Origin of the sequence: Nostoc sp., from assembly GCF_036917615.1 — a bacterium.
Classification (GTDB): domain Bacteria; phylum Cyanobacteriota; class Cyanobacteriia; order Cyanobacteriales; family Nostocaceae; genus Nostoc.
The window spans coordinates 230,686-280,321 of sequence record NZ_JBALCZ010000068.1 but is presented as its reverse complement, the minus strand read 5'-3'; the positions used below and the strand labels follow the sequence as shown (position 1 = coordinate 280,321).

The window sequence follows — 49,636 nt, the reverse complement described above, 5'->3', positions numbered from 1 at the left end:
TCATCGACAATAACATAACTGCTCTCGGTTTAGCCTATAACCTGAGTAAAGCGAGACTTAATTCTCTTTAGATTTTCTTTACGAATCAGCTCTTACTCCCTGCTTAGATATTTAGATAACTATGTGTGACAGTTATCAAGGCGATCGCTGTGATCTTGCCATCTAGATCAGATGTTTTATAATGTTATGATATAAAGATATGTTTTTGCATAAGTTAATTACATAAGTTTTTAACCCTAAGTTAATCGTTTATTAGCTTTGCAAAAACTAAAATTGTAGTAATGGCAACTATGCCTCATCCACAGGTTTCAATGAGATGTCGCATTTTTGAGATCTAGGTGCACGAACAGAATTATCTAAACAAGGTGTGAGGAGTAAAGAAAAGATGTCTAATCTCTTGTGGAAATCCTTAGTGGTTAGCCCAGCAGTTTTGGGAGCAACATTGTTAGTTTCGACAACAGCAATTGCGGCTCCAAAGATAACCACTCAAGTATCACCAGCAAAACAACTAGGTGTAACTGAAGTTGCCCAACAGCCAGAAATATTGGCTCAAACAACCATAGATCAAGTTAATCGCTACAGCAACGAAGGCAACCAAAATAACTCTCAGTCTCAAGTAACATCGGTTTCTCAATTTTCCGACGTACAACCCACTGACTGGGCATTCCAAGCATTGCAGTCCTTGGTTGAGCGCTATGGTTGTATTGCAGGTTATCCGAATGCCACTTATCGCGGTAATCGTGCTTTGACCCGTTATGAATTTGCTGCTGGTTTGAATGCCTGTTTGGATCGGGTTAACGAATTGATTGCCACAGCAACAGCTGACTTGGTGACCAAACAAGATTTAGCTACCTTGCAACGGTTGCAAGAAGAATTTTCCGCCGAATTGGCAACTCTACGGGGTCGCGTAGATTCCTTAGAAGCGCGGACTGCTGAATTGGAAGCTAATCAGTTCTCCACTACCACTAAACTAGTCGGTGAAGCCGTTTTTGCCGTTAGTGATGTGTTTGGAGGTAAAACTGGTGACAACAATAATACCGTCTTCCAAGATAGGGTACGTTTAGACTTGCAAACCAGCTTCACGGGTAGAGACGTTTTACATACTCGTCTGGCTGCTGGTAATGCAAGAGATTTTGCACAAGTGGATAACGCTGGTTTGCCTATCAACACTGCGGAAGGCACACAGACGTTTCAAGTCAGTAGCACTGGTACCAACAGTGTTAACATAGACCGCTTGACCTATGAAGTTCCCATCGGCCCAGCCCAAGTTTACATCGCAGCTAGTGGCGGACGGCATAGCCATTATGCAGCCGTCAATAATCCTTACTTTTTTGATCAAACTGACGGTGGTGATGGTGCTTTGTCTACCTTTGCTTCTGAAAGTCCCATCTATCGGATTGGTGGCGGTGCAGGTATAGCGCTCAATCTACCCCTTGGTAAAGGTGGCGGTATTTTGGGAAATAGTTCAATCACAGCGGGTTACTTGTCATCGGAAGCTAATAATCCTGCTCTTGGTTCAGGTGTGGCCAACGGCGACTATGCTGCTTTAGGACAGTTGAACTTTAGTGTTGGCAATCGCTTGGCTTTAGCTGCTACCTATGTTCACGGATATAGTGCCGCAGGTGGTTTGTTGTTCAACTCAGGTTCCACATCAGATGTTTATGGAGACAATGTTACGGTAGGTACTGGACAAGCTAACGTTCTAAGTCCCGCAAATGGATCTTCAAGTAATTCCTATGGTGTGTCGGCTGCCTTTAGACCCAGCGACAAACTGTCAATTAGTGGCTTCGTCTCTTACCACAATATCGTAGGCTTCGGTGCAAATGATGATTATGAAGCTTGGAGTTATGGTGTTGGGTTAGCCTTACCTGATTTTGGTAAAAAAGGTAACGTTTTAGGTCTTTTTGCTGGTGCAGAACCCTATGCCTTTAACCGACCAGGTTTTGTTGGTAATGATATACCTTATCACTTTGAAGGCTTCTACAAGTATCGTGTGTCGGATAATGTCTCAGTTACCCCTGGTGTAATCTGGTTAACCTCTCCTGGTCAAAACAGCGATAACGATGATGCGTTTATCGGTACGCTCAGAACAACTTTCACCTTCTAGAGTGTTGACTATCCAGCGACAATGTTGAACTTTATTGCTCCCCGCCATCAGGCGGGGCTTTTTGTTGTCGATAGCAGCAACGAATAAACCCCGTAGTTAACCGGAGTATACTAGAAAAGTTAGGAGTTGTGAGTTATAGCGGGTTTTATATGAATAGACCAGAGTAGGCTGGTCATTATAATGCCCACTCTACAAGTAACTTACGCCGTGAGCAACTTTTTCTGAGCGAGCTTTTCTAATAGAGGTTGGCGGTATAAAGTTACATATTGCGTAATATCCTAACTCTGCCAATTTTAGATTTTGAATTTTGGATTTTAGATTGAAGGAAAAATATCAAATCCAAATTGAATAACTCCCAGATCCTAACTCCTAACTCCTAACTCTTAACCCCTAACTTATTGCTGCTTGTGGAACTATCGTGTAAATCGGAATACGCAATTCTGGCCTTATTAGAGATGGCTGCTCACTACGAAAGCGGCGAACCTTTGCAAATTCGACAAATTGCAGCACAACAAAACATACCCGATCGCTATCTGGAACAGCTACTAGCAACCCTGAGGCGTGGGGGTATAGTCAAGAGTCAGCGCGGATCAAAAGGTGGCTATCTGTTAACCCGAGAACCCCGGAAAATCATCCTTTTTGAGATTTTGGAATGTTTAGAAGGGTTAGAGGTGCGGACTTGTGAAGACAACGTTAATCTCAAAACGGTAGACAGTTCGGTTATAGAAGAAATTTGGCAAGAAGCAAGTCGCGCGGCAAATTCAGTGTTGCAAAAATATACGCTCCAGGATCTTTGTGAAAAACGAGATTCGCGGCGGCAATTGGATATCATGTACTACATTTAGTCAAGAGTCATTTATCATTTGTTATTTGTTATTTGACCTTTATGAGTGACGCTCCTAACTTCGCTACCGCTATGAAGACAGCCAGTCGCTAATCACTGCGTTGGTGTTAGCGTTCGCGCATCGTAAGCAAGTCCGCGAACGTCTGGGGTTTCCCCAAATAGAGGAGCCAGCCGCATGGGCGGGTTTCCCGACTTGAGCGGACTGGCGTCAAGTGGCGTGAGACGATGCCGCGCATGGGGAGCCATTATTGTTTTGGGTGAACTGCCGAAAGGCAATGCCCAAATTGAAGAAAGTAGCGTGGAAACCCTCCCACAATTCTGGACTCACCAATGACTATTGACTAATGACAAATGACTCTTGACTAATAACTAAGGAATAAATTATGCGAATTGCTCGTAACATTACAGAACTGGTTGGTCGTACACCCCTAGTGCAGTTGAACCGCATTCCCCAAACAGAAGGATGTGTTGCTGAAATTGTGGTGAAACTGGAAAGTATGAACCCATCGGCATCAGTTAAAGACCGAATTGGGGTAAGTATGATTAACGCCGCCGAAGAGGAGGGGCTGATTACTCCTCTTAAGACAATATTGGTAGAACCCACCTCTGGAAATACAGGAATTGCCCTAGCAATGGCAGCAGCAGCTAAGGGTTATCGGTTAATTTTGACAATGCCAGAGACAATGAGTGGGGAACGACGGGCAATGTTGCGGGCCTATGGATCAGAACTGGAACTAACACCAGGTATGGAAGGCATGAGTGGGGCAATTGGGCGGGCGCAGCAAATAGTTAATACTACGCCAAATACCTATATGTTGCAGCAGTTCCGCAATCCAGCCAATGCAAAAGTGCATCGGGAAACTACAGCCCTTGAAATCTGGGAAGATACTGATGGACAAGTAGATATGATTGTTGCAGGAGTGGGCACAGGTGGTACGATCACTGGTGTAGCAGAAGTGATTAAAGCACATAAGCCAAGTTCTAAGGCGATCGCTGTTGAACCTGCCAATAGCCCAGTTTTATCTGGGGGACGGCCAGGGCCCCACAAAATCCAGGGAATTGGCGCTGGGTTTATTCCCCAAGTGCTAAAGATAAAATTGATTGATGAAGTGATTACCGTCAGCGATGAAGAAGCGATCGCTTACAGTCGGCGTTTAGCAAAAGAAGAAGGGCTACTATCTGGCATTTCCAGTGGAGCAGCTTTATGTGCAGCAATTCGCGTTGCCCAACGTCAAGAAAACAAAGGGCGTTTAATCGTGATGATTCAGCCCAGTTTTGGTGAGAGGTATTTGAGTACGCCGTTGTTCCAAGATCTGGAGGCAAGGTTGGCCGCTAGCGTCAGTTAACGATAAATTGAATTAATGGTCAATTCTAAGCACGTTTCTAACCATTACGAAACTCTCAAAGTTAGTCCAAGTGCCAGCCAGGCGGAGATTAAGCAAGCTTATCGCCGCTTGGTTAAATTGTTTCATCCTGACAGTAATCAGGAAACAGCCGATCACGAGCAGATAATCCGCATCAATGCAGCCTATGAGGTTTTAGGCGACAACCAAAATCGCCGTAATTATGACCAACAACTGCAAGATGACTCTCAAAAATTAAATAGCGATCGCCTACAGCGTACAGCATCAGCGCAAAAACATTACCAAACAAGACGAAAAACTGGACGCGATGTTGACGAGCAGGTTGAAGAATGGCTGCGCCAAGTTTACCAACCAGTCAATCGCTTGCTTTGTACCATTCTTTATTCCCTAGAAGAACAAATGGAGCAATTAGCCGCTGATCCCTTTGATGATGAATTGTTAGATGAATTTCAGGAATATTTAAAAACCTGTCGAGATGACCTCAAGCAGGCACAAATTACTTTTCGCTCCTTGCCGAATCCGCCTAGTCTAGCAAGAACAGCGGCTCACCTCTACTACAGCCTCGATCAAGTAGCAGATGGACTCGATGAGTTGGGTTACTTTCCTTTGAACTACGATGAGCGTTATTTACACACAGGTCAAGAACTATTCCGCATAGCTACGGGATTACACTGTGAAGCGCAAGTTTCAGTTAATCAATAGTTTAGTTTAGGAGGCTGTATTTCTTGCCTTTGGTAACGTGAGAAAATATGCGATCGCTGCATCCCCTAAACCTTGTGTAGCGATCGCACCAGCCCCAGCCGCCAGCAAGCTACCTAAGCCAGGTACCAATTTTAAGGCAATATCAGCAATACCGATCATCCCAAAATTTACTCCAACACCTATTCCCGCATTTACAACAAAGTCTTTGACGGTTTGATCAGAAAACTCCCGTCCACTCAGCCAGCCAATATACATAACCATAAAAGTTTGAATACTAGCCACTACTGGTATTGCTGCACCTGGAATAGGATTGGCAGAAACAAAACCACACAAAGCAGTACAAGTTGTAACAAGTATCCTAGCAACATGGAGTTGAAATTTTGTAATATGCGCCATCCGTGATAAAGAGCCGCGTATCTCCTTCGGTGTATACTGAATCATTGTTTCCACTAGTTCAGTGATATTCCACCTATAATCTTCATCTGGGAGAATCAAGCCATTTTTCCCATCTTCGTATTCAGCGTATGCAACAGTAGGAATAACATCTTTTACAGATTTGCTTAATCCTTCTCTTGCTCTCAAGAAAGCAAAAAAACTTTTAACTTGTTCCTGAATATTGCTATTTTTCCTTTCATTGTCAGTTGGTAAAAGAACTCCTGGAGGTGATAATTGATCACATTTTGTCAAAACTCCAATAATTGGTAAGTCCCGCCGATATAGCTTCTTGATTTCTCCAACGATTAATTCACAAATATTAAGGTCTTCCTGACTAGCAACATGAACATCCTCCGCTTTGCAGACAAAGAGAATGACATCTGGGCAATCTTTTTTTACTGCTTGCATGATGCTTTCATAAGGCGTTTTGGCTGAATCATATTGCCTTGGAGCTATTGACTCCTGTAAGCCTCTTGTGTCTAGAATCTAGAGTAAATCACTGCCATTGTGATAGTATTTCTTCCATTCAGCCATGCCCGTTTCTGGTGTTGTATCACTGACTTTTGCAACTTTTAAACCACAAATGGCATTAATCAGAGATGATTTACCGGATCTAGAACGACCAATTACCATAACTCGTGGTGGACGTAGCCCTTGGATAATAGAACGTAAATTGTCCAATTTTTCCTGAAGTTCGTTCTTTAATGGGAAAAATCCGGGAAGTGAGTTCACAATCTTTAGTAGTTCTGTTGCCAGAAATTCATTACGACTCAGCGCCTCATTATTCTCTTGAAAAGCAGTCATCTTTCAAACTCCAAGTTTGACGAGCATTTTTCTTCGTATATTATTCCCCTAAGCACTGACAAAGAAATTAGTTTATGCTGGAAACAGAAAAAGAGTAAGAAATTTTAAATTTTGCTCCCAGTGTACTCATGCAATGTATTGTTAATCGCCGCGCCCAGTTTTCGGCAAGTCATCGTTATTGGTTGCCAGAACTGAGTGAAGCCGAAAATATTCAGAAATTTGGTGCTTGTTCTAGATTTCCTGGACACGGACATAACTATGTCTTATTTATCTCCCTCGGTGGGGAATTAGATGAATATGGCATGGTGCTAAACTTGTCTAATGTGAAACACGTAATCACAGGGGAAGTTACCAGTCAATTGGACTTCTCTTATCTCAACGATGTGTGGGCAGAATTTCAACAAACTCTGCCTACCACTGAGAATATTGCACGGATTATTTGGCAGCGACTAGCACCCTACTTGCCTTTAGTCCGTGTGCAGTTATTTGAACATCCTGAACTTTGGGCAGATTATATGGGAAACGCAATGGAAGCCTACCTCACCATCAGTACTCACTTTAGCGCCGCCCATCGGCTGGCTCATCCTAACCTCAGTAACGAAGAAAACACTGAAATTTACGGTAAGTGCGCCCGTCCTCACGGTCACGGACACAACTACCATTTAGAAGTTACCGTCAAAGGGGAAATTGATCCACGCTCCGGCATGATTGTTGATTTAGGGGCATTGAACCAAGTTATAGAAGATTATGTCGTTGAGCCATTCGATCACACCTTTTTAAATAAAGACATTCCCTACTTTGCCGAAGTCGTGCCCACTGCTGAGAATATCGCACTTTACATTAGTAATTTACTGCGATCGCCTATTGAGGAATTGGGAGCTAAACTTTACAAAGTGAAACTGATTGAAAGTCCCAATAACTCCTGCGAAATCTACTGTACTGAGTCAGAATCAAATTCAGCCAGTGCAGCCGTGAATCAGCCAGTATTAGCACGGGTTTAGCTAATTGGAAATCCAGGCATAGGACATAGGGAATTTATATCATCCCCATGACGCCAGTTGCTTCAAGTCGGCAGAGCCGCCCAACGCACTGGCTCCCCAATGCCCAACTAGAAAAGTTTACTAACTAAACAGTTGAAACCAGGTAGCAAAGGACTTGTCAATTCATCTTGATTAAATAAAGTAACTGCTAACTTTAATGCAGCCTGCTCACGACGATAAACCTCAACTTTTTTCTGTATAGAATCGCAAATCAATATTCCTGAACCCCTTGCACCGAGTACAGCTTTAGCTTTGTTTCCTTGTCGCGTTTCTAATTTTTTTCGCCAGGTGACAGAACTTCTACTACTCTGGTGCGCCCGTGAGGTGTTTAGCTTCATCTAGCAAGTGTTTTAAGCGTTCATGACTTGCCCACACCACATCAGGGATCACATTGTCAGAATCTGAGAAAATAATTCCAGGTGCGATGTCTGACGACAAGCTGCTTTGCATCTACGCAGCTTTACCCAGACCAGTTTCATCTGACCAATTCTTAAGAACTGTAACAATATTGGCGCAGCTTGTTTGATGATCCCAGTTAGGCGCTTTGGTCACAAATATTTCTCCATCAATAATCTCATAGCGATTTCTGCGTTCACGAAGTGTCTCGGAACGAGAATCGCCAGCAAATAGCTCTAGGTCAGCAGTCGTCCAACGCACTGGAGTTGTTTGCATAGAAACCCCCTAGCATTTTCCTAAATCATATTTTAAAAATACCGACGCCGACCGGAATGTCGCAAATAGCGATAAATGCCCCAGGCTAAAACTCCGAAAAAGAGATTTAGTAAAAAGCGAGTAAATATAAACCACAAAATATCAGTATCAAAAAGCTTCGACGGACTCAACGGACTTAGAATCCTAGCTAAGAGAAACAGCCCAAAAATAGCATTTCCACCCAGCACGAGGGCAAATAGCACTAAACTCCTCTGCCAGTAACGGCGCTGGGGTGTACGGTCTGAGATCAGGGTAATGGCGGGTTTGCCTTGCACTTTTCGCATTAATTGTTCTAGTCGCCAAAACATCCACAATAGAAACGGAAATAAACTATAGCTAAGGAAACGCAAGGGTAGTGAGTAACGCCAAGCACTAGATAGGACATTAACTAGGGCATGACAGATTACAGAATTTAGCCAAGCCCGAAAAATGAACTTCCTGTCTCGATTTAACCGAGTGTGGGAGGAAATATAGATTCCTAAGGCATATCCCCAAGGTGCAGAGAACATGGTGTGGACTGGCGTGCCGATAGTCCGGTCAAGAATTGATGCGGTATCGTGGAAAAGGTAAATCCAATTCTCTTCGGCAGTGAATCCGAGGGCAACCGCTACAGTGAACAGAAAAACGGTAGAGTGAAGTAATCGATACCTGCGTTGCAGATAGCAGGTTGGGACAACAACCGCTACCAACTTGCAGCCTTCTTCAATTGGGCCTACTTCCACAAGCTGCCGCAAGGCTATACCAGTAAGCGTAGACGCGCAGCGGCTTGTCGGCAGACATAGCTGAATGTGATGCCAGTCCCCAATCTTGTTGGCTACAATTTCAAAAATCCATTCGAGGCTAAGGGCTAAGATACCAGATATTGCCCCGATGATAAAGAACATCAGCAACCTTAACAGAAGTGGGGCAAATGGCACCCGACAGTAGTAGTACCCTAGCAGCAGCAAGGGTGGTATTGCTGCCCACAGCAGTAGAGAAATAATCAACCACTCACCTGAGCGATCGCTGTGCGGTGACGGTGGGTATTGTTAATCATAGTAGGACTTTGGAAACCCGCTTCAACAATAGCTTGCTCAATGTCCAAAGCAAAATATTCATCTAAATACGGTTCAGTACTTTTGAGCAACGTCAAAATGTAAGCTGGCATTTTCTTATAAACCTCAGATTTGGGATTCATGTCCATGATTGCCAAGTAGCCACCTGGACGCAGCACGCGCCGCATTTCAGCTAAAATTTGTCGGGTTGCTGACTGGGGTAATTCGTGGCACATCAGGAAAATGGAAACTAAATCAAATGAGGCATCTGGTAGCCCAGTAGATTCCGCTTGGGCATGAAGCCAATTAATTTTAGCTTGACGTTGTTGGGCGCGGTAATTGGCAACGGCTAAGAAGTAGGGAGATAAGTCCAAGCCGATAATTTTAGCTTGAGAATAAACTGCTTGTAGGGCAAAAGTACTCAAGCCAACACTACACCCTACATCTAAGATGTATTGCGGCTCGTTGGGGATTTGACTTTTCAGGATATTGTGGTAGCTTTGGCGCAGCATGGGATCACCTTGCGCTTGGGCGTCCTGCCAAATCCTAGCGTGGACAGCGTAGGCAGCAGATTCTACCTCAAAAGCGGCTTGCCAACTGAGATTTCCGGTTTCGTAAGCATGGAATGAGGTGACGTAGTAATTGGGGTAGGAAAGCTGAGGATTTTGTACTTGAGCTAGATCAGCCTTCCAATCAAGCGCTTGTAGTGTTTCGACTTCTTGCGTCCAAGGCACACCAATTCTTTCGGCACGTTTAATCATCATTTGTCTAGCTTGATGCTTGGCTAGGTTAGCTAAAGGCTTGATTGTCAATATGCCATTCACCAAGTGGGAAGCGAAACCAGGATTAGTGTTTACAGTAGCGGTCATAAATTAATTCGCGTTCAACAGCTTTTTTTACTTATGACATACTTGCTGGAGTCCAGTCTAGATGCAAATGGAATTGCATAACCGCAGTCTGCCTCCCCTCACTGACCTCTGGAGACTAATGTCATAGAAAGTTGACATTAATATCTCAGGTGATTTCTTTCTCTAGAGAATCACAATGATCTCCAATTTGTACTTCATCAAAGCCATCCATTCAAGATTGGTAAGATTTCGATACTTAGGAAAATCTATCTAAACAGAGAGGGTAAAAAGCTGAATCCCATCTAAAAAAAACTACAATCAACTTATCGAGTTTCAAGTATGGCAAGAGCCAGAAGAAATGCAAGCGGCTTTTTAAGGGATTTTCAAAAATTTGCCCTCAAAGGCAGTGTAATAGACTTGGCGATCACACTGATTATTGGTTACTGCCTTTAGCCTGGTTATCACCTCTTTGGTTGAGGATATGATCATGCCCTTGATTAACCCCTTAATTAGTGTGACTGGCAAAGACTGGAGAACAATCACCATCAGACCAGGAATTGCGATCGGTCAGTTCTTCAGCGCCATCCTTGACTTTTTAATCATTGCTTTCATCTTATTTGTAACAATTCGCATCTTACAAAAATTGAAGAGACAAGAGCATGTCACCAAATGTATCAATCGGAAATTGCCCCACTATATTCCCAGGACTTGATTGATACTGAAATTTATTTAGTTGCGGATCTAAATTGGCGATCGCTTTTACCCGCACTCCTGCATTATCAACACCAACACCCGCCACCACAGATTTTATCTGCTTGAGTTGCATCAGGGTTTGTGGAGGTAACTGCTTTACCTGCGGACTTGCGGCTGCTAATTGCTGTACCATCCCTGCATAGTCTGGTACATAAATTTGGGCGAGGCTGTTTTTGACATCTACTCCTTTAAGAATGCTGCTGGCACCTTCTTTACTGGCAAAAGAAGACTGTCCCTTAAACGTGTCAATTGCTTTTTCTACAGCTTGCTTTTCGGGGGCTAATACCAAGTGACTATTATTTAAAACTACGCTATACGTCGGCTTACCATTTTGTATAGTTTCGATAATTTTTTGACCTTGGTAGTCAGATTCCTGGAATTTCAACCCTTTTTGTGACTTCAATTTATTAGCAAAATTCAAGGCACTGAGTTTGTCTTTGATTCCCACTACTATCAGGATATTCGCTTCCTGCTGTAAATTTTTTGGTACATTAGGTGTCCCAGACGGCACATTGAACTGCGTCGGTTTAACCGGATTTGGTGGCAGTACAGCAATCATTACACTACCAGCCCAAGGCTTTATGTCTTTTTCATAAGAAACGTTACTGTCACTGAACATTTGCTTATTGAAATCTTCCAGACCTTTTGCCACTAATTTTTGTGCTTCTGGAGTGCCAAACTGCTGTAACTTTGCCCAGGCTTGAGAGTCAGTAGTAATATAAGTTGCCATCAATGCTGTTGAAGGTACTACTTTAGCACTGCCTAGAGCATCTAAGCTACCTCCTGATGGCCCTTTAAAATACGTATAAGCCGCTATACTTCCTGCTACAACTACAGCAGCACCAACAGCAGGAATCAAAAACTTTGATTTACTTTCAGGCATTTTGTTATCCTCTTTTGCTCAGATTGTCACCGAGATTTATACAAGTGTCATTGTAGAGTTCTCGGATTTCTTAATAATTTACGCTCATTGATCGGTATTTACTGATAAAATTAGTAATCCTATAAGTTAGTGGTCTAAAATTACTCTAAAAAATACTTCAATGGGATGAGGGGCAAATCCGCAAATGAGATACTGTTCATCTCAAACAAAATAGCCTGCTCAACAGCGGCAAGCTATTCTAAGTTATAAGAATAATTAGGAGTATTTGTACTTAATGAGAATCTACCGAGGTGCAAGAGACTCTTGACTCGATGACAAAAAAGTGCAAAACATCAGAAAAAGTAGATGCGGAAGGGATATGGAAAAAAGTCCAAGGATCGGCAACCGACCTTTGGAAATTCGGGTGAGATTAATTTCAATTCCCCAATCCCAAAGGGGAGTTCTCACCCCCATATTGCCTTATTGATTTGGGAAATACAGACACCGCTATTTTGCTTAACTACATCCACCAGCCAAGCCAGACTTTTCAGGATTACAAGGTCAGTAAGGATCAATGTCGAAGTCTTATTTTGATACAGATAATAACGGACACAAACCTTTTGAGTTACCGGGAGCAAGACCACACTACAACCCTGATCGCCCCGGACAGGTAGAGCATATTTTTCTCGATCTCAGCTTGGATATCCCCAAGCAAAGCTATCAGGGCAGTTGTAGCATTCGCCTCTTGCCAATCCGTAATGGCATTGACCGTTTGACTTTAGATGCTGTCAACTTGAATATCGAGTCTGTGCAGGTGGACGAGGTGTCACAGAATTTTGACTACGATGGGGAACAGCTTTCCATCCAACTTTCTGAGGCGACCCAGATTGGTAAACGCTTGCTAATTGCGATCGCCTACTCGGTGGCAAAACCGCAACGCGGTATTTACTTTATTCAACCAGATAAACACTACCCAAACAAGCCCACCCAAGTTTGGACTCAGGGGGAAGACGAAGACTCTCGCTTTTGGTTCCCCTGCTTTGATTATCCAGGACAACTGTCTACTTCAGAAATTCGCGTCCGCGTCCCCAACCCTCTGGTGGCGATTTCCAACGGCGAACTGATTGACACCACAGAAGATGGTGATTACAAAATCTACCATTGGTCACAGCAACAAGTCCATCCTACCTACTTAATGACTTTGGCAGTCGGTGACTTTGCCGAAATTCGGGATGAGTGGAACGGGAAAGCAGTCACCTACTACGTAGAAAAGGGACGGGAGGAAGATGCTAAACGCAGCATGGGCAAAACTCCGCGCATGATCGAATTTTTGAGCCAAAAGTATGGTTATCCCTATGCTTTCCCAAAATACGCCCAGGTTTGCGTCGATGACTTCATCTTTGGTGGGATGGAAAACACCTCCACAACCCTGTTAACAGATAGATGCTTGCTGGATGAACGCGCCGCCTTAGATAACCGCAACACAGAAAGTTTAGTTGTCCACGAACTGGCGCACCAGTGGTTTGGTGATTTGGTGGTGATTAAGCATTGGTCTCATGCTTGGATTAAGGAAGGGATGGCTTCCTATTCTGAGGTGATGTGGACAGAACAGGAATATAGTCTTCAAGAAGCAGCTTACTATCGTTTATTGGAAGCTCGTCGTTACATTAGTGAAGATAGTAGCCGCTACCGTCGTCCAATGGTAACACATGTTTACCGGGAAGCTATTGAACTTTACGATCGCCACATCTACGAAAAAGGGTCTTGTGTTTATCACATGATTCGGGCCCAATTGGGAGATGAATTGTTTTGGCAGGCAATTCAAACATTTATCGAAGATAATGCCCACAAAACCGTAGAGACAGTTGACTTACTCAGGGCGATTGAAAAAGCAACCGGACGTAATCTTTTGTTCCTCTTTGACCAATACGTTTATCGTGGTGGTCATCCCGATTTTAGAGTAGCTTACTCTTGGGATGGGGATGCTAATTTGGCAAAAATTACCGTAACTCAAACCCAAGCTGCTGAAGGTAAAAATGGCAGTAAAGATTTGTTTGATCTAAAAATACCTATTGGTTTTGGCTATGTACAGCAGGATTCATCTGCCAAACTCAACCCTTCATTATCCGCACTGACTACTTTCACTGTACGGGTGAATGAACGTGAACAAAGCTTCTACTTTCCACTAGAAAATAAGCCCGAATTTATCAGTTTTGATGTGGGGAATAATTACCTGAAAACAGTAACTTTGGAGTATCCATTACCAGAGTTAAAAGCACAGTTAGAATTTGATTCCAACCCGATTTCGCGCATCTATGCAGCGGAAGCTTTGGCAAAAAAAGGTGGGTTAGAAGCAACGAAAGCACTGTCTGCGGCGCTAAAAAATGACCCATTGTGGGGTGTACGTGTGGAATTGGCTAAACAATTAGCCCAAATTAATTTAGACCAAGCCTTTGATGGCTTAGTTCTTGGGTTAAAAGATAAAAATGCCTACGTGCGACGATCTGTAGTGGAAGCACTTGCTCAAATCAAAACTGCTGAAAGCTATAAAGTCGTGAGAGGGCTGTTGCAAAAAGGCGATCCCAGCTACTACGTTGAAGCAACAGCTTCTCGTGTAATCGGGGCGATCGCATCTGCAAACTTGGAAGAAAAACCCAAAGAAGACAAGGCATTAAAGCTGCTAAAATCCGTTTTAGAAGAAAAGGCGGGTTGGAATGAAGTTGTGCGGAGTGGTGCAATCGTCGGTTTAGCTGAATTCAAAACCTCGGAAGCAGCTTTAAATCTGCTGCTTGAATACACCAAACTCGGTATACCACAACCCCTACGTTTAGCCACAATTCGCGCTTTAGGAAAGATTTCTGTAGGTCAAAGTCCGGTTAATTTGGAACGGATTTTAGAAAAATTAACAGAACTAGCCAAAGAAACCTTCTTTTTAACGCAAGTAGCGGTAGCCGCAGCATTAGGACAAATGGAAACACCCAAAGCAGTCAGGATTTTGCGATCGCTAGCTGAACAAACAGCCGATGGGCGTGTACGTCGCTATGCTGAAGAAGAAATTTCCAAGGTGCAAAAGAATATTGGTTCAGAAAAAACCCTGCGTCAATTGCGTGAAGATTTCGACCAACTCAAACAACAAAACCAGGAATTGAGAAGCCGTTTAGAAAACTTGGAGGCCAAATCTAAATAGCACTACATGATGATAATTAAAAGTAGCTAATTGGTAATTGGTAATTGTGGCAAAACCACTACCACTTACCAAATTTATCGCAGTAGCTGAAAGCCCGGTTCATTGAGGGTATGTCTAAGAGGATGTTTTAAAAGTGTTTGGCTGTGATTTTAGGCACTTATTGATCCCCCCTAACCTCCCTTCAAAAGGGGGGAACCGGAATCAAAGTCCCCCAATTGATCGGGGGTTTTAGGAGGATCTAGAACGTTTTGATACCGACAATAGGACTTTTAAAACATCCTCTAACTAATCAAATGCAACCTCCGCTGAAATCTGCTGGCACTAAGTTCTAAGTTAACTGTGGTGCTGTTTTATCAACTTCATTATGAACGAGTGTTTTAGAAAACTATCATCGCAGAAGTATTCAGGCAAAGCTAAACGGGTGGCTAAGACAGTCTGAATTTAAAATGATTAAATCCAAGACAGTAATAGTACTACTGCTCCATGTAACTGTTAGTAAATAAAGTTACTTAACTATCATAGTTTATTCAAATTTGCATATATAGGTAAGTATTTATATTTTTATAAACAATGCTTAATAAAAGATAAAACCATCTAAAATTTGGATAAGTATTTGTAGTTTTATAAAGTATAATTAAGAAAAAGATAAACAAATCTTAGGCGGTAACATCGGCTAAAATCGCCTCGAACAGTACCCCTAAAGGGTAAAGTTCTAGTTGTTTTAGGTAAAAGACTACCGCTATCCTGAACTTGCAACTAACTTGTGGGTCAGGAGAAAAACAATCATTGTAAATTTTTCAGTTGAAGAGGCAAAAAAAGGCGTGGGTCAGTATCAACCTGCTCAACTAAAACTCTATAATCCAGATGCGATCGCTCGCTACTATAGTTACCGTCCCTGGCTAGCGTGGGGGCGGCTACTGAGAATTATCTTCTCTTTTGCAGGATTCATATTCAGTCTTAAGTGGGACGAATGGCAAGATAAAGTTGAGCAGAACAAGGGTAAACGAGCTATCCAGTTGCGAGAACTGCTCACCCGCCTCGGTCCAACTTTTATTAAAGTTGGTCAAGCCCTCTCCACCAGGCCTGACCTGATACGCAAAGATTTCTTAGAAGAACTGATCAAGTTACAAGACCAGTTACCACCTTTCGATAATGCGATCGCTTACCAGATTATCGAAACTGAGCTAGACTGTCCAATTCATGAAAGCTTTAGCGAACTGTCACCTAACCCAGTAGCTGCTGCTAGCTTGGGTCAAGTATACCGTGGTCGTCTGGTCAGCGGCGAAGAAGTCGCAGTGAAGGTGCAACGCCCCAACTTACACCCGGTAATCACACGCGACCTATATCTGATGCGTTGGGCAGCAGGTTGGCTAGCTCCTTGGTTACCTTTAAATCTCGGTCACGACCTAACTTTAATTGTGGACGAGTTTGGCACGAAGCTATTTGAAGAAATTGACTATATTAATGAAGGCCGCAACGCCGAACATTTTGCTAGTAACTTCCGCAACGACCCGCAAGTTAAAGTTCCAAGTATTTACTGGCGTTATACCAATACCCATGTTTTAACCCTGGAATGGATTGACGGCTTCAAGCTGACAGATACTAAACGCATCCGCGAAGCAGGTTTAGACCCAGAGGCGATCATCCAAATTGGCGTTACCTCAGGATTGCAACAGCTTTTAGAACATGGTTTCTTCCATGCTGACCCTCATCCCGGCAATTTGTTTGCTGTGCCTGATGGACGTATGGCTTACATTGACTTCGGCATGATGGATCAGTTGGAGGAAAGCTCCAAAGAAGCACTGGTAGATGCGCTAGTGCATTTGGTGAATAAAGACTACACCGACTTAGCCGAAGATTTTGTAAAATTGGGATTTCTGACTCCAGACACGAATATTTGCCCGATTGTGCCAGCATTAGAAGCGGTGCTGGGAAACGCTATTGGCAAAAATGTCAAGGATTTTAACTTCAAAACTATTACCGATGAATTCTCGGAACTGATGTACGAATATCCTTTCCGAGTCCCGGCGAAGTTTGCTTTGATTATTCGTTCCTTGGTGACTCAGGAAGGTATTGCCCTTAGCCTCAACCCGAATTTTAAAATTGTTGAAGTGGGTTATCCCTATATAGCACGGCGCTTGCTGACAGGGGAATCGCCGGAATTACGGCGACGATTATTGAATGTGTTGTTCAAAGATGGTAAATTCCAGTGGCAGCGGTTAGAGAATTTAATTGCGATCGCTCGTAGTGATGACAACTTTGATGTATTGCCCACAGCCCAGATGGGTTTCCAATATTTAATGTCCCAAGAAGGTAAGTTTCTGCGGCGACAGCTGGTGCTTGCTCTCACCGAAGATGACCGCCTCCACACCGAAGATGTCCAACGCTTGTGGAACCTAGTTAAAGATGACTTAAAACCGGATCGTTTATTAAATGTAGCGATCGGCATTTTAACAGAGTTATCCAGAGAAGGCGCAGCTGCTATCCTCCCAAAAGCTACATTCCTTGGGTCTTTTGCTGAGAACCAGTCAACAAATAAAAAGTAAAAAATCTTTAATATAAATTAGGAGTTTTCATGTACTATTTTCCTGTGCAACCGCCTTATTTTCTGTTACTTGTTGGCTTTCTAACAGCATTAACATCTGGTTTGGCATTATCAGGCACTTTAAAAGTAATTGTGCAGAAATGGCCAAGCGAGCGTACAGAAAATACTAAACCGCGTTCCTCACTGAAACAATTACTTGTACCATTTATCGGCATAACTGGCGGTACTTGTCTATTTCTGTCTTCAGGCTTAGAAATATTTGGCTTTCCCTCATCCTTGGCTTTAGGAGTCGGTCTTCCAATTAGTCTGTTTACTTGTTTATTAGTTTGGTTGCAGTTGGGAAGTATGATGACCTTTATAGAACGTGAAGGTATGCAATCTTTAGATTTAGATTCTATGTCATAGATTTCAAACAATATGGTTAAGTTCTGATTAACTGAACTGTATTGATATCTAGGACACTTTACTAATATACAAATCAACCTAAATGCTTACCAGCGATGGTGAGCATTTAGATTTATGGTATGAGGATTTGTCAAGGCTTTGTAGAGATGCCATTAATCACCTCTTCATATCTGTTAGGGCTTGGATGGGATTTAGTAATTGGATAAAAATAGGTATTATTACAGTAGTCAGTACCCGCATTATATATGTAAATATAGTGTTTGATTGAAATCGGAACAAGCTGTATAATTTTGCTGTCTTTAAACGTATTTTTGATGTTAGTTTCAGTCAAATTTTACTTAAAAAATAAAATCTTATGAACCAAGAAAAATCAGACGTTTGTTTTTGTAGTTTAGCTTTGGGTAAAAGATATCGCTCTCATGCTTTACTGTTAGCTCAAGATATTGAAAAACATTCGCCGGGAATATACTTAATTATATTAACAGATAAGCCACAAGAATTTAAAAAATATCCTAATGTTTTAGCTTTTAAACATGAACAACAGAGCATTGGTTGTTACCACGATAAAAGGTTTGTAATTGCCAAAGCAATATCACTGTTTAATACTTGTATATTTGTCGATGCAGATATCAGAATATTAGATAAGTTACAACCAGACATAAAATGGCTTGCTGGCATAACAGCAAGAAGTTGTACCAGTATTGTGAAACACAATCAAGAATATATTAATTCCGTAAATGATGCTTACAAAGCAAATAGAGCTAGACATTTAACCATTCTGAGCAAGATAGCACAAAAGCTAGACTTGGATTTAAAAGATACTAATATCCAGTTTGTGATGGAAATGTTATTTGTAGTTAGAAGCCAAGATGGACGTGAAATCGAATTTATCAAGCATTGGGAAACCATTGCACTTTACTGTGAGTTAAATGGTTTTTATGGTGCTGAGGGTTATGCAATAGGATTAGCTGCTGCTAAGGCTGGATTACCAGTTCGATGGGATGCTATGGACGGTATTGTTTATTTTAAGGATTGGGTAGAACGCCATAAAATCAAAAATGGACAAGCAAATCTAGATGAAACGCTGATATATTTTCAACAGCATGAAGCGATTGAGTACCGCCAAAATTCAATTTTCCAAAAGCTGGTACGTAAACTAGATAAATTTATCGGCTATTACTATCGTTCGTTGTCTTTAAGACTGGTAGCTTTGAGTAACTTTAATTTTTATTACCGCTAATCAGCAGATGCAAGGTATTTCTGCTTTGAAATAATTACAGCAGTTTTCATGTGGATGGAACACACTAATCTAGCCCCTAGCCCTAATTACTAGGCCCTTTCACTTATCCGGGTTTATTGTACCACAACCGAAAAGTGCTATAGCAATCCGAATTGAATCGTGACAAAATACGGAGATTAAAAGTACGTATTTATAAACTTTTCAGCCTTTTGCTCTCTTACAAATGATTTAGGATTGCTATATAAGTTATACATCTATTTTTTGAAACTTATTATTTGTAACTAAAGATTAAAATCATGAAACTTAAAGTCTTTTTGATATGCACAGGTCTTGGTCACGTTATGCGTGGATATGAATCTTTTGCTGAACAAGCATTTCAGGCACTATCAAAAGAACCTTCTCTAGATGTAATCCTTTTTAAAGGTGGTGGAAAAGCAAAAGCAAAAGAAATTCCTTTGTGGAATTTACCCCGTCATACTATAACAGCCTGTAGGATAGCTAAGTACACTAAAAGTAGTGCCTATTTGGTAGAGGAAATATCCTTTTTTTTCAGTCTCATACCACACATCCAAAAAGAGAAACCAGATGTAATTTACTTTAGTGACAACGACATTGGTAATTACCTCGCGGATTGGCGGCGTTTTAGCAAACAAAGCTATAAATTACTCTTTTGTAATGGTGGGCCACTCCGACCAAACTCTCCCATTTTTGCCAACTGTGACTTCATACAACAAGTTGCTCCTCAGCATCTTCAGAATTGTTTAAAAGCAGGGATACCTGCTCAAAAACAAACTCTAGTTACTTACGGGACGGAAATGTCTGCTGACTTACAAATACTTTTGCCTGATGAAAAAGAGGCTTTAAGAAATAAACTAGGACTACCTGAGAAAACACCTTTAATTCTTTCCGTAGGTCATATCAGCAAAAGCCATAAGCGCATGGATTATTTAATTCGTGAAGTTGCTAGTTTACCTGAACCACGTCCTTACCTTTTGCTGCTAGGCCAACAGGATGGAAGTTCACCCGAAATTATTGAACTGGGTAACAGCTTATTGGGTGCTGAAAATTTTCAAGGCAGAACCGTAGCCTCTCATGAAGTTTCAAACTACTATAAAATTGCAGATGCTTTCGTGTTAGCTTCCCTCAACGAAGGACTAGCAAGGGTGTTCTTAGAGGCAATGTCATACGGCTTACCCTGTATAGTTCATGATTATGGCGTCACCCATTACACCTTTGAAAAAGAAGGGTATTTTGGCGATTTTATACACAAAGGAAGTTTGACAGATTTAATTAGTCAAGTACTATCCGAAAATGGAGATAAATCTAAATTTTATCAGCGTCATCACTTCATTTATGAGCGTTTTAGCTGGGATAAATTGTTGTCAAGCTATGTTGAGATGATTCACATGGTAGCTAATTAGACTTATCCGCAAAACGTAAATGCTTACTGTGAAGGGGTTTGACGGATTCAGATGGAATAGGCGATCGCTATCTTAGTCTACGATAAAATAGGTGTTTTCAGGCATTCAGGAACAAAAAATCAAAATTGGGGTGAAAGGTATAAAAGGATGAAATCAATTTAAGGAGAAAAAAATTAAGTATTAATGGTTAAGCATACTAAGCGATAGTCTTCAAATAAGGTGACATTATCTCTAGCTGCAACCTCTGCCTTTACCTTGTCTAACCGCTCATTATATGGAATTACACAAACAGGAATTTGTCTACCAGCATTAGAAGCGGTGCTGGGAAACGCTATTGGCAAAAGTGTCAAAGATTTTAACTTCAAAACTATTACCGATGAGTTCTCGGAACTGATGTACGAATATCCTTTCCGAGTCCCGGCGAAGTTTGCTTTGATTATTCGTTCTTTGGTGACTCAGGAAGGTATTGCCCTTAGCCTCAACCCGAATTGCAAAATTGTTGAAGTGGGTTATCCCTATATAGCACGGCGCTTGCTGACAGGGGAATCGCCGGAATTACGGCGACGATTATTGAATGTGTTGTTCAAAGATGGTAAATTCCAGTGGCAGCGGTTAGAGAATTTGATTGCGATCGCTCGTAGTGATGACAACTTTGATGTATTGCCCACAGCCCAGATGGGTCTCTAATATTTAATGTCCCAAGAAGGTAAGTTTCTGCGGCGACAGATGGTGCTTGCTCTCAGCGAAGATGTCCAACGCCTGTGGAACCTGGTTAAAGATGACTTAAAACCGGATCGTTTATTAAATGTAGCGATCGGCATTTTAAGAGAGTTATCCAAAGAAGGCGCAGCTGCTATCCTCCCAAAAGCTACATTCCTTGGGTATTTTGCTGAGAACCAGTCAGCAAGTAAAAACTAAAAACTATTTAACCCACATTCTGCAGGTGTGATGGCGTACCCGCCCGCCGTAGGCGATCGCAAAACATTGTATTTTTGGAGCATGACAGCTTCACCATTAGATATCAGAGTACAAGATATTGACCAAGTAAGGCATAGTCGCAGGCATCTGTGATCAGATGAAGCTAGTGGAACAAATCAACCGTCTGCTGGGAACTCATCCCCAAGAAATCATTAGTGCAGGTCAAGTAGTTAAAGCAATGATTTTCAACAGGCTTAGGTTCGTAAGTGCTCCACTATACCTGGCGTGAGAAATTTTTTGTAGGCAAAGCGACAGAACAGATGCTAGGGGAAGGGATATGCCTAGAACATTTAAATGACGACCGTTTAGGTCAAGTGACCATTGCACTTTACTGTGAGTTAAACGGTTTTAGTTGTGCTATAGGTTATGCAATGGCATCATGCTGCTGCGAAAGCAGGATTATCAGTTAGATGGGATACTATGGAGGATATTGTTTATTTCAAGGATTGGGTACAACGAGAAAAAATTAAAAAAGGGCAATCAAATCCAGAAGAATCTTTAAAATATTTTCAAGACCATGAAGCAATTGAATACCCCAAACGTTCAATTATCAAAAAGTTGTCACTTAGACTAGATAGAACTGTAGGTTATTACTATCGTTCATTGCGTTTAAGACTTGCAACTTTGAGTAACTTTGCTTTTTATTACCGCTAATCAGTAGATGCAAGCTATTTCGACTCTTCCGTACCTGTTATGCTTGAACCTTTAGTTAAGCATCAGAACTTGACTTTTAAATCCAGGTTAGAAGCCCAAATTTCGGGTATAAGCTAGGACTACCTGAGAAAACAAAACACATTTAATTCTTTCTGTAGGTCATATCATCAAAATCCATAAGCGCATGGATTATTTAATTCGTGAAGTTGCTACTGAACCATGTCCTTATCTTTTGCTGCTAGCCCAACAGAATGGAAGTTCATGCGAAATTATTAAACTGGGTAACAGCTTATTGGGTGCTGAAAATTTTCAAAGGCGAACCGTAGCCTCTCATGAAGTTGCAAACTACTATAAAATTGCAGATACTTTCGTGTTAGCTTCCCTATTTATGAGCGTTTTAGCAGGGATAAATTGCTGTCAAGCTATGTTGAGATGATTCACATAGTAGCTAATTGAATAAAAAAGTTTTAAGTTAATTTTTACTCAATTATTTAGTAATTCTATCCTTGAAGTTACGATAGTTAAGCTTAATATTATTAGCTCTTTGATTCAGGAAACTTTTAGTAGTATTTTGTAACCGTGTGAGCAAAGTGGGACGCTTAAAGTTTTGAGGTCTATCTGCTGACGATTTTAAATAACGATAATGCAAAAACAAGTCTCGGTAGGGAAAACTAACATCTTCACCAGTACAAAGTTTAGTAAAGCTTGATGAACTTATGCTCATATAGTGTAAATATGTCAACCTCCGCCCTTGGTCGTATAGGATATTATCTACCACATCAAATTGAGAACTCCAGTGATTACCAGTTCCCTGTTCGCAATCATGAAAAGCAAAGTTGTAATAGGAAATTCCACTTCTCAACACCATGTAGTTAAATAAAGATTGGTCAGGCGCTAAAAAAGCCATGACATCTGCCTCACCTGATGTCAATTTGTCGATTAAGTCTGCTCTTATCCCTGGAGAAAAAATATTTTTCTTAGTGGCAAACCAACCAGCACAAAATACTTGAGACTGCAAGTTTTCTGAGTTGAAAATTTGCTGCATCTGCTCTGGTGAACCATCAAAAATAAATTTTAAGTCAGATTTATATTGAAAATCATTGACTACCCAATCATAGGTATCTAATTTTTCATATACATAATCTAGGGGCCCCATTAACAAGGTATCTGCATCAAAATAAATAAATCTATCAAAGGGGCCATCGATAGCACAAAATTTGCGGTGCATTGGTAGCTCATACAGTTCTGGAAAGCCCCATTTTCGCCAAGTTCTTTGCGCTCTTGGGTAATTTTTCCATACTTGAGTAGCAAACTTATCCCAGTAAGCTATAGAATCAGAGTTTTCAAATAAAGTGACATTATCTCTAGATGCAATCTCTGCTTTTACCTTGTTTAATCGCTCATTATATGGAAGTATACAAATAGGAATTTGTCTACTAGCATTAGTTTCTATGCTATTAAGTAAAGCAACTAGTTGGTCATAGACAACATCATTCGCTAGGATGTAAATGCCATCAATCATTGGGATACTCCTAATATTAAGTACGGGCAGCAACAAAGGGAAATAAACGGCGAGTCAGTTTGGGGATGAAAGCGAATTTACCCTCATGAAGATAGCGATAGTGTTCCCATAATTGCCAATAGGGACTACCAGTTTTAATCCCTGTACCAGCCCAGTGGAGATATTTTAATCGTTGTCCTCGGTCATAGAGGGCGTAGTCTTGCTGTTGAAAATTTTGCGAACCTGCCCAACTACCAGGCCCTCCCCCAGGAATTTTGACGAGATTACCACGTTTGGCAATTAGTTTGAGCACAAGATAATTTAAAATTGGTTGGTCTGTAACTCCTTCGGAAAAATCAAAATATTCGCGATGCATTGTACACTCACGCAAAACTTCATCCATTTGTTGTTCGGTAATAACTCCTTTTCTCGAAGCCCAAAAGCCACTGTTGAAAACGTCTTGAAGTTGGGCATCGGAAAAAATTTGCTGATCTTTCACAAATGGGGAAAAGATATTTCGCAGCTTGTCATTGGCATGATGGTAATCACAACAGAAGAAATCGACTTCTGAAAGTTTGTCTAAATTCTCAGCAATTTTTTCAAAAACGACAATATCCGTATCTATATAAATAAATTCATCTAAAGGGCCAAACCACGCTACCAGTTTACGCATTTTGTTGGGTAAGGCGAGAAAATCTCGATCAAAAATTTCTCCAATGCGTTTGGTAAATGTATCAATAAGTTCTAAATCTGGAAAAATTTGGACATTGTGTAAGGTAGCAAGCTGTTCTGCTACTTTCTGATAATTTTCATTAAAAGGTATGAGATAAACGGTAACTTCTGGGTCATAGTAACGAATGCTATTAAGTAAAGCGATCGCATTATCGATAACACGGTCATTAGCAACAATATAAATTCCCCTGCTCATAAATTATCCTTGGTTAATTAACTTAAGTTTTCGCAAAGCTCTTGTAAGTAAATTTGGTGCTGGAGCGTCATGATAATTCTTAGGAGAATTTTTAAACACTGGACGCTTCTCTGGTTCGTGTAGGTAACGATAATAGAGAAATAAATCTCGATAGGGAAACTCAATATTTTCTCCAGCACAGACTGCTTGATTGATATTAGGAGGAATACCAATGTAATGGAGATAAGTTAGTCGATTGCCTTTGTCATAAAGAATTTTATCTTTTTCTTCAAAATGTTCAGAGGTAACAGAGTTGCCTGTAATTTGATGATTTGGTAAATGATGGGCAAAGTTATAAACTGGAATATCAGACCTCATAAACATATAGTTAATAACTGGTTGGTCTCCTGTTGGATAAAGTATTTCTCTCTCACCTGCTTTCAAATAAGATAATAGTTTCACTAATTTATCTGGTTCAAACAGAGCTTTTTTAGAAGCGAAAAATCCGGAACAAAATATTTCTGTTTTGATACGATTTTCATCAAAAACTTGTAGTAGTTTAACTGAATTAATTTTATAAACTTTATCTGGATGTTTAAACTGAAAATCGTAGACAATACAGTTGTATTCATCTAATTTCTGAAAAATCAAATCTAGTGAATTCATCACTAGAGTATCAGCATCCAAATAAACAAATCGATCAAAGGGCCCATCAAATGCACAAAATCGTCGATGACCACCATAAATTCTGTATTTATTTTTGTTCATACTAGCAGGACTGGCCTCTAGCATAAATTGATCCCAGCGGTTAATTGATTCTTGATTATCGTAAAGAAATACATTAGGACGTTTAGCTATTTCGTCAGCAATTCGCTGTGTCTGATCATCGAAAGGATAGATACAAACAGGAGTTTCTGGCCCCAATATAACATCGATACTGTTGAGCAAAGCCACCAGTTGATCGAAAACATAATCATTGCCAAGGGTACAAATACCATTCATAATTTATGAGTGTTGATTAACAAAATTTGACAACCAGTTAAGCAGGTTTAATTTGTGTAAGATGATTTGACGTGCTTCTGCGATCGCATCTTTAGCAGCATACCAAGCATCAGGTGTAGCTGTCACTTCTTTGATGTAAGCAATGCCTTTTTCATCTAAACTGGGCAATCTTAAAAAACTACCCGGTGGCAATAATTTATCAGCAGCCCGGCCACCATAATAAATTGGCAGACACCAGGCAAGTAAACTATCCCAAAGTTTCTCACTCACATACCAATTATTGTCAGTATAGTTTTCAATTGACAGATTGTAATAGTATGGTGCCATACCATACCACTTATTACCCAGTTCTCCCGACTTTTTCGCCCATTGTGGTAAGTTACGCCCATACAAATCAAATTTAATATCACTAAATTGTAGGGATTGTAAAAAGTCCAAACGCTGGCGATGATTAACTGTGCGGCTAATTCCTGAAGTAATCCAACTACATGGGGCAACTTTTTGGGGCGGTGGCATTTCATTTAAATCTTGAAATGAATTTGAGTGATACCAAATAGCAGGCATATAGTCGGGAGTTGGGGCAAAATCATCGGGGCCAGAAATGTAGTCGGAATACTTTTTAGCTTGTTGATAATTATGATTATTTATTTCTACAATTTCATTTAAAGGCGGTTCTCTTAGTAAATAAATAACCCGCTCTTTGTTGACACCACGCAATAGAGAATCAACATTTACTACTGATTTTTGCTGGCGTTTACGTAAGTTACCTAACCAAGATTTTTGTAGTGATGCTTGGGGAAAATCAAATTGATACATCAGCATAAAATCTGGTTTTGCTGCCAGTGCCTGCATTTGCATATTGCCCCAAACTCCAAATTGATTCGGGGTTTGTTGCCATAGCCAATCGGCTCTGGTTTCTAAGCCTCGATAGCTGCTAATCATACCTACAGTTTTAATAGTCATTTTAGTTATTAGTCAGTTATTATTTGTCATGAGTTATTTTCCCTAATCTTACCCATTTATTTTTACTTACAAAATAAGTTGGGGCAGCAGAGATTCATCAACATAACTAAGGATTTTTGCCGCTCGATTTTCCCAAGAAAATTGCTTGATAAACTCGATCTTATCTGGATAACCTTCTACTTTTCTGGGATGAGTTTCTAAAACCCGCTTCAGACTTTCGGCAAATTTTCTGGGGTTATCTGGCTCACACCAAGCAGTAATGAACTGAGTATCTTGAAATTCAACTAATGATGGAATTTTCGTCGCTACAATGGGAGTCCCAGAGGCAAAGTAGTCAAATAACTTTAAGGGAGATGTGAAAGTTGCCGCTTTTCCCGAACAATGAGGGTGAGCTAAAACATCGGCTGCTTGTAGCAAAGATGCTAACTCATTATGCAAGACATAGCCTAAAAATTTAATATTATGAACCTGTTTTTCTTTTACCAATTGCTGATAATATTCGACTTCTGCTGGCTTACCACCTGCACAGGCAAATTGCACATTAGGCATTTCATTAGCCACATCAATTAATACATCAATACCTTTAAATTGCTGTAACGCTCCCGCATAAACTACCAATTTTTGGCTTTCTTGCAATAGTTTTTGACGCCATTCTGCCGCTTTCTCTGGTTGTCTTTGCATAAACAAGCGATTAAAACCATTGTGCAGCTTAATCACTTTTTCTGGTGGCATACCATTTTTAATCATGCTTTCGCGAATGGTGTCTACAACCGTGACAGCAATTTGCAACAGCGGATTTGTGACAATTTCTGGTTCAAATGGCTTGTCTTCGTGATGGTGGTGTTCATAAATTGCGGGAACGCCATTTTTGATGGCAGCTTTGACAAAATTCCAGTTGCGACTGTGGACAAGTTTGGTAGTTGGAAGTATGTGAAATGGTAAATAATACTTGCTCACAATGGTATTAGAGTCAGTGAATTTGCTCCGAAAATGGTCAATCGGCCAAGGCATTGCTAAGGGAGCAATTTTTAACTTGTCATGGAGGTTGTAATATTTAATAAGTTCTATTGGTGTTTGTCTCGGTTGAAAAGGACGAGCTAGATTAGCTAGATTAATAGCTTTTGCTCCTTTGTCAGGGTATACCAAAACTGTTGAATACCCCAAGTTAGCGGCGGCGTTAGCTGCATTTGTAGACTGCACGAGGTGAGCCTTTGGCTGGGGTAACTCTTCACCAATGAAAAAAATATAGTGTTTTTTTAAAGTAGTATTTTTCATAACTTTAGATATTAATACTGTTCTCAAACTTTTCTAAATTATCGAGTAGATATCTAGCAGATTCATAACTTTCAGTAATTAATCCATTTTGTTCTTCTGTGGTGTATATCAAATTATCAGCTAGAGAGCGAAGAGAGCTAAGTATGAGGTTAAGAGAAGTCCGAAACTCAACGGCAATATGATTAAAGGTTTGATAATGGTTACTGATAACATTTTGGTTTGGATCAGAAATTGAGAGAATTTGCCCCTTGATTTGTAAGTTAATCACATCTTCAAAAACATCAATGGTATTAATAATTCTCCAGGCTGATTTGTAAGAGTTTTCAATTAATTCGTGCCGATCTTGGGAATCGTCTACCAGATCATTAAGTAATAAATGCAGGAATCCAATCATCGAGTTCAACTGCGTCCGAATTTCGTGAGAGATGCGGAGCAAGCTTTGATTGTGTTTGGTAGCAGTTTCAGGACGTTCGGCAAATTGCATTGAGTACAAACGTGAGTAGTAACCACCCTTTTGTAAAAGTTCTTGATGGGTTCCCACCTCTACTACCTGTCCTTGATCTAATACGGCAATTTGATCGGCTTTTTGAACTGTGGAAAGACGGTGAGCAATTACAAGGGTGGTGCGATCGCGACTCAAATCATCAAGTGCAGCTTGTACTAAGCGTTCAGAAACAGTATCTAAAGCGCTGGTGGCTTCATCTAAAATTAGAATCTCTGGATTTTGGAGGAGGGCGCGGGCGATCGCTAATCTTTGCCTTTGTCCACCAGATAACATAACGCCGCGATCGCCAATCAAGCTGTCAAGTTCCTGAGGCAATTTCCTAATAAACTCATAGGCATTTGCCCGCTTGGCCGCTGTAATAATTTCATCCTCAGTAGCTTCTTGTCGCCCATAGGCGATGTTATTTCGCACCGAGTCATTAAAAAGAAAGGTGTCTTGACTAACAATTCCCATTCGCTTTCGCAGGGATATAACATCGAACTCCCGCAAATCGGTGCCGTCAATGGTAATACTGCCAGCGATCGGGTCATAGAATCTGGGTAAAAGGTCTGCCATAGTGGATTTACCAGCACCAGAACTGCCTACCAACGCTAAGGTTGTGCCACGCGGCAAATATAAATTCACATCTTTGAGTACCAACTTTTCATGACCAGGGTAGGCAAAGCAAAGAGAATTAAAAGATACTCCCTTTTCTAATTTTGTATAGGGAAGCTTACCTTTACTCATGAACGGCTTATCGTGCAGGCTTAAAAACTCATTGGTTATATCTACACTGGCGGCGGTACTGGCAAAGTTGCTGCGAATACTATTTAACTGAGAAATTAATGGTAGTACTCGCAGCAGCACTAATAAATATGTCAAGAGTACGGTAGAAAGAGAAGAAACCTGGTTAGCAAAGAAGGTTTTGCTCAAAAGTACAATCAGCAGTAAAGCTGTAATACCCATCACCTCACTCAGAGGTGTAATCACTTCTGAATTAACCTGAGATTGATAATCTGCTAACTCGCGATCGCGAATTAATTTTTTAATCCGTTGATATTCTTTTTCTTCATTTCCCGTTGCCTTTACCAGCCGAATTCCGTTCAGGGTTTCCAGCAGAGAGATTGAATATGCTCTAGACATCTCACTAAGCTGCTTACCAAAATTTTTAGACCGGGAAATGGCAAACTGATTTATTAACGTTACCAACGACAGTAAAAGCGTAGCAGCAATTGTCAATTGCCAAGAAATTGATAGCAATAAACCCACAAAAACTAAAATTGTGATTCCCAGGATAACTATCTTGACTATACTACCTATAGCACTTGCAGCCCGGGCAATTTCTCCACCCAGACGGTTGATTAAATCACCAACCTTCGTTTTAGCATAATAATCTATATCAATTTCTATTAATAGCTTTAACCCAGTTTCGCGCATATCCGATGTCAACTTTCGGGTTAAAGAACTCGATGCTAAGGAGCTAGCATAAGTAGCTAAGTTCTTTAAAACAATTGTGAAGATAATCGCCCCAGCCATTACTACTATCCGGTAATTTTCTGGAGTATTATCAAAGGGAGATATCAACCTTTTTAGGATAGGAGGGGCTGTACTTAAATCTACTTCTTGCCCTACAATTTTTAAAACCACTGGCACAATTAAAGCTGTGCTTATCCCATTAAATAAAGCTCCAGAAAATCCTAACAATATTGTTAGCAGAATCAAACCTGGATAGGGTTTAGCGAATCTTAGTAGTAGTTTTCTGGTAGACATTGTATATTTCTATGCCACTTTCACTTATTAATATTATTCACAAATTCTTTGCCCAAGAAAGCTAATCATCAAAAAAATAAAACTAAATAATTTTCATGTCTCAACTCCCTTAAAATATAGTTACACCGCTACAACATCAGCTTCTAGATATTTTTTCAGATACAATACCAGAATCGGTTTGGCACAATGAGGAAATGAAAATCTCTTTTTCAATGCCCTACGCCCAATCCATATTCACAACCGAGCAATTACTGACTTGAGCGTAGAAGCCATAGCCTCTATGCTATAGTGTTTCACACATCTTTCTCTTGCCTTGATACCTTGCTGGTTTGCTAACTCTAAATTATGAAAAATCAATTTAATTTGTTCAGCAAGTTGTTCAGGACAAGCAGGGTCAACCAAATAACCAGTATTACCTAAAATTTGGGGAATATCTCCAACGCGCGTTGATAATACAGGTTTAGCCATTGCCATCCCATCTGTCAACTTCAGGGGAAACTGAGCGCGAGCAGTCAAAGTATCTCGCTGGGGAACAACTATAATGTGAGCAGCTGCTACAACTTTAGGCATTAATTCTACAGGGCACTTTGGTAACTTAATAATCCAACGCCCCCACTTTTGAATCAATTTATCGTCATAATCATCGTAAGGACTACCACCCACAATCACTAATCTTAAATCTGGCTCATCCAACAAATTGAGCGCCATTAGGATGTCTTCAACCCCCTTGTGAGATCGTGGTGCCCCAGGAAACATGAGAATTCGATACTCAGAAAGACCGTAATACGTTCTGCTAGACTCAGAATCATAGTTCTGGGGGTCAAACATTGCGGTATCTTTACCATTAGGTACGTAAACCCCACCGAAGCGTTTTTGGAGAAAGTCAGTATCTATAGTTACTGCATCTGCTTTTGACACTAAGTTCTCCATCCACTTGAGATACAGTGGATGATCTGGAAATTTTAATGCCCCATTTTTCTTGAAAATGTCGCGATAAAATTGCTTAAGACTAGGACGATATTTCCACTCATCACCTCCGTGCCAACTGAGTTCCCAGTCATCCATATCTAAAATTAAAGGACGACGACCACTAAATTTTTTCAGTAGCGATAGGCCAAAACTTGTAGACTTTGGTTTTACTGCATAAATAATATCTCCATCTATTTTTTCCAGGAGTTGACGAGCAGATATCAGAAATTCAGGATAATTTGTACCTGCAAGAGAAACAACTGAAATGCCAGACGGAGGAATGGCATACAGTTCTTTACCATAAATAAAACCAACAATCTCTACTTGATAATTGAGGCTTTGCAGTACTTGAGCTAGTAAAAATGCTCGAATACTACCGCCTCCAGATAGATCACCAACAACTAATGAAACTTTCAATTTTGAGATTTTCTCCTGTAAATTCGCAATTTCAATATTAATAAATATTTAAATTTTGCCAGAGTGTGATCCAGGAAAAAGTCCCGTGCATATCTTCATAATAAAGATGTCATTTCTTGCGCCAGGGATTTGTAACTTGATTCGGTAAAAATACTTTAGCGAATCTGTCAAAAACCCTTGTATATAAGGAACGACTAATATTTTTAGCATATTGAGGTCGATAAGGATAAGTACAGTGAAGAACTTTAATTTGATCCTGAATATTATAAGCATCCTGCCACTTACTGAGATAATTATAGGTGGGTGGTAGGATTTTCATGTGAGGGCGTACAGATGCGATCGCAGAAGCGAAAGCCCCTTGGTCTTTTAAAAGTAATTTATCTTGGTTGTTTTTGACAATCTCAAAATAACGTTGAAATTCGTCAAAAAATACCTTGGTTACTTCTGTTTTACTAAAAGCCATAAAACCGCCATTATATTGCACGCTATCTGCTTGTAAGGGTAAACCTACAGATTGCAGAATTGGCAAAACATTCGGTAAAAGGTCTTCTTGTTTTCCACGCAGTAAATTTGTAGCTTTCAGAATAGAAGGTTGCACATCTTCAGTTAACAGAAAATCATATTCATCCAAATACTCAAATACGTCATTGATATCGGCAAGTAAACAAATATCTGAATCTAGGTAAATCGTTTTATCAAACTCAGAGGCTGTATATAGAGCCAGTTTTGCTTGCCGTGATGCTAAAACAGTATTTTCACTTGCAGGCGCTGGCTTTAAAATTACATTTTTGAAAGCCTTCAGAAAAGGATAGAGTACTGTTGGAACTTGGTCAATTAAAATAATGATTGGCTCTTGATGAAACTTTCTAATTGCCGCCAAAAAATGAATACAATCTTGAAAAGGGTAAAGTCCGGTTAAAATTGTAATAAATCCTCTTGTTGGTATTGACATAAATAACTTAAATAATTATTATTTTTAATCCTAATCAGTCAATCTAATTTAATGTGTCCATTCCCAGAGACTTTTACTCCAATCTTCGTTATAGTAAAAAATTCCTTGCCATTGGGAAAAGTGAACAAAATCTTCGAGTTCTAAGGTTTTATTCACATCCCTAATCATATAAAGAGGTCGCTCACCGTAAAATGATGCCCACATACTATAACTACTAGGAGGACCAATAATATAATCACATTCAGCTAAAGAATACATATCCTCAATTATATGATTATTGCCATAAAGATAAGATAAATTTGGGAAACAATCCTCATTTAGCTTCTGATTTGAGCAAATTAAAAATGTCACTTTTTTGTTAGGAAATAGCGTTTGTGCTGATTCCATAACCTTTAAATACTCTTCAACTAAATAAAAAAATCTACCATTTTGATGTTGCTGATAATCTCCATGACGAATATGGACTCCAATGATCACATCAGTCTGGCTACGAATATTGGATATGAGTTTTGCTACATTTAACTGATACTTCTTTAAAGGTTGAAAGTAAGCACGAATTTTTTCCCCATGTTTTTGTAGATTTGATATATCATCTACAAACCAACCATCACGAAACAGCCATCCTTGAAAAAAGTTGATAGACCCTGATTTCAACTCTTTTATGATGTTTGAATTACTCCAGTTAAAAGGCTGATCACGCTTAATGTTAATTGTGTGAAAGCGTCCGCTTTCAGCCAAATAACGACTGATATTATAGTAGTATTTACGTAGCAATTGGTTGCCGGCAATTGAAAATGGTGTAGAAGGGTAACAACAGAAAAAGTCTTTAGCTGTTGAGCTAAAAAAATCAGCATACTCTTCAAATGCTGGGTTGAGAACTGTGAAATTATTTTCACTGGCAAATGCCATAAAATTAGCAAATAAAAATAATCTATTGCCTAGTTGTCCAGATTTTGCAGATATTACTAACATGTATAAAACCTATAAAAATGAACAGTGATAATATTTGCTCAACCTTGAATATATAAAATAATCTACATAGGAGGATTTAAATAATATTAAATCTAGCAGATGAAAGTAAATATCCACTATGACTGAATCGATTTGTTGGTATCCCCATAACAGGAAATAACAAAATAAATCTAACTTTGCATTTGCGGTTATTTCCAGAGAAAATTCACTGATAAATCCAGATAATTTTTGCTATTTTCCACTATAGTTACCGTATAACTACGGTTGTATATTATCATATGTTAATAACGCATTACATTTGTACTGAACAAAGTAAAAATACTTGATATAGTTTATGCAGGTAGCCTGGTTACTTGCTGAGGCTTAGGATTCCTACTGGATACCAAACATTTATGTTGTAAGGGAGGCAGAGGTAATGCAGGTAATTCGTCTGGAAGCACTCTCAGACAACTACATATTCTTGTTACACGACTATAAACAAAATATCGCCGCTGTTGTTGATCCAGCGGAGTCTCAACCAGTATTAAAAAAACTGGCAGAATTAAAAGCTGAGTTGGTAGCAATTTTCAACACGCACCACCATAACGATCATGTGGGTGGTAATAAGCAGTTAATAGAAGAATTTCCCCAACTGATAGTTTATGGAGGAGCGGAGGATCGTGGTAGAATTCCCGGACAGCAGGTGTTTTTGCAACAAGGCGATCGCGTCCAGTTTGCAAACCGCATAGCTGAAGTTGTCTTCGTTCCCGGACATACCCGCGCTCACATCGTTTACTACTTTCCCCCGGAAAAAACTGGTGAGACAGGCGATTTATTTTGTGGCGATACCTTATTTTCTGGCGGTTGCGGTCGCTTGTTTGAAGGAACACCGACCCAAATGCTAGACTCTTTAAGCAAACTGCGCTCTCTACCCGATGATACACGCGTCTGGTGTGCCCACGAATACACCTTAAAAAATCTGCAATTTGCCCTAACTGTGGATGGCGACAACGCCGACTTACAAAGGCGCTTCGATGAAGTCAAGGCTTACCGTAGTCGAGGAGAAGCTACCATCCCCTCGTTGCTGGGAGTGGAGAAGCGAACCAATCCCTTTTTACGTTGGGATCAGCGCTCATTACAATTAACTGTTAAGAGTAGCGATGCAGTGCAAACCTTTGCGCGTATACGGGAAATGAGAAATAACTTTTAGGCATTGGGCATAGGGTATGGGGCATGGGGCATTCCCCAATCCCCATCAATTTGTTAGCGCTAATAGTTGCGATCGCACCCTTCCTTTCGCTACGATCTGTAAGCTTTAGGGTATAGGCAAAGAAGCTTGGAATACAGCACTGACATTGTGAGCTATCTTACCCAAACCCAAATTAATCAGATTTTACAGGAAAAACGATGGCAAAACGCGTACAGTTAGTTTTAAATCAGGATATCAGCAAGCTGGGAAAATCTGGCGACTTAGTGGAAGTAGCTCCTGGCTATGCTCGTAATTATCTGATTCCCCAGAAATTGGCAACCCATGCCACTCCTGGTATTCTCAAGCAAGTAGAACGCCGTCGCGAGCAAGAGCGTCAACGGCAATTAGAACTAAGACAACAAGCTCTTGAGCAAAAAGAATCTTTAGAAAAAGTTGGCAGCTTAACAATTGCCAAGCCAGTTGGTGAAAACGAAGCAATTTTCGGTACTATCACCACCCAAGATGTTGCAGATGCAATTAAGGCAGCCACCGGTCAAGAAGTTGATCGGCGTGGCATTACCATCCCCGATATTAACCACCTTGGTAGTTATCAAGCCGAAATCAAGCTGCATTCGGAAGTAGCGGCACAAGTCGATATTCAAGTCGTCGCTAGCTAACTCCAAAGAAGGAGTCAGGAGGGGCAGCAGGGGAGATGAGGGAGCAGGGGAAGCAGAGGTGAATAACAACTCTTAACTCCTAACTCCTAACTCCTAACTCCCGGCTAGCTTTCATCTCAAAACTAAAATCGTTTATGGCTGAAGAACTGAGTTTTCAAGGTGATGGTAGCGATCGCTTACCACCACAAAATATTGAGGCGGAAGAAGCGATTTTGGGGGGTATTTTGCTAGATCCTGAAGCGATTAGTCGAGTTAGCGATCGCCTCCTTCCAGAAGCTTTTTACATTAGCGCTCACAAAGATATTTATCAAGCAGCTGTGAGGCTCCACGCCCAAGGTAAACCCACAGACTTGCTCTCAGTCACAAGTTGGCTGACTGACCATGAGATCCTTGCCCGTATTGGTGGCAGAAATAAGTTAGCAACTCTGGTAGACCGCACAGTGTCAGCTGTGAACATCGACGCCTTAGCAGGGTTAGTGATGGAAAAATACCTGCGGCGACAGTTAATTAAAGCTGGCAATGAAATTGTACATCTTGGTTATGAGACAGAAACCGAGTTACCAACTGTTTTAGATCAGGCAGAACAGAAGGTCTTCGGTGTTACTCAAGAACGTCCCCAATCGGGTTTAGTTCATATTTCTGATACTCTAATTAATAATTTCCAGGATATAGAGGATCGAAATCAAGGCATCGCCTTACCTGGGATTCCGTGCGGATTTTACGATTTAGATGCCATGACTAGCGGCTTTCAGCGTTCTGATTTGATTATTGTCGCGGGTAGGCCATCAATGGGAAAAACGGCCTTCTGCTTGAACCTAGCTCATAACATCGCCGCTTCTTATAAATTACCAGTTGCTTTTTTCAGCTTGGAAATGTCAAAAGAGCAACTGACGCAACGGCTATTAGCTAGCGAAGCGCAAATTGAAAGTACTTATCTGCGGACTGGACGCCTGAGCCAAACACAGTGGGAACCTTTAAGCCGTGCTATTGGTATCCTTTCGGAGATGCCAATTTATATTGACGATACGCCGAATATTACAGTTACACAAATGCGTAGTCAGTCAAGAAGACTGCAAGCTGAAATAGGAACTGAATTAGGATTAATTGTAATAGATTACTTACAATTGATGGAAGGAGCAGGCGATAATCGAGTTCAAGAATTATCAAAAATTACGCGTCAACTTAAAGGTTTAGCACGCGAATTATCTGTACCAGTTATTGCTTTATCTCAGTTGAGTCGAGGGGTGGAAGCGCGTACTAATAAGCGTCCGATGTTGTCAGATTTGCGTGAAAGTGGCTCGATTGAACAGGACGCAGATTTGGTAATAATGTTGTACCGCGATGAATATTACTCTCCAGATACTCCCGATCGCGGCATTGCAGAAGTAATTATAGCTAAACACCGCAACGGGCCTACAGGGACTGCGAAACTTTTGTTTAATCCACAGTTTACAAAGTTTCAAAATTTAAAAATTTAGCCAGACCAAATAATTATTTAAATCAATACTGTTGTTAAAAATAGAGGTAGTTTATCTTTTGCCGAAATAGCCCAACACAAGAACGTGCAATATTCTTAGGTAAATATCCTAGTGTAAATTATTCAGAATATTTAATCGAGGGCTTGTTGATTAAACCATCAGGCTGGATAGAATGGGAAATAACTGCGGCATAATTTTACATTGATGATTTAAAAGATTAAACCGTAATAAGATTTTTATTTGAGCAATGAACGAGCCTGATTTACTGATTAATGATGAATTTTTACCGAATAGTCATTCTCTATTTGATAGTCTTATATCCATAACTAACTGGGATGAGCGTATACGGGCGCGAAAAACAGCCAGCTTTGGTTCCCCATATAACTACTCAAACATTTCTTACGAATCATGCCCGATGCTGGATGAGTTACTTCCTATTATTGATAAGCTTGAAAAACACTTTGGGTTCCGACCGAACAACTGTTTAGTCAATTATTACACAAATGGTAACTCAACAATGGGATTTCACTCCGACTCAATTGATGAACTCATGGAGAATACTGGTATCTCTATTATTTCGTTAGGGGCTGAAAGAATAATTACATTTCAGAATAAACAAGACAAAAGCATTAAATATAGTTACTTACTCAAAAGTGGTTCTCTACTTTTTATGCCTCAGAAGACGCAGCAACATTGGAAGCATGGAATTCTCAAGCAACCAGAAACATTGGGGCGTATCAGTCTGACGTTTAGGTTGTTGGTATAATCGCGGCAGTCTGATCAAAGTTACAGATACTTTATCTCACGTTTTCTAGCTGTACTTCTGGCCCATCTGTACTCTGAAATACCTAATTTATTTGATAGGGCATTGAGAACAGAGAAAATAGAAACTTCTTTTAATAATTCCCTCTTGTCCCCATTCTCCATGCCCCATGCCCCAGTCCCTATTTAACTCCCAGCAATTCCACATCAAATAGCAGGGTGGCGTTAGGCGGAATCACACCACCAGCACCACGAGAGCCATAACCTAACTCTGGGGGGATGATTAACTGACGTCGACCGCCTACTTTCATAGTGCTAAGTCCTTCATCCCAACCTTTGATTACTTGTCCGACGCCAATTTTAAAGCTGAAGGGTTGACCGCGATCGCGTGAACTATCAAACTTAGTACCATCTTCTAAAGTGCCGACATAGTGAACTTCAACCGTTTGTCCAGGTTGAGGAGTCGCCCCAGTTCCCTCTTTTAACTCGACATACTTTAATCCAGAGGGGGTAGTTACGGCATTAGCATCAGACATAGTATTACTCGCAATTAAGATATTGTTTTCAGTTACAGTTGTGGGCGCTGGCGGCGTTTGGGTTAACTGGGCAGCAATGGCAGTATTCTGTTTACTGGCTACTTGCCCCACAATCAACAGCACAACACACACCAGCATGAACGCCACACTGAGGAAAATTGGTTTCAAAATCAGTTCTCCTTACTTAGGTATCCTGGCAAAAACATTACCAACAGGACACATTTAGTTTAAATCAGAAAGGACATCCTAACGCCAAAGCTTATTTTCCAAATCGCGCAATTGACGCTCTAAACGGTCAATTCTACCCCGCAATTCATCCACTTCCGACTGACGAGCTACCCCCAAATCCTGCATCATATTTCGCATTTGCCGTTGCATTTGGACATCCAAGTTTCCCTGTTCCGACTTTAACTGCTGGGCAATATCATCTATTACTGCCTTGGCTTGCTCAGGATTGAGCTTACCGTCTTTAACTAAATCATCGCTGACTTGGCGCAGTTTTTCTGCTACTAAAGACGTTGTGCCAAGACCCACCATCATTAGCTGTTGCAACCAGTTGTTGTTGTCCATACTCCCTTCCTCTTACTTGTTTCAAACCAGCCGACCCTTGCTCCTGAGTGTAGGCAATCAAGCTATGCTAAAAGCGTAGTTATTCTAGCCTACATCTCTATTTTGGCAAATTAAGAAATACAGGGTTCAAAAGGCGTGGTTATAGAACTCCTCAAGTTTAAGGTTGTGCCGGATTTACGGGAAGATTTTATCCAGAAGGATGCACAAATTTGGACAACAGGGCTGGCTGAGTATCCTAGATTTCTCGGTAAAGAGGTTTTGATCAGCCCCAATCACCACACAGAAGTTATCCTGATCATTCGTTTTCCAACGCGGTAACAGTGGAAAGCCTTACCCCAAGCAGATTTGCAGACTATTGAAGACAAATTAATCCAAGCACTGGGAGAATCCTATCCAATAGTGGAGTCAGCAGAGTATCAAGTACGGAAATTTCCCCATTTGTAGGTGAAAGATTACTCTCAACTCGTAGGGGCGCATAGCTGTGCGTTGATGTCTCCATTTTTAAAAGTAGATAAAACAGGACTTACGCAAAAAGGCAGTGAAAGCCTTGATTTCCCGTAGGGGCAATTCATCTAGACGCATACTCCTACGGAGAAGCAAGCTACGCGGAGCGTCTCCAAGAGTTGCGGCTTAAGGCAGGGTATTGCCCCTACATTTCGTATTTGATGCGTAAGTCCTATAAAAGTTAAATTTGTGCACGCCATTTCTGAAAGGCTATCTCGTAATCCTCTGTTTTAGTCTGATAAACACTCCACCAATGAAAAAATAGTCCTAACCCCCATCCTAATACTGGGAAGATAGCCCAAAAATAACTAGGACTAGTTATTAAATTCAAGAGAATGAGGAATAAATTCACCGCTATAAAGGAAACAAAATGTGTCCAAAAGTCTCTGCTTCGGAAAGTATTAAATGTGCGTCGTGAACGTTCTTCTTCTTGTTGAGCTAACCACTTTTGTTCAGTTGTTTCCAAAATATTAGAAGAAATACCTAACTCAGAGGCCATTTCTACAAGCTGTTCTCGTGAAAATTCACCTTCCTGTTTACGAGTGAGTGCTATTTGAAGGATTTGTTGCACATTTTCGGAATCGTAAGTCATTTTAATTACCTTATAAGTTTGTGTGTAAATGCGCTTTTGATTTCACGAAGTTTTTGATAGGCTTCGTTCAATTCAGTTAGGGAACGCCTCCACATTTTGCACCCAATACTTAGTGACATTCACAACCTTATTATTTTCTCACAATCGATTTAGGGCTACTGTATTTGTCAATACCTCTATATTGCTGTTAGGATATTAAGCCAAACATTATCTGAAACTTGAATGCTAGTAGTGTCAGAAAATATTGACAATTGTAGAGGTAAAATTCTCGCTTTTGCAGGGTTTTTTGATGTTAACTAAAAACCCCGGTATTTGCATCGGATTTGGATGCAATAGATACATCAATTTTAGATAAATAGTTCCAAAACCTTGTCTCGTCTAGATTTGAATTTGTGTAATCTGACGATCGCCACTCTCTCGATTTGGAGAATTGGACACTCAAGTGCAATTCCCACTTATTCATGTGCGTATGTGGTTTTTTGAGTCAATTCATCTGCCTAACAGCTTGCGACAAGCGGAAATTTCAGTTTATCGGCCGTAAATTAATCAGTAGAAAGCAAGTGCAACTCACACGTCCTATGAACAACAGCATTTTTAACCTAACCGTCTCTCCAGTTGCGATCGCTATCATTGGTGGTGGCTTTAGCGGTTCTCTGGTTGCAGCTAATCTTTTACGCAACGCAACCATGCCACTATCTATCAAGTTGATTGAACGTAATTCTGAAGTGGGTAGAGGAGTTGCTTACGGGACACCAGTGGACTGTCACTTGCTGAATGTGCCAGCGGGTAAAATGAGCGCATTTGCTGATCAACCAAATCACTTCCTGAACTGGCTGCACAAAAATGGGCATGAACAGGTAACTCCATCTACCTTCGTTGGGCGTCGGGTTTATGGGGACTATGTGCAGGCGACTTTAAAAGCAGCACAGGTAAATGCAGCAGCTAATGTGCAGCTAGAGAAGATTGGGGATGAAGCGATCGCCATCGAGACAAAACCTGATAACACAATAGTGTACCTGAGCAATGGTCAGTGTTTGCATGTGCAAAAGGCGGTGTTAGCGTTGGGCAATTTCCCGGCAATTCTGCCTAGACCACTCGCCGTTTTAGACAATCGCTATGTTAAAGATGCTTGGTCTACTGATGCGATCGCTGACCTAAATCCAGAGGATGCGATTCTGTTGGTGGGCACTGGATTAACAATGGTAGATGCGGTTGTTGCCTTGCATCAACAAGGATTCCAGGGACAAATTCATACTGTCTCGCGCCACGGATTGATGCCCTGTAGCCACAAATCAACAACTGCTTATCCGGCATTTATTGATGTAGAAACTGCGCCAAAAACGGCACGAGGACTGCTGCATGTGGTACGTCAAGAACTGCGCGAGGCTGTTACCCAAGCACACGCCAGTTCCTACAACCGGGGGAACCCCGGCAACGGACTGGCTCAAGATTGGCGGGCAGTAGTCGATGCCATCCGCCCAATTATTCCCCAACTTTGGCAAGCAATGCCATTGCCGGAACAGAAGCGATTTCTGCGCCATGTCAAAGCTTACTGGGAAGTTCACCGTCATCGGATTGCTGAAGGAATTGCCGAAATACTGGATGCTGCAATGGAGTCTGGTCAACTGATCCATTACGCAGGTCGGATTCAAAGTTGTCAGGAGTTTGAGGATGGGGTGAATGTGAGCATCTGCGAACGGGGAACGCACAAAGATATCGTTTTGCAAGTCAAGCGGATTGTCAACTGCACTGGTGCAAATTGTGATTACCTCAGATTGCAGCACCCATTAGTCGCTAGCCTTCAAGAACAACGGCTGATCCGTCCCAACAGATTGTCAATGGGAATCGACACTGCCCGAAATGGTGCGCTAATTGATGCAGATGGAAATACATCTCAAATGCTGTACACCTTGGGGACACCACGTAAGGGCAATCTTTGGGAAACCACCGCTGTTCCCGAAATTCGAGTTCAAGCTGCAAGTTTGGCGCAGGAGTTACTGAAATCCCTCAATCCAAAACCCGATGCTACTACTTTCGTGTTGAATAAACCTGCTATGTTATTTCGTCAACTATTCGATAAAGAATCAAGTACTTATACTTACCTGATTGCTGATCCGGAAAGTAAAACAGCTATCTTAGTTGATCCTGTGTTGGAACAGGTCGAACGTGATCTTCAGATATTGCGACAATTGGGGCTAACTCTACGCTACTGTCTGGAAACTCACATCCATGCTGACCACATCACTGGGACAGACAGACTCAGATCACTTACGGGTTGTTTGGGGATTGTGCCTGAGAATGCCGCGGCTACCTGTGCAGACCAGTACATTGCCGATGGGAATATGTTGGAATTGGGGAACGTGCAGATTCGGGCGATCGCTACCCCTGGTCACACTGACAGCCACATGACATACTTAGTCAACGACACTCATCTATTAACTGGAGATGCACTATTCATCGGGGGTTGCGGTCGTACCGACTTCCAAAGCGGCGACGCTGGATCACTGTATGATGCCGTTACTCAGAAGCTATTCACATTACCGGATGACACCTTGGTATATCCTGCTCACGACTACCAGGGACAGACAGTATCCACCATTGGCGAGGAAAAGTGCTGGAATCCTCGGTTTGCAGGACGCAGCCGCAACCAGTTTATCGAATTAATGAAAAACCTCAACTTACCCAAACCGAAAAAGATGCTGGAAGCTGTACCTGCAAATCAGCATTGTGGCAGAGTTTTAGTTGCATTAGATTATCAAATTTGATAATTTAGCTATGGAAAGGGCAGGGCTATTTCATTCTAAAATGTCACGTTTTATGCTTACGGGTTAATTCTGACAAAATGGGCATTTTTGAGGGGTAGGTTCGTTGCTAAATTATTGTTTTTCACAAAAAGATTCGTAAAAACTGCCCTAAAAATAGAATGAAATAGCCCTGATGGAAAGGGTAAGCCGATGTCTACAACAGGCTGTTCAGTGACGCACTTTTTCTATTGAGATTGTATGGTGATGTCTAACGACAAGCCGCTGCGCGTCTACGCTCTGTTATTTTCCGAGAGAGTTATTCTTTCTAACTAATTGCTTTCTTTTTCTTCAGCCATATTCCCAACAACCCAGCAATTACTATTTCTCCAATAGTTGATGGCTCAGGCACAGGTATTACACTCACATTATCTAAGTATAAAAATGCGTATTTATCCACATTCCCAAACTTTAACTCTGTGGATGATGTGTCTGCTGTGAAATTGAACTTATATTGCGTGTACGGTTGAAAAGAAATGTTTTTTTGATCAAAAATCTTATTTCCACCTACAAATGTCTGAAATTCATTATCAAGGTCAGGGGCCTCGTCTATAGATGCTAAATAGTAACTCAGCTCGTATTTCTGACCAGGTTGTGTAGAAAGTATCTGCGATATATAGCTGAGGTCTACAAATCCACCAAGTGATAAACCCTGATTACCACTTTGAGGAAAATTGCTAATTCTAGTTCCTGATGTATTGATCGGATCGCCAAACTTAGTCCATCCTGTAATATTAGGATTTGTAGTCTTAGGATTATTAGGATCTACGAGGGGGTCGAGTTCAAATCCTCCATTAAAAACAAGGTCTCTAGGATCTGGAACATAGTTGGGATCATATTGTGCTTGCGCTACTGGAATATAAGTACCAGTAATCACAGCAGTGCTAGCTAAGGTAGTAGTAAAACTAAAAACAATAATTGAGAGTTTTTTAGTTAACTTTATAAAACTTGACTCCAAATAATTTCCTATTCCGACAATTAAAACAAGTTGATATAGCGGTGTGCAGTTGAGTGAGATACAAAAACTTTGCTGAAATGATTTGACAGCAGGGATTTTGGTGTTCTCATCCAATCGATAGCCGCTATATAAGAATAAGATTTTATTTTTTCAAAAATCTAAGACTCAAAAACCCGTATTATCACGGGTTGATTTGGAATTTTGTTCATAAATAATATAGGATTTCTATAGTTATATCAGTTGCCACGTAACTTAAGATATAGGATATATAAAGAAGTGATTTATTTTCGTATTTCTATGGCAAACCCTTACAGCTATGATCTGCAAGGAAAAGTGATAGAGGCGATTAAACTCAATGGGATGAAGCGTTACAAAGCCAGTGAATTCTTCAACATCAGTCGTAATACTATCAATATATGGTTTCAGCGTCGGAGGTAAACGGGTGACTTTAAATGCCGAAGTCAGAGCGCATCGGGGCAATCGGCACAAAACCACCGACTGGGATAAGTTTCGAGCATTCGTAGAAACCACGGGGACAAAAAAACTCAGGTGGAGATGGGCGAACTGTGGGAGGACGATATTAGCGTTAGATTATCAAATTTTAACTTGATTCAGCTATCAAAAAAGTAAGGCAAACTCTACGACGAGCTATTCGGTGATACACCTTTTTTAGTTAAGTTGCGTAGAGTTCGCTCTGTTGTTTTCCGAAAGTAACAAAAAAGGGCTATTCTTTCTAGCTAATTGCCTTCTTTTTCTTCAGCCATATTCCCAATAAACCAGCAACTGCTACTCCTCCAATTGTTGATGGCTCAGGCACAGTCAAAGGTTTTACACTCACATTATCCAAGTATAAAAATCCATATTTATCCCAATTTCCAAACTTTAACTCCGTGGATAATGCGTCTGCCGTGAAATTGAACTTATATTGCGTGTATGGTTGAAAAGAAATGTCTTTTTGATCAAAAATCTTATTTCCACCTACAAATGTCTGAAATTGATTATCAAGGTCAGGGGCCTCATCTATAGATGCTAAATAGTAACTAAGTTCATATTTCTGACCAGGTTGTGTAGAAAGCGTCTGTGATATGTAGCTAAGGTCTATAAATCCACTAAGTGATAAGCCCTGATTACCACTATCATGCTGAGGAAAATTGCTTATTCTTATCCCTGATATATCCATCGGATCACCAGACTTAGCCCATCCTGTAACATTAGGATTTGTAACGTTAGGATCATTAGGATCTACGAGGGGGTCGAGTTCAAAGCTTCCGTTTTTAACAAGTTCTGCCGCTTGTACTCCTGCATTATAAATATTAGTAATTACAGCAGTGCTAATTAAGGTAGTAGTAAAACTAAAAACAATAATTGAGAGTTTTTTAGTTAAATTCATGAAACTTGACTCCAAAAAATTGTAAATTTGACAACTAAAACAAGTTGATAGTTACATGCATGCTGGCTTTCAGTAGTGTCAATAAAAATGAACACTTTCTTCTGGTTTATAAGAGTTAGCTATAGATATGGATCATGATTCATCCACCCAAAGCGATTTTTCTCAATAAACCCATGATGGAGTTTTTAAATCAGATGAATTTTAGTGGCATTCTTGACACTATGGAGCCAGACATTGCTTAGGCTTTTACCTGTGGTTTATTCATCCCCATCATCTATCACCAATTCTTCCCAATAGCTTTGACACTCACATCATCCAAATATAAAAAAGCAGACCTTGCGAAAGAACCAAACTTTATCTCTGTGTTTCTTCCTTTTGCTCTAAAATCTAAGGTGTATTGCTTATAAGGTTGGAAAGGAGTATCATTTTTAACAGAAACCTTCTTTCCATTTATAAAAACCTGAAATTTATTGTTAATGTCAGGCTCCTCCTCTATGGATGCGAAATAGTAAGTAAGTTGGTAGCGTCGACCAACAACTGTAGGGATAGTCTGTGATATGTAGTTAATGCCTGAAAATGCGCCAAGCGATAAACCTTGGTTACCACTGTGAGGAAAGTTACTAATTGTAGTACCTGGAGCGCCAGATTGAAGCCATCCAGTAACATTAGGATTTACACCGTTAGGATTATTAGGATCTGCCAGAGGGTCGGTTTCAAATCCCCCGTTAAAGACTAGCTCTTGTCCTTCCGCTTGTGCTGCTGACTTATAAGTATTGGTAATCACAGCAGTATGAAAGAAGACAGTGGTCAAACTACAAACAATAATTGAGAGTTTTTTAGTGAACTTCACAAGACATTACTCCAAATAGTTCAAAATTAACGACAACGACTACTTAATTGATTTACTTTGTGGTATTAAGGCGCAAGAAACCCATAATTATTTTTGAAGATATTCTGGGCAGTACTACCAGTTAAGTAAGTAGAAAAACTCTGGGCTGTCGTTAAAACTTTAGTTTTGGTGAGTATACCCAGTGGATAGACAATCAGATCACTCTCTGTTGTTAGGGCAGTTTGTACGACTTTTACCTTTTTAGAAATGGCAGCATCAGTTTTGTAAACGATACCTGCGTTGATAGTTTTATTTACACCTTTAACAGTTACAGAAGCTTTATTTTCAACAGCAGTTAAAACGTTACGCACATTGCTAGCAAGGTATAATTTAGGACTTAGAGTAGTGAAAATACCTCGCTTAGTCAGAACTTGTTTGGCATAATTTCCTGCTGGTACAACTGGAGGAGTGCCTGTGTAGTCACCTATAGCAATACCACTAATATTGGCATTGGTTAAACCATTGAAGCTAGTGAGAGCCGCACTACCAGCACTAACAGGGGGCGTCGTCGGAGTAATTAAAACTAGACGGTTTCTGACAATGTTTTTACGGCTACCTGCTACCAATTTACTTGGGCTTGAATTCTGCAAAACATTTATTTGGTCGTTGGCAGCAGAAATGAAAATATCTGCTGGAGATCCTGCTTGTATTTGCTTGAGCAAGGTACCAGAAGCACCAAATGTATAAACAACGTTGACACCTGGGTTAGCATTTTGGTACTGAGTCTTTATGGCATTCAGCGCGTTTGTTAAGCTGACTGCCGCATACACGTTAAGTGTGGTTGCGGAACTTGCTGGTGAAAAATTGACAAACTGTAAGCCAATTACCAGCATCATGCTGGTAACTGCCGTAGCAATCCAAGCAATAAGTCTTCTTCTTTTCATGAAAGTTATAGTTTGGGGAAAATATTACCTAAAGGTCTCATTATTTACATACAGGACTTACGCACAGGCAGGAGAAAAACCAACTACACAAAAGGCAGAGGATAGAAAAAAATGAGACTTTCATAGTGTTTTTGCGTAAGTCCTACGTATAATCAATTCTGGAAATGAACAGCCAATCACAATTGCTAAAAACATTAGTGTGATGGGAATTTATGATTTCCAAGTAGGATTACACAAACAATGAGTGAAATCTGTCTGGTGATGAAATAATATCAGTTAAATACCCTCTTTACCAATATTTTTGGTTATAAATTCCTGACAAAAGGCTAGGGCAAAGAAATATAAATACTGAAAAAGCTCTACATTGGCTATTTAGTAAAGGTAATATTAAAAATTTTCATGGAACTCCTAAATAGCGAAAACCCTAGTTTATACCAACTTTTTAAAATTAAGATGCCTTCAACCATCTTTTCAACTAATTTTTTTGGTAAAAGAATGCTTTATTCACACTAGTGAACAGCGATCGCCCCTACAGCTGTCTAGAAAAAGCAGCGATGCCTGCGGCGGTAAAATACGCATCCAGGAGTGCTTGTAACTCATCCACCCAGACAATGTACATAATAATTTTTTATTTGTATAAAAATATATATAAACTTTTATGATATCAATAAATAATTTTATTTGACATACACCTAATGATAGATAGATTTTATGAAGAAAATAGCTTAGGTTTGTAACAGATTACACAGAACTGGGTAAAGCACATGGCCAACATAATTGACACTGCCACTAATAATGGTTCTTTCACGACACTAGTTGCAGCAATCCAAGCAGCCGGTCTGGTAGATACACTGAAAGGTGATGGGCCATTCACCGTCTTCGCACCCACTGATGAAGCGTTTAATAAGCTTCCAGCAGGTACAGTAGACGCATTACTGAAAGATATTCCAAAGCTCAAGAAAATCTTGACCTATCATGTTGTCTCAGGTAAGGTACTAGCTGCTGATGTAGCTAAACTGAAGACAGCTAAAACAGTTGAAGGTTCAGAGGTGAAAATTGACGCTTCTAATGGCGTCAAGATCAATGATGCAAAAGTTGCAACAGCAGATGTTGCTGCTGATAACGGTGTCATCCACGTCATTGATACAGTTTTGATTCCTGCATAAGCAAACCTCAGAATAGCGAATGCTATTTGTGGGGCGGCGACTACCTATAGTCGTTTGTTGATTACAGTCTGGTTGGATGTCTTTTAGTAAACATCAACTACCAATAAGTCCATCTAGACAATATCTAGATGGATTTATTGTTTCATGCGTTTAGAGACCTTGCATTGCAACGTCTCTAATGTTTGATTAGATGTAATCAAATTTTTAGTTTTGCCAAACCCAAATAACGGATACCTTCGGGGGAAATATCAAAACGGCAAGGTAAGACTTCTAAACCAAGAGCGATCGCATCCCGTAATAATTTACCATATACAGGATCTGTGCGATCGCCAGGGGAAAACTCAGTACAATCACTACGATTGATAAAGTAAAGCATCACCGCACGAGTTAGAGGTAGCAGCGCCATTAGTTCTCGCAAGTGCTTTTGTCCTCTTGTAGTCTCCGTGTCAGGAAATAGGGCTAATCTCCCATCAGAAAAAGTTGTATTTTTAACTTCTAAGTAAATTGGGCGTTCCTGATTACTCCCCGTCAAGAAAAAATCCACTCGACTTTTTTTATCTAGCCCATAAATCACTTCGCCCTTGATTTGACTATAGTCGCCCAATTCTGGAAAAAGGTGTTTCGCTAAAGCTAGCTTTATCACTCGATTGGGTAAAAAAGTATTTATGCCTACCCAAGTCGGCTCGTTATCATCGACCTGAATTAGTTCTAAAGTGTAAGCCAATTTGCGGTTAAGATTATCGCTTTTGGAAAGCTGTACCGCACTTTGGGGAGTCGAGACTCCAGTCATTGGCCCTGTATTGGGACAATGTGCTGTGACTATTTCGCCAGAAGTAAGTTGAACGTCAGCAAAAAACCGCTTGTAGCGTTTTAGCAGAATACCCGGATACAAAGGCGGGTAACGGTAAAGCCAATCAATCATTATCGAACCTTATTGCTGCTAGTAAATATACGTCGATTTCTTCCCCACTGAACCCCTATCAGCAAATCTTTTTAGCAGCTACTCATACACCCATGAGGATTACTCCGCCCTGTGACATAAATTGACAGTTTGTTATCATAAACTGTCAGTTTATGTAGTCACTTTAACAACATCTTAATAAAAAGTAGCATATACTAAGTATTATAAGCCTCTCATAAAAAAATCTGGGAGAATTTCAACGTGCAAGGAGGTAAATCCTATGCAAAAGGTGGGGACAGCAACGGAATTAGAATATGCTTTTCTGTTTACTCTCAGAAAGGTAAATTCGATCAATCTAGAAGGTTTCAAGCCATTTTTTAGTAATATGCCTATTGACCCTTATATCAAAGGCAATTATCGTTCGAGAAGATTATCTCGGTTCACAGTCTCTGGAAATGAGTTAATCAAATTACCTCATGGCTACTTCTTTCAAAGTAAAGAGTATAATCGATTAATGGGTGACATAAAAAGAGAGTTTGCAGAATTAGATGATGCACTCATAGAACTTGATATTTTTAGAAATCTTGTCTTAGGATTTAGTGATTCTTGTAAACTTCATCCAGAAGCTGAAATCGGTGTTCATCAAATTAGAATTATTTGTTCACCAGATAATTCAGCTAATCCAGCGCCGGAAGGTATCCATCAAGACGGTACTGATTTTATTGGCATATTCTCAGTAAATAGAGATAATATTGAAGGTGGAGAAACACATTTGTATACTGCCAAAAAAGAAAAGCCTGTGTTTAGCAAAGTTCTAAATCCGGGGGAACTCTTATTGGTCAATGATCATGATTTTTTCCACTTCGCCAATCCGATAAAACCACAAACTGATGCTCAAGGTAGTTGGGATATTTTTGTACTGACTTCTCCTAGCTTGCTTTCAGAATAATTTTAGTTAACTGTAAATATTTTACAATCTACGAGATATGGGGAATTGAATGTAGTCATTTCCCCAACTTTTTTATTTAAAATTGGAAATAATCGGGTTGATATGTGGTTTATCTAACTTGATGGCTAAAGTTTCTATATCAATTAATCAAGCTGCAATTGCTTCAATTGTGATATCACCTGGAATCGCAAGTGTATCCAGTCCATAGTCACAAACTGCTGAATATAATAAGAAATTTATAATATCATAGGTTTGCTCGTTAGCT

44 protein-coding genes and 7 pseudogenes (1 of these 51 cut by a window edge) are annotated in these 49,636 nt (G+C 40.4%); 26 read left to right on the top strand and 25 right to left on the bottom strand.

What is annotated here, in order from left to right:
* Positions 1–385 precede the first annotated feature (385 nt).
* Positions 386–2,107 (top strand): iron uptake porin, encoded by a 1,722-nt coding sequence (locus V7K85_RS24700; RefSeq protein WP_334817452.1) that lies wholly within the window; start codon positions 386–388, stop codon positions 2,105–2,107.
* A gap of 407 nt (positions 2,108–2,514) precedes the next feature.
* Positions 2,515–2,952, top strand: a complete 438-nt coding sequence (locus tag V7K85_RS24695; protein ID WP_334817450.1) for an RrF2 family transcriptional regulator — start codon at positions 2,515–2,517, stop codon at positions 2,950–2,952.
* Positions 2,953–3,044: 92 nt separating this feature from the next.
* Here V7K85_RS24695 and V7K85_RS24690 read toward each other — a convergent pair whose 3' ends face one another.
* Positions 3,045–3,197 (bottom strand): hypothetical protein, encoded by a 153-nt coding sequence (locus tag V7K85_RS24690; protein ID WP_334817448.1) that lies wholly within the window; start codon positions 3,195–3,197, stop codon positions 3,045–3,047.
* Positions 3,198–3,334: 137 nt separating this feature from the next.
* Between V7K85_RS24690 and cysK the strand changes: the two genes are divergently transcribed.
* Both cysK and V7K85_RS24680 read left to right on the top strand, forming a co-directional pair.
* The gene (gene cysK / locus V7K85_RS24685; RefSeq protein WP_334817446.1) at positions 3,335–4,297 is read left to right on the top strand and encodes a cysteine synthase A; all 963 of its coding nucleotides are present in this window, start codon (positions 3,335–3,337) and stop codon (positions 4,295–4,297) included.
* 15 nt (positions 4,298–4,312) lie between these two features.
* On the top strand, positions 4,313–5,017 hold the full coding sequence (locus V7K85_RS24680; protein ID WP_334817443.1) for a J domain-containing protein: 705 nt from the start codon (positions 4,313–4,315) through the stop codon (positions 5,015–5,017).
* Positions 5,018–5,023: 6 nt separating this feature from the next.
* Here V7K85_RS24680 and V7K85_RS24675 read toward each other — a convergent pair whose 3' ends face one another.
* Together V7K85_RS24675 and V7K85_RS24670 are read right to left on the bottom strand one after the other, a co-directional pair.
* A complete protein-coding gene (locus V7K85_RS24675) occupies positions 5,024–5,860 on the bottom strand; it encodes a hypothetical protein (RefSeq protein ID WP_334817440.1) in 837 nt (278 codons plus the stop codon).
* A gap of 78 nt (positions 5,861–5,938) precedes the next feature.
* The gene (locus tag V7K85_RS24670; protein WP_334817438.1) at positions 5,939–6,256 is read right to left on the bottom strand and encodes a GTPase; all 318 of its coding nucleotides are present in this window, start codon (positions 6,254–6,256) and stop codon (positions 5,939–5,941) included.
* Between the two features lie 128 nt (positions 6,257–6,384).
* Between V7K85_RS24670 and V7K85_RS24665 the strand changes: the two genes are divergently transcribed.
* Positions 6,385–7,257: a 6-carboxytetrahydropterin synthase gene (locus V7K85_RS24665; protein ID WP_334817436.1), complete on the top strand. Its 873-nt coding sequence runs from the start codon at positions 6,385–6,387 to the stop codon at positions 7,255–7,257.
* A 107-nt stretch (positions 7,258–7,364) separates the two neighbouring features.
* Here the strand turns inward: V7K85_RS24665 and V7K85_RS24660 are convergent.
* From V7K85_RS24660 to V7K85_RS24650, 3 genes and pseudogenes are all read right to left on the bottom strand, one after another.
* Positions 7,365–7,968: pseudogene (locus V7K85_RS24660) on the bottom strand (Uma2 family endonuclease).
* A gap of 32 nt (positions 7,969–8,000) precedes the next feature.
* The gene (locus tag V7K85_RS24655) at positions 8,001–8,993 is read right to left on the bottom strand and encodes a PrsW family intramembrane metalloprotease (protein WP_334817434.1); all 993 of its coding nucleotides are present in this window, start codon (positions 8,991–8,993) and stop codon (positions 8,001–8,003) included.
* Positions 8,990–9,910, bottom strand: coding sequence for a class I SAM-dependent methyltransferase (locus V7K85_RS24650; RefSeq protein WP_334817432.1), 921 nt, complete (start codon positions 9,908–9,910; stop codon positions 8,990–8,992). The genes V7K85_RS24655 and V7K85_RS24650 overlap by 4 nt, the downstream gene beginning before the upstream one ends.
* Before the next feature lie 318 nt (positions 9,911–10,228).
* Here V7K85_RS24650 and V7K85_RS36650 point away from each other — a divergent pair, with 318 nt between their 5' ends.
* Both V7K85_RS36650 and V7K85_RS24645 read left to right on the top strand, forming a co-directional pair.
* Positions 10,229–10,342, top strand: coding sequence for an MscL family protein (locus tag V7K85_RS36650; protein ID WP_442940615.1), 114 nt, complete (start codon positions 10,229–10,231; stop codon positions 10,340–10,342).
* 28 nt (positions 10,343–10,370) lie between these two features.
* Positions 10,371–10,601 (top strand): MscL family protein, encoded by a 231-nt coding sequence (locus V7K85_RS24645; RefSeq protein WP_334817476.1) that lies wholly within the window; start codon positions 10,371–10,373, stop codon positions 10,599–10,601.
* Here the strand turns inward: V7K85_RS24645 and V7K85_RS24640 are convergent.
* A pseudogene (locus V7K85_RS24640) lies at positions 10,557–11,525 on the bottom strand (DUF3352 domain-containing protein); the annotation flags it as partial. The gene V7K85_RS24645 and the pseudogene V7K85_RS24640 overlap by 45 nt on opposite strands.
* 553 nt (positions 11,526–12,078) lie before the next feature.
* Here V7K85_RS24640 and V7K85_RS24635 point away from each other — a divergent pair.
* The 9 genes and pseudogenes from V7K85_RS24635 (at position 12,079) to V7K85_RS24595 (ending at position 22,370) form a co-directional block, all read left to right on the top strand.
* Complete coding sequence (locus tag V7K85_RS24635) at positions 12,079–14,691, top strand: M1 family metallopeptidase (protein ID WP_334817430.1); 2,613 nt, start codon at positions 12,079–12,081, stop codon at positions 14,689–14,691.
* Between the two features lie 821 nt (positions 14,692–15,512).
* Positions 15,513–17,237, top strand: a complete 1,725-nt coding sequence (locus V7K85_RS24630) for an ABC1 kinase family protein (RefSeq protein ID WP_334817428.1) — start codon at positions 15,513–15,515, stop codon at positions 17,235–17,237.
* 29 nt (positions 17,238–17,266) lie between these two features.
* Positions 17,267–17,641 (top strand): hypothetical protein, encoded by a 375-nt coding sequence (locus V7K85_RS24625; protein WP_334817426.1) that lies wholly within the window; start codon positions 17,267–17,269, stop codon positions 17,639–17,641.
* Between the two features lie 355 nt (positions 17,642–17,996).
* Positions 17,997–18,881 (top strand): hypothetical protein, encoded by an 885-nt coding sequence (locus V7K85_RS24620; RefSeq protein ID WP_334817424.1) that lies wholly within the window; start codon positions 17,997–17,999, stop codon positions 18,879–18,881.
* Between the two features lie 296 nt (positions 18,882–19,177).
* The gene (locus tag V7K85_RS24615) at positions 19,178–20,302 is read left to right on the top strand and encodes a glycosyltransferase family 4 protein (RefSeq protein ID WP_334817422.1); all 1,125 of its coding nucleotides are present in this window, start codon (positions 19,178–19,180) and stop codon (positions 20,300–20,302) included.
* A 300-nt stretch (positions 20,303–20,602) separates the two neighbouring features.
* Positions 20,603–21,220: pseudogene (locus V7K85_RS24610) on the top strand (AarF/ABC1/UbiB kinase family protein); the annotation flags it as partial.
* Positions 21,221–21,301: 81 nt separating this feature from the next.
* Positions 21,302–21,612, top strand: a pseudogene (locus V7K85_RS24605) (DUF4277 domain-containing protein); the annotation flags it as partial.
* A gap of 34 nt (positions 21,613–21,646) precedes the next feature.
* Positions 21,647–21,934 carry a hypothetical protein gene (locus V7K85_RS24600; protein WP_334817478.1) on the top strand — a complete coding sequence of 96 codons (288 nt, stop codon included), beginning with the start codon at positions 21,647–21,649 and terminating at the stop codon, positions 21,932–21,934.
* 184 nt (positions 21,935–22,118) lie between these two features.
* Positions 22,119–22,370 (top strand): hypothetical protein, encoded by a 252-nt coding sequence (locus V7K85_RS24595; protein WP_334817420.1) that lies wholly within the window; start codon positions 22,119–22,121, stop codon positions 22,368–22,370.
* Positions 22,371–22,421: 51 nt separating this feature from the next.
* Here V7K85_RS24595 and V7K85_RS24590 read toward each other — a convergent pair whose 3' ends face one another.
* The 9 genes from V7K85_RS24590 to V7K85_RS24550 form a co-directional block, all read right to left on the bottom strand.
* Positions 22,422–23,456 (bottom strand): Npun_R2821/Npun_R2822 family protein, encoded by a 1,035-nt coding sequence (locus V7K85_RS24590; RefSeq protein ID WP_334817418.1) that lies wholly within the window; start codon positions 23,454–23,456, stop codon positions 22,422–22,424.
* Between the two features lie 16 nt (positions 23,457–23,472).
* Entirely contained in the window at positions 23,473–24,363 is an 891-nt protein-coding gene (locus V7K85_RS24585) for an Npun_R2821/Npun_R2822 family protein (RefSeq protein WP_334817417.1), read from the bottom strand.
* A gap of 3 nt (positions 24,364–24,366) precedes the next feature.
* Positions 24,367–25,344: an Npun_R2821/Npun_R2822 family protein gene (locus V7K85_RS24580; RefSeq protein WP_334817415.1), complete on the bottom strand. Its 978-nt coding sequence runs from the start codon at positions 25,342–25,344 to the stop codon at positions 24,367–24,369.
* 3 nt (positions 25,345–25,347) lie between these two features.
* The gene (locus V7K85_RS24575) at positions 25,348–26,307 is read right to left on the bottom strand and encodes a glycosyltransferase family 10 domain-containing protein (protein WP_334817413.1); all 960 of its coding nucleotides are present in this window, start codon (positions 26,305–26,307) and stop codon (positions 25,348–25,350) included.
* Positions 26,308–26,373: 66 nt separating this feature from the next.
* The gene (locus tag V7K85_RS24570) at positions 26,374–27,582 is read right to left on the bottom strand and encodes a glycosyltransferase family 4 protein (protein WP_334817411.1); all 1,209 of its coding nucleotides are present in this window, start codon (positions 27,580–27,582) and stop codon (positions 26,374–26,376) included.
* A gap of 4 nt (positions 27,583–27,586) precedes the next feature.
* Positions 27,587–29,836: an ATP-binding cassette domain-containing protein gene (locus tag V7K85_RS24565; RefSeq protein ID WP_334817409.1), complete on the bottom strand. Its 2,250-nt coding sequence runs from the start codon at positions 29,834–29,836 to the stop codon at positions 27,587–27,589.
* Between the two features lie 234 nt (positions 29,837–30,070).
* Positions 30,071–31,222 carry a glycosyltransferase family 4 protein gene (locus V7K85_RS24560; protein WP_334817407.1) on the bottom strand — a complete coding sequence of 384 codons (1,152 nt, stop codon included), beginning with the start codon at positions 31,220–31,222 and terminating at the stop codon, positions 30,071–30,073.
* Positions 31,223–31,331: 109 nt separating this feature from the next.
* A complete protein-coding gene (locus V7K85_RS24555) occupies positions 31,332–32,174 on the bottom strand; it encodes a hypothetical protein (protein WP_334817405.1) in 843 nt (280 codons plus the stop codon).
* Between the two features lie 48 nt (positions 32,175–32,222).
* On the bottom strand, positions 32,223–33,146 hold the full coding sequence (locus V7K85_RS24550; RefSeq protein ID WP_334817403.1) for an alpha-1,2-fucosyltransferase: 924 nt from the start codon (positions 33,144–33,146) through the stop codon (positions 32,223–32,225).
* Between the two features lie 415 nt (positions 33,147–33,561).
* Between V7K85_RS24550 and gloB the strand changes: the two genes are divergently transcribed.
* The 4 genes from gloB to V7K85_RS24530 all read left to right on the top strand — a co-directional run bounded on the left by gloB (position 33,562) and on the right by V7K85_RS24530 (position 37,235).
* Entirely contained in the window at positions 33,562–34,335 is a 774-nt protein-coding gene (gene gloB / locus V7K85_RS24545; protein WP_334817401.1) for a hydroxyacylglutathione hydrolase, read from the top strand.
* A 197-nt stretch (positions 34,336–34,532) separates the two neighbouring features.
* Complete coding sequence (gene rplI, locus V7K85_RS24540; RefSeq protein WP_334817399.1) at positions 34,533–34,991, top strand: 50S ribosomal protein L9; 459 nt, start codon at positions 34,533–34,535, stop codon at positions 34,989–34,991.
* A 134-nt stretch (positions 34,992–35,125) separates the two neighbouring features.
* Complete coding sequence (dnaB, locus tag V7K85_RS24535) at positions 35,126–36,469, top strand: replicative DNA helicase (RefSeq protein ID WP_334817397.1); 1,344 nt, start codon at positions 35,126–35,128, stop codon at positions 36,467–36,469.
* A 247-nt stretch (positions 36,470–36,716) separates the two neighbouring features.
* Positions 36,717–37,235: an alpha-ketoglutarate-dependent dioxygenase AlkB family protein gene (locus tag V7K85_RS24530; RefSeq protein WP_334817395.1), complete on the top strand. Its 519-nt coding sequence runs from the start codon at positions 36,717–36,719 to the stop codon at positions 37,233–37,235.
* 178 nt (positions 37,236–37,413) lie between these two features.
* On the opposite strand, the gene V7K85_RS24525 is transcribed toward V7K85_RS24530, so the two are convergent.
* Positions 37,414–37,935 carry an FKBP-type peptidyl-prolyl cis-trans isomerase gene (locus V7K85_RS24525; protein ID WP_334817393.1) on the bottom strand — a complete coding sequence of 174 codons (522 nt, stop codon included), beginning with the start codon at positions 37,933–37,935 and terminating at the stop codon, positions 37,414–37,416.
* A gap of 78 nt (positions 37,936–38,013) precedes the next feature.
* Positions 38,014–38,337 carry a phasin family protein gene (locus V7K85_RS24520; RefSeq protein WP_322653544.1) on the bottom strand — a complete coding sequence of 108 codons (324 nt, stop codon included), beginning with the start codon at positions 38,335–38,337 and terminating at the stop codon, positions 38,014–38,016.
* 135 nt (positions 38,338–38,472) lie between these two features.
* Here V7K85_RS24520 and V7K85_RS24515 point away from each other — a divergent pair.
* Positions 38,473–38,781 (top strand): annotated as a pseudogene (locus V7K85_RS24515) (TIGR03792 family protein).
* Between the two features lie 241 nt (positions 38,782–39,022).
* Here V7K85_RS24515 and V7K85_RS24510 read toward each other — a convergent pair.
* Positions 39,023–39,433 (bottom strand): 2TM domain-containing protein, encoded by a 411-nt coding sequence (locus V7K85_RS24510; protein ID WP_334817387.1) that lies wholly within the window; start codon positions 39,431–39,433, stop codon positions 39,023–39,025.
* 461 nt (positions 39,434–39,894) lie between these two features.
* Between V7K85_RS24510 and V7K85_RS36645 the strand changes: the two are divergent.
* A pseudogene (locus tag V7K85_RS36645) lies at positions 39,895–40,491 on the top strand (FAD/NAD(P)-binding protein); the annotation flags it as partial.
* 780 nt (positions 40,492–41,271) lie between these two features.
* Positions 41,272–42,198, top strand: coding sequence for an MBL fold metallo-hydrolase (locus tag V7K85_RS36640; RefSeq protein WP_442940618.1), 927 nt, complete (start codon positions 41,272–41,274; stop codon positions 42,196–42,198).
* Positions 42,199–42,502: 304 nt separating this feature from the next.
* Here V7K85_RS36640 and V7K85_RS24500 read toward each other — a convergent pair whose 3' ends face one another.
* A complete protein-coding gene (locus V7K85_RS24500; protein ID WP_334817383.1) occupies positions 42,503–43,306 on the bottom strand; it encodes a PEP-CTERM sorting domain-containing protein in 804 nt (267 codons plus the stop codon).
* Between the two features lie 183 nt (positions 43,307–43,489).
* Here V7K85_RS24500 and V7K85_RS24495 point away from each other — a divergent pair, with 183 nt between their 5' ends.
* A complete protein-coding gene (locus tag V7K85_RS24495) occupies positions 43,490–43,630 on the top strand; it encodes a hypothetical protein (protein ID WP_334817381.1) in 141 nt (46 codons plus the stop codon).
* A 295-nt stretch (positions 43,631–43,925) separates the two neighbouring features.
* Here V7K85_RS24495 and V7K85_RS24490 read toward each other — a convergent pair whose 3' ends face one another.
* From V7K85_RS24490 to modA, 3 genes are all read right to left on the bottom strand, one after another.
* Positions 43,926–44,582, bottom strand: coding sequence for a PEP-CTERM sorting domain-containing protein (locus tag V7K85_RS24490; RefSeq protein WP_334817379.1), 657 nt, complete (start codon positions 44,580–44,582; stop codon positions 43,926–43,928).
* Between the two features lie 277 nt (positions 44,583–44,859).
* The gene (locus V7K85_RS24485; RefSeq protein ID WP_334817377.1) at positions 44,860–45,432 is read right to left on the bottom strand and encodes a hypothetical protein; all 573 of its coding nucleotides are present in this window, start codon (positions 45,430–45,432) and stop codon (positions 44,860–44,862) included.
* Between the two features lie 65 nt (positions 45,433–45,497).
* Positions 45,498–46,355, bottom strand: a complete 858-nt coding sequence (modA, locus tag V7K85_RS24480; protein ID WP_334817375.1) for a molybdate ABC transporter substrate-binding protein — start codon at positions 46,353–46,355, stop codon at positions 45,498–45,500.
* A gap of 764 nt (positions 46,356–47,119) precedes the next feature.
* Here modA and V7K85_RS24475 point away from each other — a divergent pair.
* Complete coding sequence (locus tag V7K85_RS24475) at positions 47,120–47,521, top strand: fasciclin domain-containing protein (protein ID WP_334817373.1); 402 nt, start codon at positions 47,120–47,122, stop codon at positions 47,519–47,521.
* A 196-nt stretch (positions 47,522–47,717) separates the two neighbouring features.
* On the opposite strand, the gene sfsA is transcribed toward V7K85_RS24475, so the two are convergent.
* Positions 47,718–48,443, bottom strand: a complete 726-nt coding sequence (sfsA, locus tag V7K85_RS24470) for a DNA/RNA nuclease SfsA (RefSeq protein WP_334817371.1) — start codon at positions 48,441–48,443, stop codon at positions 47,718–47,720.
* A 259-nt stretch (positions 48,444–48,702) separates the two neighbouring features.
* On the opposite strand from sfsA, the gene V7K85_RS24465 reads away from it, so the two are divergent.
* On the top strand, positions 48,703–49,371 hold the full coding sequence (locus tag V7K85_RS24465; RefSeq protein ID WP_334817369.1) for a 2OG-Fe dioxygenase family protein: 669 nt from the start codon (positions 48,703–48,705) through the stop codon (positions 49,369–49,371).
* Between the two features lie 2 nt (positions 49,372–49,373).
* On the opposite strand, the pseudogene V7K85_RS24460 reads toward V7K85_RS24465, so the two are convergent.
* A pseudogene (locus V7K85_RS24460) lies at positions 49,374–49,636 on the bottom strand (DUF711 family protein) (its annotated part continues 38 nt past the right edge of the window); the annotation flags it as partial.

What these genes read in the sequence shown, in the direction of transcription:
- V7K85_RS24700 (WP_334817452.1), top strand. Translation starts at nt 386, where the DNA reads ATGTCTAATCTCTTGTGGAAATCCTTAGTGGTTAGCCCAGCAGTTTTG.
- V7K85_RS24690 (WP_334817448.1), bottom strand. Translation starts at nt 3,197, where the DNA reads ATGGCTCCCCATGCGCGGCATCGTCTCACGCCACTTGACGCCAGTCCG.
- cysK (WP_334817446.1), top strand. Translation starts at nt 3,335, where the DNA reads ATGCGAATTGCTCGTAACATTACAGAACTGGTTGGTCGTACACCCCTA.
- V7K85_RS24680 (WP_334817443.1), top strand. Translation starts at nt 4,313, where the DNA reads ATGGTCAATTCTAAGCACGTTTCTAACCATTACGAAACTCTCAAAGTT.
- V7K85_RS24675 (WP_334817440.1), bottom strand. Translation starts at nt 5,860, where the DNA reads ATGCAAGCAGTAAAAAAAGATTGCCCAGATGTCATTCTCTTTGTCTGC.
- V7K85_RS24670 (WP_334817438.1), bottom strand. Translation starts at nt 6,256, where the DNA reads ATGACTGCTTTTCAAGAGAATAATGAGGCGCTGAGTCGTAATGAATTT.
- V7K85_RS24665 (WP_334817436.1), top strand. Translation starts at nt 6,385, where the DNA reads ATGCAATGTATTGTTAATCGCCGCGCCCAGTTTTCGGCAAGTCATCGT.
- V7K85_RS24650 (WP_334817432.1), bottom strand. Translation starts at nt 9,910, where the DNA reads ATGACCGCTACTGTAAACACTAATCCTGGTTTCGCTTCCCACTTGGTG.
- V7K85_RS36650 (WP_442940615.1), top strand. Translation starts at nt 10,229, where the DNA reads ATGGCAAGAGCCAGAAGAAATGCAAGCGGCTTTTTAAGGGATTTTCAA.
- V7K85_RS24645 (WP_334817476.1), top strand. Translation starts at nt 10,371, where the DNA reads ATGATCATGCCCTTGATTAACCCCTTAATTAGTGTGACTGGCAAAGAC.
- V7K85_RS24635 (WP_334817430.1), top strand. Translation starts at nt 12,079, where the DNA reads ATGTCGAAGTCTTATTTTGATACAGATAATAACGGACACAAACCTTTT.
- V7K85_RS24625 (WP_334817426.1), top strand. Translation starts at nt 17,267, where the DNA reads ATGTACTATTTTCCTGTGCAACCGCCTTATTTTCTGTTACTTGTTGGC.
- V7K85_RS24620 (WP_334817424.1), top strand. Translation starts at nt 17,997, where the DNA reads ATGAACCAAGAAAAATCAGACGTTTGTTTTTGTAGTTTAGCTTTGGGT.
- V7K85_RS24615 (WP_334817422.1), top strand. Translation starts at nt 19,178, where the DNA reads ATGAAACTTAAAGTCTTTTTGATATGCACAGGTCTTGGTCACGTTATG.
- V7K85_RS24600 (WP_334817478.1), top strand. Translation starts at nt 21,647, where the DNA reads ATGCAATGGCATCATGCTGCTGCGAAAGCAGGATTATCAGTTAGATGG.
- V7K85_RS24595 (WP_334817420.1), top strand. Translation starts at nt 22,119, where the DNA reads ATGGATTATTTAATTCGTGAAGTTGCTACTGAACCATGTCCTTATCTT.
- V7K85_RS24590 (WP_334817418.1), bottom strand. Translation starts at nt 23,456, where the DNA reads ATGATTGATGGCATTTACATCCTAGCGAATGATGTTGTCTATGACCAA.
- V7K85_RS24585 (WP_334817417.1), bottom strand. Translation starts at nt 24,363, where the DNA reads ATGAGCAGGGGAATTTATATTGTTGCTAATGACCGTGTTATCGATAAT.
- V7K85_RS24580 (WP_334817415.1), bottom strand. Translation starts at nt 25,344, where the DNA reads ATGAATGGTATTTGTACCCTTGGCAATGATTATGTTTTCGATCAACTG.
- V7K85_RS24575 (WP_334817413.1), bottom strand. Translation starts at nt 26,307, where the DNA reads ATGACTATTAAAACTGTAGGTATGATTAGCAGCTATCGAGGCTTAGAA.
- V7K85_RS24570 (WP_334817411.1), bottom strand. Translation starts at nt 27,582, where the DNA reads ATGAAAAATACTACTTTAAAAAAACACTATATTTTTTTCATTGGTGAA.
- V7K85_RS24565 (WP_334817409.1), bottom strand. Translation starts at nt 29,836, where the DNA reads ATGTCTACCAGAAAACTACTACTAAGATTCGCTAAACCCTATCCAGGT.
- V7K85_RS24555 (WP_334817405.1), bottom strand. Translation starts at nt 32,174, where the DNA reads ATGTCAATACCAACAAGAGGATTTATTACAATTTTAACCGGACTTTAC.
- V7K85_RS24550 (WP_334817403.1), bottom strand. Translation starts at nt 33,146, where the DNA reads ATGTTAGTAATATCTGCAAAATCTGGACAACTAGGCAATAGATTATTT.
- gloB (WP_334817401.1), top strand. Translation starts at nt 33,562, where the DNA reads ATGCAGGTAATTCGTCTGGAAGCACTCTCAGACAACTACATATTCTTG.
- rplI (WP_334817399.1), top strand. Translation starts at nt 34,533, where the DNA reads ATGGCAAAACGCGTACAGTTAGTTTTAAATCAGGATATCAGCAAGCTG.
- dnaB (WP_334817397.1), top strand. Translation starts at nt 35,126, where the DNA reads ATGGCTGAAGAACTGAGTTTTCAAGGTGATGGTAGCGATCGCTTACCA.
- V7K85_RS24530 (WP_334817395.1), top strand. Translation starts at nt 36,717, where the DNA reads ATGAACGAGCCTGATTTACTGATTAATGATGAATTTTTACCGAATAGT.
- V7K85_RS24520 (WP_322653544.1), bottom strand. Translation starts at nt 38,337, where the DNA reads ATGGACAACAACAACTGGTTGCAACAGCTAATGATGGTGGGTCTTGGC.
- V7K85_RS24510 (WP_334817387.1), bottom strand. Translation starts at nt 39,433, where the DNA reads ATGACTTACGATTCCGAAAATGTGCAACAAATCCTTCAAATAGCACTC.
- V7K85_RS36640 (WP_442940618.1), top strand. Translation starts at nt 41,272, where the DNA reads ATGGGAATCGACACTGCCCGAAATGGTGCGCTAATTGATGCAGATGGA.
- V7K85_RS24495 (WP_334817381.1), top strand. Translation starts at nt 43,490, where the DNA reads ATGGCAAACCCTTACAGCTATGATCTGCAAGGAAAAGTGATAGAGGCG.
- V7K85_RS24490 (WP_334817379.1), bottom strand. Translation starts at nt 44,582, where the DNA reads ATGAATTTAACTAAAAAACTCTCAATTATTGTTTTTAGTTTTACTACT.
- modA (WP_334817375.1), bottom strand. Translation starts at nt 46,355, where the DNA reads ATGAAAAGAAGAAGACTTATTGCTTGGATTGCTACGGCAGTTACCAGC.
- V7K85_RS24475 (WP_334817373.1), top strand. Translation starts at nt 47,120, where the DNA reads ATGGCCAACATAATTGACACTGCCACTAATAATGGTTCTTTCACGACA.
- sfsA (WP_334817371.1), bottom strand. Translation starts at nt 48,443, where the DNA reads ATGATTGATTGGCTTTACCGTTACCCGCCTTTGTATCCGGGTATTCTG.
- V7K85_RS24465 (WP_334817369.1), top strand. Translation starts at nt 48,703, where the DNA reads ATGCAAAAGGTGGGGACAGCAACGGAATTAGAATATGCTTTTCTGTTT.